General features: G+C 64.6%; 50 protein-coding genes and 2 pseudogenes (2 of these 52 cut by a window edge). 14 read left to right on the top strand and 38 right to left on the bottom strand.

Annotation, left to right across the window (positions count from 1 at the left end):
- From ACVWY3_RS09695 to ACVWY3_RS09660, 8 genes are all read right to left on the bottom strand, one after another.
- A protein-coding gene (locus ACVWY3_RS09695) for an isoprenyl transferase (RefSeq protein ID WP_456838240.1) crosses the window boundary here: on the bottom strand, positions 1–688 show its 5' portion. The gene continues 71 nt to the left of window position 1, outside the view; only the first 688 of its 759 coding nucleotides appear in the window; its start codon is at positions 686–688; its stop codon lies off the left edge, out of view.
- Between the two features lie 121 nt (positions 689–809).
- Positions 810–1,373 (bottom strand): ribosome recycling factor, encoded by a 564-nt coding sequence (gene frr, locus ACVWY3_RS09690; protein WP_212432439.1) that lies wholly within the window; start codon positions 1,371–1,373, stop codon positions 810–812.
- Between the two features lie 70 nt (positions 1,374–1,443).
- Positions 1,444–2,160, bottom strand: a complete 717-nt coding sequence (gene pyrH / locus ACVWY3_RS09685; RefSeq protein WP_456838239.1) for a UMP kinase — start codon at positions 2,158–2,160, stop codon at positions 1,444–1,446.
- A gap of 61 nt (positions 2,161–2,221) precedes the next feature.
- On the bottom strand, positions 2,222–3,145 hold the full coding sequence (gene tsf, locus ACVWY3_RS09680; RefSeq protein ID WP_456838238.1) for a translation elongation factor Ts: 924 nt from the start codon (positions 3,143–3,145) through the stop codon (positions 2,222–2,224).
- A 136-nt stretch (positions 3,146–3,281) separates the two neighbouring features.
- The gene (locus tag ACVWY3_RS09675; RefSeq protein ID WP_456838237.1) at positions 3,282–4,277 is read right to left on the bottom strand and encodes a 30S ribosomal protein S2; all 996 of its coding nucleotides are present in this window, start codon (positions 4,275–4,277) and stop codon (positions 3,282–3,284) included.
- Between the two features lie 210 nt (positions 4,278–4,487).
- Positions 4,488–6,950, bottom strand: a complete 2,463-nt coding sequence (locus tag ACVWY3_RS09670) for a caspase family protein (protein ID WP_456838236.1) — start codon at positions 6,948–6,950, stop codon at positions 4,488–4,490.
- Between the two features lie 201 nt (positions 6,951–7,151).
- The gene (dnaE, locus tag ACVWY3_RS09665; protein ID WP_456838235.1) at positions 7,152–10,655 is read right to left on the bottom strand and encodes a DNA polymerase III subunit alpha; all 3,504 of its coding nucleotides are present in this window, start codon (positions 10,653–10,655) and stop codon (positions 7,152–7,154) included.
- Between the two features lie 437 nt (positions 10,656–11,092).
- A complete protein-coding gene (locus tag ACVWY3_RS09660) occupies positions 11,093–11,812 on the bottom strand; it encodes an outer membrane protein (RefSeq protein ID WP_456838234.1) in 720 nt (239 codons plus the stop codon).
- Positions 11,813–12,066: 254 nt separating this feature from the next.
- Here ACVWY3_RS09660 and ACVWY3_RS09655 point away from each other — a divergent pair.
- From ACVWY3_RS09655 to ACVWY3_RS09645, 3 genes and pseudogenes are all read left to right on the top strand, one after another.
- A pseudogene (locus tag ACVWY3_RS09655) lies at positions 12,067–12,367 on the top strand (DUF3551 domain-containing protein).
- A complete protein-coding gene (locus ACVWY3_RS09650) occupies positions 12,312–12,620 on the top strand; it encodes a DUF3551 domain-containing protein (protein ID WP_456838233.1) in 309 nt (102 codons plus the stop codon). Before ACVWY3_RS09655 ends, ACVWY3_RS09650 begins: the two are co-directional and overlap by 56 nt.
- Positions 12,621–12,779: 159 nt before the next feature.
- Positions 12,780–14,072 carry an MFS transporter gene (locus tag ACVWY3_RS09645; protein ID WP_456838232.1) on the top strand — a complete coding sequence of 431 codons (1,293 nt, stop codon included), beginning with the start codon at positions 12,780–12,782 and terminating at the stop codon, positions 14,070–14,072.
- 7 nt (positions 14,073–14,079) lie between these two features.
- On the opposite strand, the gene ACVWY3_RS09640 is transcribed toward ACVWY3_RS09645, so the two are convergent.
- Both ACVWY3_RS09640 and ACVWY3_RS09635 read right to left on the bottom strand, forming a co-directional pair.
- A complete protein-coding gene (locus tag ACVWY3_RS09640) occupies positions 14,080–14,718 on the bottom strand; it encodes an HD domain-containing protein (protein WP_456838231.1) in 639 nt (212 codons plus the stop codon).
- Between the two features lie 51 nt (positions 14,719–14,769).
- Positions 14,770–15,231: a carboxymuconolactone decarboxylase family protein gene (locus ACVWY3_RS09635; RefSeq protein WP_456838230.1), complete on the bottom strand. Its 462-nt coding sequence runs from the start codon at positions 15,229–15,231 to the stop codon at positions 14,770–14,772.
- Between the two features lie 116 nt (positions 15,232–15,347).
- On the opposite strand from ACVWY3_RS09635, the gene pdxR reads away from it, so the two are divergent.
- On the top strand, positions 15,348–16,754 hold the full coding sequence (gene pdxR, locus ACVWY3_RS09630) for a MocR-like pyridoxine biosynthesis transcription factor PdxR (RefSeq protein WP_456838229.1): 1,407 nt from the start codon (positions 15,348–15,350) through the stop codon (positions 16,752–16,754).
- A 93-nt stretch (positions 16,755–16,847) separates the two neighbouring features.
- Here pdxR and ACVWY3_RS09625 read toward each other — a convergent pair whose 3' ends face one another.
- The gene (locus ACVWY3_RS09625; RefSeq protein WP_456838228.1) at positions 16,848–17,633 is read right to left on the bottom strand and encodes a helix-turn-helix transcriptional regulator; all 786 of its coding nucleotides are present in this window, start codon (positions 17,631–17,633) and stop codon (positions 16,848–16,850) included.
- 121 nt (positions 17,634–17,754) lie between these two features.
- Between ACVWY3_RS09625 and ACVWY3_RS09620 the strand changes: the two genes are divergently transcribed.
- Complete coding sequence (locus tag ACVWY3_RS09620; protein ID WP_456838227.1) at positions 17,755–18,834, top strand: alcohol dehydrogenase catalytic domain-containing protein; 1,080 nt, start codon at positions 17,755–17,757, stop codon at positions 18,832–18,834.
- A gap of 130 nt (positions 18,835–18,964) precedes the next feature.
- Here ACVWY3_RS09620 and ACVWY3_RS09615 read toward each other — a convergent pair whose 3' ends face one another.
- From ACVWY3_RS09615 to ACVWY3_RS09570, 10 genes are all read right to left on the bottom strand, one after another.
- Positions 18,965–19,666, bottom strand: a complete 702-nt coding sequence (locus ACVWY3_RS09615) for an ABC transporter ATP-binding protein (protein ID WP_456838226.1) — start codon at positions 19,664–19,666, stop codon at positions 18,965–18,967.
- Positions 19,667–19,673: 7 nt separating this feature from the next.
- Complete coding sequence (locus ACVWY3_RS09610; protein WP_456838225.1) at positions 19,674–20,954, bottom strand: lipoprotein-releasing ABC transporter permease subunit; 1,281 nt, start codon at positions 20,952–20,954, stop codon at positions 19,674–19,676.
- A 73-nt stretch (positions 20,955–21,027) separates the two neighbouring features.
- Positions 21,028–22,347, bottom strand: coding sequence for a proline--tRNA ligase (gene proS / locus ACVWY3_RS09605; protein ID WP_456838224.1), 1,320 nt, complete (start codon positions 22,345–22,347; stop codon positions 21,028–21,030).
- 145 nt (positions 22,348–22,492) lie between these two features.
- A complete protein-coding gene (locus tag ACVWY3_RS09600) occupies positions 22,493–24,055 on the bottom strand; it encodes a copper resistance CopC/CopD family protein (protein WP_456838223.1) in 1,563 nt (520 codons plus the stop codon).
- Positions 24,055–24,573 carry a YcnI family copper-binding membrane protein gene (locus tag ACVWY3_RS09595; protein WP_456838222.1) on the bottom strand — a complete coding sequence of 173 codons (519 nt, stop codon included), beginning with the start codon at positions 24,571–24,573 and terminating at the stop codon, positions 24,055–24,057. The genes ACVWY3_RS09600 and ACVWY3_RS09595 overlap by 1 nt, the downstream gene beginning before the upstream one ends.
- 32 nt (positions 24,574–24,605) lie before the next feature.
- Complete coding sequence (locus tag ACVWY3_RS09590) at positions 24,606–25,136, bottom strand: copper chaperone PCu(A)C (RefSeq protein WP_456838221.1); 531 nt, start codon at positions 25,134–25,136, stop codon at positions 24,606–24,608.
- Between the two features lie 28 nt (positions 25,137–25,164).
- Positions 25,165–25,662, bottom strand: coding sequence for a TlpA family protein disulfide reductase (locus tag ACVWY3_RS09585; RefSeq protein WP_456838220.1), 498 nt, complete (start codon positions 25,660–25,662; stop codon positions 25,165–25,167).
- Positions 25,659–26,870 (bottom strand): sialidase family protein, encoded by a 1,212-nt coding sequence (locus tag ACVWY3_RS09580; RefSeq protein ID WP_456838219.1) that lies wholly within the window; start codon positions 26,868–26,870, stop codon positions 25,659–25,661. Before ACVWY3_RS09580 ends, ACVWY3_RS09585 begins: the two co-directional genes overlap by 4 nt.
- Positions 26,871–26,896: 26 nt before the next feature.
- Positions 26,897–29,296, bottom strand: coding sequence for a TonB-dependent receptor family protein (locus tag ACVWY3_RS09575; RefSeq protein WP_456838218.1), 2,400 nt, complete (start codon positions 29,294–29,296; stop codon positions 26,897–26,899).
- Between the two features lie 85 nt (positions 29,297–29,381).
- Positions 29,382–29,759 carry a DUF2946 domain-containing protein gene (locus ACVWY3_RS09570; RefSeq protein WP_456838217.1) on the bottom strand — a complete coding sequence of 126 codons (378 nt, stop codon included), beginning with the start codon at positions 29,757–29,759 and terminating at the stop codon, positions 29,382–29,384.
- A 482-nt stretch (positions 29,760–30,241) separates the two neighbouring features.
- On the opposite strand from ACVWY3_RS09570, the pseudogene ACVWY3_RS09565 reads away from it, so the two are divergent.
- The 5 genes and pseudogenes from ACVWY3_RS09565 (at position 30,242) to ACVWY3_RS09545 (ending at position 34,850) form a co-directional block, all read left to right on the top strand.
- A pseudogene (locus tag ACVWY3_RS09565) lies at positions 30,242–30,645 on the top strand (globin).
- Positions 30,646–30,786: 141 nt separating this feature from the next.
- Positions 30,787–31,809: a sugar ABC transporter substrate-binding protein gene (locus tag ACVWY3_RS09560; RefSeq protein ID WP_456838216.1), complete on the top strand. Its 1,023-nt coding sequence runs from the start codon at positions 30,787–30,789 to the stop codon at positions 31,807–31,809.
- Positions 31,810–31,815: 6 nt separating this feature from the next.
- Entirely contained in the window at positions 31,816–33,318 is a 1,503-nt protein-coding gene (locus ACVWY3_RS09555) for a sugar ABC transporter ATP-binding protein (protein ID WP_456838215.1), read from the top strand.
- Positions 33,319–33,329: 11 nt separating this feature from the next.
- Entirely contained in the window at positions 33,330–34,355 is a 1,026-nt protein-coding gene (locus ACVWY3_RS09550; RefSeq protein ID WP_456838214.1) for an ABC transporter permease, read from the top strand.
- A 366-nt stretch (positions 34,356–34,721) separates the two neighbouring features.
- Positions 34,722–34,850 carry a hypothetical protein gene (locus ACVWY3_RS09545; protein ID WP_456838213.1) on the top strand — a complete coding sequence of 43 codons (129 nt, stop codon included), beginning with the start codon at positions 34,722–34,724 and terminating at the stop codon, positions 34,848–34,850.
- 47 nt (positions 34,851–34,897) lie between these two features.
- Here the strand turns inward: ACVWY3_RS09545 and ACVWY3_RS09540 are convergent, their stop codons facing one another.
- Positions 34,898–35,107: a hypothetical protein gene (locus ACVWY3_RS09540; RefSeq protein ID WP_456838212.1), complete on the bottom strand. Its 210-nt coding sequence runs from the start codon at positions 35,105–35,107 to the stop codon at positions 34,898–34,900.
- A gap of 432 nt (positions 35,108–35,539) precedes the next feature.
- The gene (locus tag ACVWY3_RS09535; RefSeq protein WP_456838211.1) at positions 35,540–36,346 is read right to left on the bottom strand and encodes an IclR family transcriptional regulator domain-containing protein; all 807 of its coding nucleotides are present in this window, start codon (positions 36,344–36,346) and stop codon (positions 35,540–35,542) included.
- 154 nt (positions 36,347–36,500) lie between these two features.
- Here ACVWY3_RS09535 and ACVWY3_RS09530 point away from each other — a divergent pair, with 154 nt between their 5' ends.
- Complete coding sequence (locus tag ACVWY3_RS09530; RefSeq protein WP_456838210.1) at positions 36,501–37,487, top strand: Bug family tripartite tricarboxylate transporter substrate binding protein; 987 nt, start codon at positions 36,501–36,503, stop codon at positions 37,485–37,487.
- 20 nt (positions 37,488–37,507) lie between these two features.
- On the top strand, positions 37,508–38,386 hold the full coding sequence (locus tag ACVWY3_RS09525; RefSeq protein WP_456838209.1) for an MBL fold metallo-hydrolase: 879 nt from the start codon (positions 37,508–37,510) through the stop codon (positions 38,384–38,386).
- A 186-nt stretch (positions 38,387–38,572) separates the two neighbouring features.
- Here ACVWY3_RS09525 and ACVWY3_RS09520 read toward each other — a convergent pair whose 3' ends face one another.
- Positions 38,573–39,055, bottom strand: a complete 483-nt coding sequence (locus ACVWY3_RS09520) for a YybH family protein (RefSeq protein WP_456838208.1) — start codon at positions 39,053–39,055, stop codon at positions 38,573–38,575.
- 100 nt (positions 39,056–39,155) lie between these two features.
- On the opposite strand from ACVWY3_RS09520, the gene ACVWY3_RS09515 reads away from it, so the two are divergent.
- Complete coding sequence (locus ACVWY3_RS09515) at positions 39,156–40,082, top strand: helix-turn-helix domain-containing protein (RefSeq protein WP_456838207.1); 927 nt, start codon at positions 39,156–39,158, stop codon at positions 40,080–40,082.
- 125 nt (positions 40,083–40,207) lie between these two features.
- Here ACVWY3_RS09515 and ACVWY3_RS09510 read toward each other — a convergent pair whose 3' ends face one another.
- Genes ACVWY3_RS09510 through ACVWY3_RS09490 form a run of 5 tightly spaced genes read right to left on the bottom strand, consistent with a single transcriptional unit; the run spans position 40,208 to position 45,619 of the window.
- Complete coding sequence (locus ACVWY3_RS09510) at positions 40,208–41,260, bottom strand: ABC transporter ATP-binding protein (RefSeq protein WP_456838206.1); 1,053 nt, start codon at positions 41,258–41,260, stop codon at positions 40,208–40,210.
- Positions 41,253–42,233, bottom strand: coding sequence for an ABC transporter ATP-binding protein (locus tag ACVWY3_RS09505; protein WP_456838205.1), 981 nt, complete (start codon positions 42,231–42,233; stop codon positions 41,253–41,255). The genes ACVWY3_RS09510 and ACVWY3_RS09505 overlap by 8 nt, the downstream gene beginning before the upstream one ends.
- A complete protein-coding gene (locus ACVWY3_RS09500; protein WP_456838204.1) occupies positions 42,230–43,051 on the bottom strand; it encodes an ABC transporter permease in 822 nt (273 codons plus the stop codon). Before ACVWY3_RS09500 ends, ACVWY3_RS09505 begins: the two co-directional genes overlap by 4 nt.
- The gene (locus ACVWY3_RS09495; RefSeq protein ID WP_456838203.1) at positions 43,048–43,971 is read right to left on the bottom strand and encodes an ABC transporter permease; all 924 of its coding nucleotides are present in this window, start codon (positions 43,969–43,971) and stop codon (positions 43,048–43,050) included. The genes ACVWY3_RS09500 and ACVWY3_RS09495 overlap by 4 nt, the downstream gene beginning before the upstream one ends.
- A gap of 58 nt (positions 43,972–44,029) precedes the next feature.
- Positions 44,030–45,619 carry an ABC transporter substrate-binding protein gene (locus ACVWY3_RS09490; protein WP_456838202.1) on the bottom strand — a complete coding sequence of 530 codons (1,590 nt, stop codon included), beginning with the start codon at positions 45,617–45,619 and terminating at the stop codon, positions 44,030–44,032.
- A gap of 265 nt (positions 45,620–45,884) precedes the next feature.
- Here ACVWY3_RS09490 and ACVWY3_RS09485 point away from each other — a divergent pair, with 265 nt between their 5' ends.
- A complete protein-coding gene (locus ACVWY3_RS09485) occupies positions 45,885–46,769 on the top strand; it encodes a hypothetical protein (RefSeq protein ID WP_456838201.1) in 885 nt (294 codons plus the stop codon).
- 34 nt (positions 46,770–46,803) lie between these two features.
- Here the strand turns inward: ACVWY3_RS09485 and mtnK are convergent, their stop codons facing one another.
- The 9 genes from mtnK to nuoL form a co-directional block, all read right to left on the bottom strand.
- On the bottom strand, positions 46,804–48,093 hold the full coding sequence (mtnK, locus tag ACVWY3_RS09480) for an S-methyl-5-thioribose kinase (RefSeq protein ID WP_456843324.1): 1,290 nt from the start codon (positions 48,091–48,093) through the stop codon (positions 46,804–46,806).
- Between the two features lie 107 nt (positions 48,094–48,200).
- The gene (locus ACVWY3_RS09475; RefSeq protein WP_456838200.1) at positions 48,201–48,548 is read right to left on the bottom strand and encodes a hypothetical protein; all 348 of its coding nucleotides are present in this window, start codon (positions 48,546–48,548) and stop codon (positions 48,201–48,203) included.
- Between the two features lie 143 nt (positions 48,549–48,691).
- Complete coding sequence (locus ACVWY3_RS09470) at positions 48,692–48,967, bottom strand: DUF1467 family protein (protein ID WP_456838199.1); 276 nt, start codon at positions 48,965–48,967, stop codon at positions 48,692–48,694.
- A 9-nt stretch (positions 48,968–48,976) separates the two neighbouring features.
- Entirely contained in the window at positions 48,977–49,381 is a 405-nt protein-coding gene (gene mce / locus ACVWY3_RS09465) for a methylmalonyl-CoA epimerase (protein WP_036010154.1), read from the bottom strand.
- A gap of 48 nt (positions 49,382–49,429) precedes the next feature.
- On the bottom strand, positions 49,430–51,100 hold the full coding sequence (locus ACVWY3_RS09460) for a ribonuclease J (RefSeq protein WP_456838198.1): 1,671 nt from the start codon (positions 51,098–51,100) through the stop codon (positions 49,430–49,432).
- Positions 51,100–51,906 carry a biotin--[acetyl-CoA-carboxylase] ligase gene (locus ACVWY3_RS09455; protein WP_456838197.1) on the bottom strand — a complete coding sequence of 269 codons (807 nt, stop codon included), beginning with the start codon at positions 51,904–51,906 and terminating at the stop codon, positions 51,100–51,102. The genes ACVWY3_RS09460 and ACVWY3_RS09455 overlap by 1 nt, the downstream gene beginning before the upstream one ends.
- 1 nt (position 51,907) lies before the next feature.
- Complete coding sequence (nuoN, locus tag ACVWY3_RS09450; RefSeq protein WP_456838196.1) at positions 51,908–53,344, bottom strand: NADH-quinone oxidoreductase subunit NuoN; 1,437 nt, start codon at positions 53,342–53,344, stop codon at positions 51,908–51,910.
- A 22-nt stretch (positions 53,345–53,366) separates the two neighbouring features.
- A complete protein-coding gene (locus ACVWY3_RS09445) occupies positions 53,367–54,875 on the bottom strand; it encodes an NADH-quinone oxidoreductase subunit M (protein WP_456838195.1) in 1,509 nt (502 codons plus the stop codon).
- Positions 54,876–56,438, bottom strand: the 3' portion of a protein-coding gene (gene nuoL, locus ACVWY3_RS09440; RefSeq protein ID WP_456838194.1) for an NADH-quinone oxidoreductase subunit L. It continues 555 nt past the right edge of the window; only the last 1,563 of its 2,118 coding nucleotides appear in the window; its start codon lies off the right edge, out of view; it ends in the stop codon at positions 54,876–54,878. It abuts the gene before it with no gap.

The following is a 56,438-nucleotide window of genomic DNA, read 5'->3' as shown; positions in this document are numbered from 1 at the left end:
CCAGCGCCGCCTTGTCGAAATCGGGCCAATGGATCGGCACGAACACGAGCTCGCTGTAGGCCGCCTGCCACATCAGGAAGTTGGACAGGCGCTGCTCGCCGCTGGTGCGGATGATGAGATCGGGATCGGGAATGTCGGGCGCATCGAGATGCGCGCCCAGCGCCTCGGCGTCGATCGTATCAGGGTCGCGCTTTCCTTCTGCAACTTCGCGCGCGAGCTTCTGCGCCGCTTTCGCGATCTCCTGGCGCGAGCCGTAGTTGAAGGCAACCACGAGCGTCAGGCGCGTGTTGTCGCGCGTCAGTTCCTCGGCCTCGTTCAGAAGCGCACAGATGTCGCTTTCGAGCCCGTCCCGCTCGCCGATGATGCGCACCTTGACGCCATCGCGATGCAGGCTCGCCAGGTCGTTGCGGATGAAGCGCCGCAGCAAGCCAAACAGATCGCCGATCTCGCTCGCCGGGCGCGACCAGTTCTCCGACGAGAACGAGAAGATGGTGAGATAGCGGATGCCGAGCTCGTGCGAGGCACGCACCACGCGGCGCAACGCCTCGACACCGCGGCGATGCCCTTCCGCGCGCGGCAGGCCGCGCGCGGCCGCCCAACGCCCGTTGCCATCCATGATGATGGCGACATGCGCAGGCGCATCGGACCGGTCGGGTCCTTCCGTTGCGGGCGCGGCGGCGTTGGACATGATGTCGGCCTCAAAGCATGATCCGGACCCGAAGGGCCGCGTTAGCGCAAAGTGCGAAGCGGTCTTCCGAAGAGATCATGCGCGAACAATAACCTAAAGCACGATGACCATTCATCGTGCTTTAGACAGTCAGGATTTCTTTTTCCTTGGCGGCCAGCAGCTGGTCGATCTCGGCGATGGTGCCGTCGGTCGCCTTCTGCACCTCGTCAGCATGACGCTTCTGATCGTCCTCCGACATCTCGTGATTCTTCTCGAGCTTCTTGAGAACGTCGAGACCGTCGCGGCGGACATGGCGCGCGGCGACCTTGGCGGCTTCGGCATATTTGTGCGCGACCTTGACCAGCTCCTTACGGCGCTCCTCGTTGAGCTCGGGGATGCGCAGGCGCAGCACCTGGCCCTCGGTCGCGGGCGAGAGGCCCAGATTGGAATCGACGATCGCCTTCTCCACCGCCTTGACCATCGACTTGTCCCAGACCTGCACCGAGATCAGGCGCGGCTCCGGCACGCTGACGGTAGCGAGCTGGTTGAGCGGCATGTGGCTGCCATAGGCATCGACCTGCACCGGATCGAGCATCGAGGCCGAGGCGCGCCCCGTGCGCAGGCCGCCAAGCTCGTGTTTGAGCGACTGGACGGCGCCCTGCATGCGGCGCTTCACTTCGTTGAGGTCGAAATTACCCGTGGCCATCACGTTTCTCCTTCAAAATCCCGGCGACCTCTCCGCGACCCTGCCTTTTTGGGGCGCGTCAGACGAGCCGTCAGCCGGCGACGATGGTTCCGTGGCCGCCGCCACGCAGAATCGCGCCGATCGAACCCGGCTCCGCGATCGAGAACACGATGATAGGCAGCGACGTCTCGCGGGCAAGCGCGAAGGCGGTCGCATCCATCACCTTGTAGCCGCCCTCGATCGCCTGGGAATGCGTCAGCCGGTCGAACCGCGTGGCGGTCGGATCCTTCTTGGGGTCGGCCGAGTAGACGCCGTCGACATTGGTCGCCTTCAGCACCGCCTGGGCGCCGATCTCGGCGGCACGCAGCACCGCCGTTGTGTCGGTGGTAAAGAACGGATTGCCGGTTCCGCCGCCGAGCAGCAGGATTCGGCCCTCGGCGAGATATTTGTGCGCCGCCGCGCGGGTAAAAAGCTCGGAGATCTCGGGCATGACAAAGGCCGAGAGAGCCCTCGCCGGCGCGCCCTTGCGCTCGATCGTGGCTTCGAGCGCGAGGCAGTTCATCATCGTGGCCAGCATGCCCATGGTGTCGCCGGTCGGGCGTGATACGCCGCGGGAGGACACCTCGACGCCGCGAAAGATATTGCCGCCGCCGATCACGACCGCAACCTCGGTGCCGAGCTGGCGGGCGGCGATCAAATCGTCCGCAACCCGGTCCATGGTCGGCTGATCGATGCCAAAGCCTTGCTGTCCCGCGAGATATTCGCCGGACAGCTTGATCACGACGCGACGATAGACCGGATCAGTCATGAGCACTTTCCTTGTCCGGGCGCCGCTTCCGGCGGCACGGCCGGAAGGAACGTTCCGGCGCTTACTTCTTGCCGCTGGCCGCCGCGACCTCGGCTGCGAAGTCGCTTTCCTGCTTCTCGATTCCCTCGCCGAGAGCATAGCGCACAAACCCGGCGATCTTCACAGCGCCGCCGACCTTGCCTTCCGCTTCCTTCACCGCCTGCGCCACCGACTTGCCGGTGTCGTGGATGAAGGCCTGCTCGAGCAGGCAGACTTCCTTGTAGTAGGTCTTGAGGCCGGACTCGACGATCTTCTCGATCACGTTCTCGGGCTTGCCCTGCTGGCGGTACTTGTCGGCGAGCACGTCCTTTTCGCGCTTGACGACCGCCGGATCGAGGCCGGACGGATCGAGCGCCAGCGGGTTGGTGGCGGCGACATGCATCGCGATCTGGCGGCCGAGCGCTGCGAGCTCGTCGGCCTTGCCGGGCGATTCCAGCGCCACGATAACGCCCATCTTGCCGGCGCCGTCGATGACGGCACCGTGCACATAGTGCGACACTACGCCCTGGCTGACTTCAAGCGCGGCGGCACGGCGCAGCGTCATGTTCTCGCCGATGGTGGCGATCGCGTCATTGATCGCAGCTTCGATCGTGACGTCGCCGACCTTGGCGGCCTTAATCTTCTCGACATCGGCGCCGACGTCGAAGGCGACCTGGGCGATCATCTTCACCAGGCCCTGGAACTGGCCGTTGCGCGCGACGAAGTCGGTCTCGGAGTTGACCTCGACCACGACGCCCTTGGTGCCCTTGGTGAGCGCGCCGATCAGACCCTCGGCGGCGACGCGGCCGGACTTCTTGGCGGCCTTGGACAGGCCCTTCTTGCGCAGCCAGTCCTGCGCCGCTTCCATGTCGCCATTGGTCTCGGTGAGCGCGGCCTTGCAGTCCATCATGCCCGCGCCGGTCGACTCGCGCAGGTCCTTGACCATCGCAGCTGTGATCGTTGCCATCGTTGAAAATCCTTCTTGCCTGCCGGTTTGCCGCGGCGTGGCACTAATTGCCCCGCCGCGGTCCATCTCAGGAATTCGCGTCAACTGAATGAAATGGTGGCCGGATCCGGTCCGGCCAATCCACCGCTCGTTTTGACTATTCCGCTTCCGCGGTCAGCGCCTTGGCCTTGGCCACCCAGGCATCCGCGCGGCTCGGCAGACCGACTTCTTCGCCGATCGTGTGCGCGGTGTCGTGGTCGAGCTCGGCGAGCTGCCAGTAATGGAAGATGCCGAGGTCGTTGAACTTCTTCTCGATCGCACCCGACACGCCCGGGAGCTTCTTGAGGTCGTCGGCGGTGCCGCGCGGACCGGCAAGGCCCTGGAAGCCGCTCGAGGAAGGGGCCGGCAGCTCTTCGGCGATCGGCTGGGCCGAAGCGCCGACATCGATGCCCGAATCGCCCTGGGCACGCGAGATGCCGTCGATCGCGGCGCGCGCGACCAGGTCGCAATACAGCGAAATGGCGCGGCCGGCGTCGTCATTGCCCGGCACCACATAGGTGATGCCCTTCGGATCTGAATTGGTGTCGACGATCGCGGCGACCGGGATGTTGAGGCGCTGGGCCTCCTGGATCGCGATGTCTTCCTTGTTGGTGTCGATCACGAAGATCAGGTCGGGAAGACCGCCCATGTCCTTGATGCCGCCGAGCGAGCGGTCGAGCTTGTCGCGCTCGCGCTGAAGCGTCAGGCGCTCCTTCTTCGTGTAGGAATTGGCCTCACCGCCCGAGAGCACGTCGTCGAGATGACGCAGGCGCTTGATCGAGGCCGAGATCGTCTTCCAGTTGGTCAGCGTGCCGCCGAGCCAGCGCGAATTGACGAAATACTGCGCGCAGCGCTTGGCCGCATCGGCAACGCCGTCCTGCGCCTGGCGCTTGGTGCCGACGAACAGGATGCGGCCGCCCTTGGCAACCGTGTCGCTGACGGCCTGAAGGGCCTGGTGCAGCATCGGCACGGTCTGGGCGAGATCGACGATGTGGATGTTGTTGCGGGTGCCGAAAATGAAGGGAGCCATTTTCGGATTCCAGCGGTGAGACTGGTGACCAAAGTGCACGCCGGCTTCGAGCAGCTGACGCATAGTGAAATCGGGCAGTGCCATCGTTCTAATTCTCCGGTTGGTTCCTCCGGAAACGTGTGAGCAAAACGGAGCGTTCTCGCCCCGGCTGCCACCGGACGGCCTTGTGAGCCATGTTTCCGTGTGAGATGGCGCGCTATATAGCGCCATTTCGGCCAGAAGCAAGGAAATAAGGGCCATTCGGGGGCGGTTTTCGCCCGCCGAAGGCTGCTTCCGCGAGGCTTCCGCCCTGCCCTAGCACTTCGGCTGGTTGGGCGGGCACTTCTTCGCGGCGGCGGGCGGCGCCGCGGGACGCGGCGGCGGTGCGGCCGGCCGCGGTGGCGGGGCAACCGCCATCCGCGGTGGCGGCGGGGGCGCCGGCCGGGCTGCCGGTGGCGGCGGCGCAGGCGCAGGCCGCGCGGCCGCTACAGGCGGAGCCACCCGGGCAGGTGGAGGCGATGCGACGCGCGGCGGAGGCGGTGGTGCCGGGCGTGCGGCGGCTGCCGGCGGCGCAGGCGTCGGCCTCGCCACCGCCTGGGGCCGCGGTGCTGGCGCCGAGGGGCGGGTCGCCTGCGCTGGTGCTGCCGACGGAAGATGCTGCGGCCTCACCGGCTCGTGCGCAGCGGAAGGTGGTGGCGCGGCCGGTCGTCCGGCGGGGCGCGCAGATGTTCCGGCAGGGGGTGGCGCCGAGGCGGCCGGCTCGCGGGTTGCGGACTTGGCGCGATCCGCAGGCCCGGTCACGGCCGGCGCTCCCGCGACCGGCGGCTTCGGCGCCTGGCCAGGCGCAGCAGTCGGGTTCGTCGGCGTGACGGCAGTAGCCGGAGCAGTCGTCGTGGGCGCACCGGGATGGGCCGACGGCGTTGTGCCGGCCCCCGTGGCGGTCGCCGCCCCCGGATGCACCGGCGCTGTCGTGCCGGGTGCCGTCGCGGTGGGCGCGGGCTTGCCGCCGGGTGGGGTCCCCGTTGACGGCGCGGGCGGACCGCCCTGGGCTCCGGGAACCGGCAATGTGTTGGCTTGAGGCAATCTGGCCGGCGGCGCGGGGGATGGCGCCGCGGTCGGTGCGACATTTGCCCGCGTCGCCGGGGACGTCCCCGGCCTTGCCGTCGGCTGGATCGTCGCGCTCTGCGGCATCGGCGCCTTGCCCTGCTGGATCAAGGCGGCGCGCTGGGCGACGGCCTGCGGCACCGCCGGACCTGCGGGGTTGGCGCGGCCGGCCACCGCCGGCGCCAGGCTGGCCGCTCCGACGCCGCCCCCCGGCGGCGGCGTCAGCGGGCGGTTGATCACAGTGTTGATGACGGTCGTGTTGTGGATGTTCTGGTAGATGATGTTGTTCGGCGGCGGCGCGACATAGATTGGCGGGCGGACGAACACCGGGATCGGCACGAACACCGGCTGCGGCAGCACGAACAGCCCGACCACCGGCAGCGGCGGCGGCAGCACGACGAAATCCGGCGGCGGTGGCGGCAGATAATAGACCGGCGGCGGAGGTGGCGGCACGAAGCCGAAATCAGGGTCGCTGAAGTACAGCACCGGACGGTCGACATAGACCACCTCCTCCGGCGGCGGTGGCGGCACGTCGTAATCCAGCATGGCGAAGCTCGGCGGCGGCTCGAGCGGCGCGGTCAGGATCGCAAGCCTGCGCCGTGCGTCGCCGGCGTGCGGCCCGCGCGGATAGCGGCGCAGATAGGACCAATAGGCATCCGGCGTGTCGGCGCGATAAGTCCGCCGCCAGGTGATCGCCTCGCGGCGCGCCGCCACGATCGCCATGACGCGCTTCGACAAGGGATCGCCGGGATAGGCCGCGAGAAACTCCTCGTAAGCCGGCAGCGTGTCGCGCGCGAGCGCGGCGGCATAGGCATCCTGCACGCCGAGATCGCGGATCGGCTTGCTCCGGATCGCGGCGACCTGGTCGGGCGCAACCTCCGGCGGCGGTGCATCGGGACCGCGCTCGAAGAACGAGAACTGCGCCGAGGTCTTCTGCTCGTTCCAGGGCACCTGCGCGCCCTTGGAGGATTCGTTGACGCGCAGGCGGACGCGGTCGAACACGTCGGGCAGCGCCAGCCCGCCGGTGCGGATCATCTCGGCCAGCGACTGGGCGTAGATGCCGTAGGGCCCCGGCTCCTCCGGCGCGACCGTGCCGGGCGCGGCGTTGAAGGCGATCAGCATGTTCGGCTCGGGCTCGACCAGCGCCAGGCCGCTGGCGATCGGCTGGCCGCCTTCGATGAAGGGCTGGGCGCGAGCCGCATCGAGCACGACGATATTGGCCTTGAGCTGGATCGACGCGAGCTGGCGCACATAGTCGCTGATGCGCAGGGCCTCGGTCGGAATGTCGGTGTCGCGGCTGATGTTCGAATCGACCGGGATGAAATAGTTCTCGCCTGCAAGCTGCACGCCGTAGCCGGCCAGATAGATCATCGCGACGGTGCCGGGGCCCGAGGCCTGGGCCTTCTGGATGAAATCGCGAAAGCTCTTGCGCAGCGTGTCGCCATCGAGATCGCGCGCGCCGACCACGTCGAAGCCCGCCGCCTGCAGTGTCTGCGCGATCAGGCCGGCATCGTTCGCGGTTGTCGCCAGCGGCGATTTCGCATACGCGCCATTGCCGACCACGAGCGCGATGCGCTTTTCCGGCTGCTGCGCGCGCGCCTGATCCGCCGCGCCCACGGCAAGGACCGCGAGTGGCAGGAGAAGGCAGATGAAGGCTCTGAGCGTCCCACGCATGGCTTGCTTGCCCGGCTTTGTTCGTTGAAGTGCCAAGTGCGCATCAGACGCGCGGCTGGCTGAATGGCGGTTGAACGAAAGGCTTGGATTGAGGCGACGGCATGGCGGCCCGGTTAACGGCGTCAGCGCCAGGTGAGCTTCAGGTCAGGTTCAAGTCAGTTTCGCAACGGCGCAAGGCGATCAGATCGCGCAGAGCAGCTGCTACAGCTGCTGCACGTCCACGACGCCCGCGACCGCCTTGATCGCGCCGGCGATCTGCGGCGAGACTTTGAAGCGCCCCGGCAGCTTCATCTCGACCTCGGTCTCGAGGTCGAGCATCATCACCAGCGAGACCTCGCCGTCGCCATTGGAGCGCGGCGCGATGCCGGGGCTGCCGATTTTCGGCGCGGCGCCGTTGCTGGCCGCCATCTCAGGGCCGGCGAGACGCTTGGCGATCGACTCCAGCGGCTTGGTGTCGCGCAGGAAGATGCGCAGGCCCTTCTGCGTCTTCGCGGCGGCGTCATCGAGCGGTTCGGCATGCAGCACGCGGGCGCGAACGTCTTCGCCCTGGAGCTCGGCACCGAGCTGGAGCAGCACGGCCGCGCCCGGCTCCAGCACGTCGCGATATTGCGCAAGGCCCTCTGAGAACAGCACCGCCTCGAAATGGCCGGTGGGATCGGAGAGCCCCATGATGCCCATCTTGTTGCCGGTCTTGGTGCGCCGCTCCATGCGCGACACCACGGTCGCGGCGACCTTGCCGGCGGTGGCGCCGGTCTTCACCGCGCGCGAGAACTCGGCCCATGACTGCACCCGCAGGCGCTTCAGCACGGTGGCGTAATCGTCGAGCGGATGTCCGGACAGGAAGAAGCCGATCGCATCGTATTCGCGGCGCAGCCGCTCGGCCGGCAGCCACGCCTCGATCTGCGGCAGCATGATGGTCGGCGCGTCTGCCGACATGCCGAACATGTCGTTCTGGCCGATGGTCGCGGCCTCATGCGCGCGCTGGCACGCCGCGAGGATCGCGTCCGCGCCGGCGAAAACGCGGGCGCGGTTCGGCTCCAGCGTGTCGAAGGCGCCGGCGGCAGCTAAACTCTCGATGATGCGCTTGTTGATCGCGCGCGGATTGACCCGCGCGGCGAAGTCGGCGAGCGAGGTGAACACCCCACGCTTCGTGCGCTCCTCGACGATCTGCTCGATTGCCTGGGTGCCGACGCCCTTGAGCGCGGCGAGCGCGTAGTAGATGACCTTGTCGCCGACCTCGAAGGTCGCACCGGAGCGGTTGATGTTCGGCGGCTCGACCTTGATGCCGAGGCGCTGCGCCTCGGAGCGGAATTCGGACAGCTTGTCCGTGTTGTTGAGATCGAGCGTCATCGACGCCGCGATGAACTCCACCGGATAATGCGCCTTCATGTAGGCGGTGTGGTAGGACACCAGCGCATAGGCCGCCGCGTGGCTCTTGTTGAAGCCGTAATCGGCGAACTTGGCGAGCAGTTCGAAGATGGTCTCGGCCTGCCCTTTCGGCACGCCGTTCTTCACCGCACCCGCGACGAAGATGTCGCGCTGCTTGTCCATCTCGGCGCGGATCTTCTTGCCCATGGCGCGGCGCAGGAGGTCGGCGTCGCCGAGCGAATAGCCCGACATCACCTGCGCGATCTGCATCACCTGTTCCTGATAGATGATGACGCCGAAGGTCTCCTTCAGGATCGGCTCCAGCACGGGGTGGAGATATTCCGGCTCCTCGTCGCCGTGCTTGCGCGCGCAGTAGGTCGGGATGTTCGCCATCGGACCCGGGCGATACAGCGCAACCAGCGCGATGATGTCCTCGAAACGGTCCGGGCGCATGTCGACCAGCGCGCGGCGCATGCCCTGGCTTTCAACCTGGAACACGCCGACCACCTCGCCGCGCGCGAGCATCTGGTAGCTCTCGGCGTCGTCGATCGGCAGCGTGGCGAGATCGACATGGATGTTGCGCGGCTTGAGCAGCTTGCACGCGACGTCGAGCACGGTCAGAGTCTTCAGGCCGAGGAAGTCGAACTTGACGAGACCCGCAGGTTCGACCCATTTCATGTTGAATTGGGTCACCGGCATGTCGGATTTGGGATCGCGATAGAGCGGCACGAGCTCGCTCAATGGACGATCGCCGATCACGATGCCGGCAGCATGGGTCGAGGCGTGCCGGGTCAGGCCTTCGAGGCGCTGGGCGATGTCGAAGGCGCGCGCCACCACCGGATCCTCGTCGCGGAAGGCCTGGAGTTTTGGTTCACTCTCGATCGCGGCGGCCAGTGTGACGGGCGCGGCCGGATTCTGCGGCACAAGCTTCGTCAGCTTGTCGACCTGGCCGTAGGGCATTTGCAGCACGCGCCCAACGTCGCGCAGCACGCCGCGCGCCTGCAGCGTACCGAAGGTGATGATCTGCGCGACCTGATCGCGGCCATAGCGCTGCTGCACGTAACTGATCACCTCGCCGCGCCGGTCCTGGCAGAAGTCGATGTCGAAGTCGGGCATCGAGACACGCTCCGGATTGAGGAAGCGCTCGAACAGCAGGCCGAATTTGATCGGATCGAGGTCGGTGATGGTCAGCGCCCAGGCGACCAGCGAGCCTGCGCCGGAGCCGCGGCCCGGGCCGACCGGAATGCCTTGCGACTTCGCCCATTTGATGAAGTCGGACACGATCAGGAAGTAACCCGCATATTTCATGCGGGTGATGACGTCGAGCTCGAAAGCGAGCCGCTTGGCGTAGGTCTCCTCGGTGGTGCCCTGCGACAGTCCGTGCACGCGCAGGCGGTTGGCAAGCCCCTCCTCAGCCTGGCGCTTCAGCTCGGCCGCCTCGACCGCCGCCGCATCCGAGCTGCCCGCAGCGCCGACCGTGAAGAACGGCAGGATCGGCTTGCGCGTCATCGGACGGAACGAGCAGCGCTCGGCGATCTCGACCGTCGAGGCCAGCGCCTCCGGAATGTCGGCGAACAGCACCGCCATTTCGGCGCGGGTCTTGAAGCGGTGATCCGGGGTGAGCTGCTCGCGGTCGGTTTCTGCGATCAGGCGCCCGCCGGCGATGCAGAGCAGCGCGTCATGCGCCTCATAATCGTCGCTCGCGGCGAAATACGGCTCGTTGGTTGCGACCAGCGGCAGGCCTTTGGTGTAGGCGATGTCGATCAAGGCGCCCTCGATGCGGCGCTCCTTGTCGGTGTTGTGGCGCTGCAGCTCGATGTAGAGGCGATCGCCGAACAGTTTTGCCAGACGCTCACACCGCGTGGCTGCGATTTCAGCCTGCCCGACCGCAAGCGCGAGCGAGACTGGCCCATCCGGCCCGCCGGTCAACGCGATCAGGCCTTCGGTCTCGCCGTCGAGCCAGTCGAATTTGACGAACGGCGCGTGGCTGTCAGGCGATTCGAGGAAGGCGCGCGAGTTCAGCCGCATCAGGCTGCGATAGCCGCGCTCCTGCGCCGCCAGCAGCACCACGCGCGACGGCCCCATCGCGTTGCGGGCGTTCGGATCCTGATCGCCGAAATCGATCGCCAGCTCCAGGCCGACGATCGGCTGGATGCCGGAGCCCGCCATCTTGTCGGAGAACTCCAGCGCGCCGAACAGATTGTCGGTGTCGGTCAGCGCCAGCGCCGGCTGGTGGTCCTTCTTCGCAAGCTCGGCGAGCTTGGCGATCTTGATCGAGCCCTTGAGCAGCGAATAGGCCGAGTGAACGTGAAGGTGGACAAATCCGGCGCTCGGCATGGTCGCGTGACGGCCTCTTGCAGATGAGATGGAGCGGTCGCCCGCACCGGAGGCATCCAGCACTCGCCCGGCCGACTCGCCTCACAATGGTGGGGTGTCGCGCCGCGAGAGTCCACGCCGGAGCGGTCGCTTCGCCGCGTCGTCCGGCTTTTCCCCAACCGGAATCACAGCTGTGGAATCACCTGCGCCCAGATCGCGATCATCCCGACGAACAGCGTGATCGAGGCGAGTGCGGCGGCTTCTTCCACGAAAATCCTGAACATGGCTGGCTCCATCGCTAGAACGTATGGAGAACATTGTTCTCATTTCGTTCCTCGGAGTCAAGCAATCCGAGCCTTCGCAAAACGGGATGGTTAACTCGCTGGATTCACGCAATAAAAAAGCCCCGGCGCGAGGCCGGGGCTTTTTCGACGATCGCTCCCGTGGAGCGATCGGCATCAGTAACGACCGATGATCGGGCCGCCGAACTTGTAGTTCAGGCGGACGAGACCCATGTCGACGTCCTGCTTGATGTGGTCGACGGTGCCGCTGGCGAAGGTGACGTCCTTGCCGCCCAGGAAGATGTGGTTGTACTCGACGCCAACCGACCAGTTCGGGGCAAAGCCCACTTCGAGACCGGCCCCAACCGTACCGCCCCAACGGGTCGCGCTGGCGGTGTCGATATTAGCGCCGGCGGCAGTGAAGACGTCATACTTGCTGCCGACAACCGCCGCGCCGCCCTTCACGTAGGCCAGCACGTTGTTCCAGGCATAGCCGACCTGGCCAGTGATCAGACCGAACGAATCGATCTTGGTGCGGTTACGGAAGCCGGTCACAGCGCTGATGTTGTCGCCCGTGAAGTCAGCCCAGTTGCCCTGGCCTTCGAGGCCAAACACGAACTGGCCGGACTGCCAGCGATAACCGATCTGGCCACCGACGGTGCCGCCGGTCGCATCGTGCGAACCTTCCGGACCGAAGCCGACCAGGCTCCACTCCGAGCGCGCCGAAGCGCCGCCGCCGTTGATGCCGATGTAGAAGCCGCTCCAATCGTAGATCGTGGCGATCGCCGCCGGCGGAGCCTTGGTGTAAGGACGCGCAGCGAGATCAGCAGCCAGCGCCGGCGCAGTCGCGCTGAGCGCGACGAGGCTCACAGCAGCAAGCAACAGATTCTTTTTCATATGATTCCCGTTCCAGTTTCTTCAGTAGGCCCCCGGGCCGCGGTGTCGTCTTAGCAGCGATCGGCGGAATTGCTGTAACCTCGACGCCACAGTCAGAGCCAAAGGCCCCCGCTACGTTAATGCATGTTTAGCAGCGCGCGCCGGAAGCCCTTTGAAACAAGTGTTTTCATGAGTTCCAACGTCCACTACACGAACATACATCGCCTGCGCGCGTAACAACGTCGCGCGCACAAACGCGTGATTGGAGAATTGAAATGTGCGGACGAATTACCCTCCCCATTGTCGCCACATTTTCGCTCGCTCTCGCCACATTCGCGTTTGATGCAAGCACGCCTGCGCGCGCGTTCGGCACCAATCACGCGTTCTGCCTCACGGGTGATGAATGGCCGGGGCTGAGCAATTGCAGGTTCGACAGCTACGCGCAGTGTCAGGCGAGCGCATCGGGCCGCACGCTGACCTGCATCGCCAATCCCTACTTCGCAGGCCAGCGATGATCCCTATGCGTATCAGAACCGACCGCGCACATTCACGCCGGGCTATCTCCCGCTGCGCTGAGACGCGCTGCGCCGCCCTCGCGCTCGCCGCGATTGGCGCATTGCTGGTCAGCACGCATGCGCGCGCGCAGACCTATGATCCAAGCTATCCCGTCTGCATGCAGATCTACGGCCAGGTGGGCTATTTCGATTGCCGCTACACCTCGCTCGAACAGTGCAAGTTTCTCGCCGTCGGGCGTTCGGCGAGCTGCGTCGTGAACCCGTACTCTGCGCAGAAGAGACCAGTTGCCCCACGCCGGAGGCGCGTTGATTAGACTGGCACGTACCAATCGGGATGCTGATATGCGGCCGCCCAAACATGACCGCTGTGGTGTTGACGCGTACTGATCCGGGTTTAAGTTCGACGGACAAATCTTGCAGGGGTGGCGACGTTCGCTGGGCTGGTTCCCGTTGACGCCACCGATGCAGGACACATGACGACCTCGCCTCAAGCGACCGCGCGCCGTACGAACGCGACCTCCGCGCCTCCTCACCTCGCCATCGTCCTGTTCTCGCTCGCAATGGGCGGCTTTGCGATCGGAACCACCGAATTCGCATCGATGAGCCTGCTGCCGTTCTTCGCGAAAGATCTCGGCATCGATGAGCCGACCGGGGGGCACGCGATCAGCGCATATGCGCTCGGCGTGGTGCTGGGCGCGCCGCTGATCGCCGTGCTCGGCGCACGCTTCGCGCGCCGGACGCAGCTCTTGGCGTTGATGGCCGTGTTCGCGCTCGGCAACGCGCTCACCGCGCTGGCACCTGGCTTCGGCTGGATGATCGCCGCGCGCTTCCTTTCGGGGCTGCCGCACGGCGCCTATTTCGGCATCGCTGCGCTGGTCGCGGCCTCGCTTGTTCCTCAAAATCGGCGCTCGCAGGCGGTCGGCCAGGTCATGCTCGGCCTGACCATAGCCACGATCATCGGCGTGCCGCTGGCCAATGTGATCGGTCAGGCCGTCGGCTGGCGCGCGAGTTTTGGTCTCGTCTCTGTGCTGGCGCTGCTGACGGTGCTGCTTTGCGCCATGTTCGCGCCGCGCGACCGGGCCGGCAAGTCCGACCCGTTGCGCGAGCTCGGTGCGCTCCGCAGCGGACGCGTCTGGATCACGCTCTCGATCGGCGCCATCGGTTTCGGCGGCATGTTCGCCGTCTATACGTATCTGGCCACCACGCTGATCGAGGTCACAAAAGTCAGCACCACCGTCCTGCCGTTCTTCCTCGCGATATTCGGCATCGGCGCCACCCTCGGCAATCTGTTCGTGCCGCGCTTCGCCGATCGCGCCCTGATGCCGACGGCGGGCGCGATCCTGCTGTTCGCGGCCGTCGCGCTGCTGCTGTTTCCGCTGGTCGCCGGCAATCCCTGGCTGCTTGCGGCGGATGTCTTCGCGATCGGCGCCAGCGTCTCGCTCGGTGCCATCCTGCAGACGCGGCTGATGGATGTGGCGGGCGATGCCCAGGCACTGGCTGCCGCGCTGAACCATTCGGCGTTCAACACCGCGAATGCGCTCGGTCCGTTCCTCGGCGGCCTTGCCATTCGCGAGGGCCTGGGCTGGACCTCGACCGGTCCTGTCGGCGCCGTGCTTGCGCTGCTCGGTTTCCTGATCTGGATCGTGGCCTGGCGAGACGCCAGGTCTGCACCGGTCGTGGTCAACACCCCGCCCTTGGCGCCAGCACGACCGGCGCCACCGCTTGCGCCGGATCACCGCAGCCGTGCAAAGGATCCGGTGGCGTAGCGGCCGCTCAGCTTGGCCAGGGCGTGTTGCGGATGCGCGTGCACGCGTTCGGCTTGCGGAAGGAGGGATCGTGATCCTCGATGTAGTCGAAATTCACCGTCCCGAACGTGGTCTGAGGCTTCTTCAGCGCTGAGCAGGTCTGCACCTTCAAGAACTCGTTCTTGAAGTCGCCGCGCGGAAACGCCGATATCACCTGCTCCCGCTGCTCCGGCGTGTACTCGTCATAGCCAACGCCGACGACGTCCACCAGTACTCCCGCGTTGGTAAGCGCGATCTCCGGCCGCATATATTGCGGAATACCCGGCGTGGTGTGCAGCGCGATCGCCTCCCACACCAGATCGGCCTGTGCCTCGCCGATGCCGCGCGCCCGGAGGAAGTCGCGCGCCGCATCCGCACCGTCGACCTCGAACCGCTTGGTCTCGCTGTGGTAGTGGTCAACCAGGCCGAGATCGTGGAACAACGCCGCGACGTAGAGCAGTTCGGCATCGAATTTCAGCTTCTGACGCTGTCCCTTCATCGCGCCGAACACGTAGACGCGGACGGAATGGTTGAACAGCATCTCGTCTTCGTAACTGCGCACCAGTTCGGCTGCCTCGCGCGCCAGCTTGCTGTCGGGAATCTTCACGCCGGAGATCACGCTCGTCATCTTCAAGCTCCTGAGTTGCAAACAAGGTCGATCGATTGCGCCCGCGGCCCGTCAAGCTGCCTTGTCTGCCACGGCGCGCGGCGTCTTGCGGAAGCTGATCGCCATGCGGTTGTACGTGTTCATCAGGCTGATCGCGATCGTGAGATCGACGAGCTCCCGCTCCTCGAAGACCGCCCGGGCGGCTTCATAGGCCTGATCCGGCACGCCGGTATCCGCAACGCGCGTCACCGTCTCGGCCCATGCGAGAGCCGCGCGTTCGCGCGCGTCGAAGAGATCACCGGCTTCCCGCCACGCTTGCAGCAGCGCGACCTTTTCGATCTTCACCCCGCTCTTGAGCAGATCGCGCATGTGCATGTCGAGGCAGTAGGCGCAGTTGTTGATCTGCGACACGCGCAGATAGACGAGAGTCACCAGCGTCGCGGGAAGATTGCTCTGCATGATGTAGCCATAGACGCCACCCAACGCTTTCACCCCTGCCGGTGCGATGCGGTCGTAGTCGAGACGCCCAGTCATGGTCTTGCTCCCTAATGATCGGCTTGAAGGCCCGGCCCTTTTCTCGCTCCCTAGGTGCCCCTACCGTGGTCCATGGAAAAGCACCAAGAACGCACAAAAATCGTGTACCACGGCGTATGACCAAACCGCTGCGGCTGGAACTCGATCGGTCCGCCAGGACGCCGCTGGCTGAGCAGATCCACAACGGGATCAGGGCCGCGATCGAGAACGGCGTGCTCGCGCCGGGCGCCCGCCTGCCCTCCTGGCAGGACCTCGCCGCCCAGCTTGGCGTCGCGCGCGGCACCGTGCGTTCGGCCTATGAAAAGCTCTCGTCCGCTCAGCTGATCGTCGCCGCCCGCGCAACCGGAACGCATGTCGCGGATCGGCTCTCGTTCCCTGTTCGGCAGGACAAGGCTCCAGACCCCGGCTCGTTCATGGAGATGTACCGGGAGCTCACCGCGGGGCCGGCCTTCTTCCAGATGGGCGTGCCGGGCCAGACGACCTTGCCCGCAACGCTGCTGGCGCGGATGCGCGCACAGGCGGTTCGCGCCGAGATGAGCGCACCGCCGATCTATCCGGATCCGCGTGGTGAGCTGGACTTGCGGCGTGAGATCGCGGCCTACCTTGCGCTGGCGCGCGGGATCACGTGCGCGCCATCCCAGATCATCATCACCGGCGGCTTCAGCGGTGGCCTTGGCCTCGCGCTCCGTGTGCTCGGCCTCGAGCAGAAGAAGGTGTGGATGGAGGATCCGGGCTTCCCGTTCACCCGCCGCGGCCTCGAGCTCGCGCGATTATCGGTCGCACCGATCCCGGTCGATGCTGACGGCATCGACGTCGGGTACGGGCTGCAACATGCCCCTGATGCGGCGCTCGCCGTCGTGACCCCGGGACAGCAGGCGCCGCTCGGATCGACACTGTCGCTGGAACGACGCTCACGCCTGCTCGACTGGGCCGCACAAGGCAAGGCCTGGGTGATCGAGGACGACTATCTGAGCGAGCTTCAGCTCAAGGGCCGCGCCACGCCGGCGCTCGCCTCGCTCGACCGCGCGGGCCGCGTCATTCACATCGGCTCCTTCAGCAAGACCGTGACGCCGACGTTACGGCTCGGCTTCGTCGTTGCGCCAGCCGCTCTCGCCTCGCGTTTTGCCGAAGTTGCGGCCTGCCTCGCCCCGGCGGCCGGGCCCGCGGTGCAGCTGGCGATGGCCGATTTCATCCGCGAGGGTCATTATCTGCGGCATCTCCGGCGCACCAAGCGGGCCTACGCAGCGCAAGCCGATGCGTTGCTGAAACTGCTCCGCGTCCGCACCGCCAATGCCGCACTTGCAGGATTGGCCGCAGTCCTGCGGCTGCCGAACGGCACATCCGACCTCTCCATCGCCCGGGAAGCGGCATCGTTCGGACTGGCGCCTACGCCGCTATCGCTGTGGTATGCATCGAAGGCATCAGCGCAGCCGGGACTGCTGCTGGGCGTCGCCACGTCTCCGCAAAAGCACCTCGAGGCGTCTTGCGAGAGGCTCTTTGCGATCCTCGAACGCCAGGCATGATGACCATCGTCGCGAGAAACGGCCGGGCCGCCGCAAACCGCAAGGGCGCGCACAGCCTGCTGGTCAATCGTAAGACTGAATCAAGGCCGGGCGTCAGCTCGCCTCCTTCACCGGCGTATAGATCACGAGCTTCAGCGCGGGATCGTCGTTGGCCTGGAAGCTGGTGTGCTCGAAATGCAGCACGCCCTTGGTCGGGTGGGTCAAGGTCTTGCGGCCCGACAAGGTGCCGTGCACCTCATGCGCGCCCCACCATTTGACGAATTCGGGACTGCCCTCGCGCAAGCGCGTCAGCAACTCCGCAAAGGCGGGATCGCCGGCCCAGACATCGTGCGTGGCGCGAAACATCGCGACCATGCGTTTGGCGACGTCAGCCCAGCCTGCCCCGTAGGATTTGCGGGCCTTCTTGTCGGTCATCATCAACAGCAGTGTGTTGCGGTCCTCTTCGGGCAGCCGCCCGAACGCGAAGATCTCCTCGGCTGCTGCGTTCCACGCCAGCACGTCCCAGCGCCGCCCGGTGATGTAGGCCGGATGCGGCAGGCTTTCGACCAGGCGCCGAATGGCCGGCGGTACCACCTCGCGGGTGAAGGGACGTTTGTTGCTGTCGCGCGCGAGGTCCTTGAGATGCGCATGCTCGGTCTTGCTGAGCCGCAGCGCCCGCGCCAGCGCATCGACCGTTGTGACCGACGGGCTGACGGTGCGGCCCTGCTCGAGACGGATGTACCAGTCGACACCGATGCCGGCGAGCTGGGCGACCTCCTCGCGGCGCAGCCCCGCGGTGCGCCGCCGCTGGCCCGCGGGAAGGCCCACGGCCTTCGGCGACAACTTTTCGCGGCGAGACCTCAGGAAGTCGCCGAATTCGACGCGGCGGGGATCGGCCATGAAGTGTTCCCGTGATGGAGGGCCCGTGGAATACTAGGATAATACCAGGCCTTCCTGCATCGCGAAAGCCCTCGCATAGTCCGTACACCTCACAAATGAGGTGCGAACGAAGGTCAACATCATGAAGGCTGCCGTACTCAAATCTTTCGGATCCCCGCTTGCGATCGAGGACGTCCCCGACCCCGTGCTCGGCACCGGCGAGGTGATCGTCGACGTCGTCGCCACCCGCGTCCTGTCCTATTCCAAGGAAGTGTTCAGCGGCGAACGCAAATACGCGCTGGATCTGCCCGCCGTTCCAGGAGCCGGCGGGGTCGGACGCGTGCGCGCGATTGGCCCGGACTCAACCAAACTGTCCGTCGGCGACTGGGTCCTCTGCGATCCGACCGTCCGCTCGCGCGACGACGCGATCGCTCCCGATATTCATTTGCAGGGCGTCAGCGCGCGCGGCGAAGGCGGCATGCGGCTGCAGAAGTATTTTCACGACGGTTCCTTTGCCCAGCGAATGAGAGTGCCGACGGAGAACGTGACGCGGCTCGGCGAAATCAGCGCGGAAGAGGTGACGCAATGGTGCGCGCTGGGCACACTGCTGGTACCCTATGGCGGCTTCCTCGCCGCCAAGCTGCAGCCCGGCGAGACAGTCCTGGTGAGCGGCGCGACCGGCAATTTCGGCAGCGCAGCCGTGGCGGTGGCGCTCGCGATGGGTGCGGCTTGCGTCGTTGCGCCGGGCCGCAACGAGAAGATGCTCGCCGAGCTCGTGCGTCGCCATGGCGCGCGGGTCAGGCCGGTGAAGCTGACGGGCAACGAGAACGACGACCGCGAGCTGATGAAGCGCGCGGCACCCGGCCCGATCGATTGCGCGTTCGACATCATGCCGCCCTCCGTTTCGACCACGGTGGTCCGCGCCGCGATCATGACGGTGCGGCCCAATGGCCGTGTCGTGCTGATGGGCGGCGTCAACATGCAGGGCGGCCCCGGGCTGGAGCTGCCCTACAACTGGATCATGCGCGAGTGCATCACGATTCACGGCGTCTGGATGTATCCGCCGGATGCTGCGGTTCGCCTGATCGCGCTGGTCCGCGCCGGCCTCTTGCGTCTCGATCACTTCGAGACGACGGCATTCGATCTCGACCACGCCAACGAGGCCGTGGACTATGCGGCCGCCCATGCGGGCGCGTTCAACATGACGGTGATAAAGCCGTAGATGGCCCTCCCGCTGCGGCGATGCGCCGTCGCAGCGGATAGGCCTGCGATGTCAGATGGCTGGGAGACGTCACCCCGATCGCAGCCGGCCACGGCCGCCTACTGTGCATGGGGTTGTTTTCGCTGCTTGGTTACTCGAGCTCGATCACCTGGCCGTTCGACAGCGACACCCGCCGGTCCATGCGGCCGGCGAGCTCCATGTTGTGGGTCGCGATCAGCATCGAGACCTGGGTCGCCTTGACCAGCTGCATCAGGGCCTGGAACACGTGCTCGGCGGTGCCAGGGTCGAGATTGCCGGTCGGCTCGTCCGCAAACAGCACGCGCGGCGCGTTCGCGACCGCGCGCGCGATCGCAACGCGCTGCTGCTCGCCGCCCGACAGCTCCGCCGGCCGATGGGTGATGCGGTCGCCGAGGCCGAGATAGCCGAGGATCTCCTTGGCGCGCTTGACGCTCTCCGACTTCTTCAGGCCGCGGATCATCTGCGGCAGCATCACGTTCTCCAGCGCCGAGAACTCCGGCAGGAGCCGGTGCGACTGGTAGACGAAGCCGATGTCGGTGCGGCGCAGCTGGGTGCGCTCGATGTCCGGCAGTTGCGAGGTCGGTGCGCCGTTGACGTAGACCTCGCCGGAATCGGGCGCCTCGAGCAGCCCCGCAATGTGCAGCAGCGTCGACTTGCCCGAGCCCGAGGGCGCCACCAGCGCGACGGATTGGCCCGGCCACAGCGCGAGCTTGGCGCCGTCGAGGATCGTCAGCGGCACCTCGCCTTGCAAGTACTGCCGCTTTATCTCGTGGAGATAAATGACCGGTACATCGTCAGCCCCCTGCTGCTCCATCAGCCCCTCACTCGTACCGGAGCGCTTCGACGGGATCGAGGCGCGCGGCACGCCAGGACGGGTAGAGCGTCGCCAGGAACGACAGAGTCAGCGCCATGATGACCACCGCCGTTGTCTCGCCGATGTCGATCTCGGCGGGCAGCTTCGACAGGAAGTAGAGCTCCGGCGAGAACAGCTCGGTCGAGGTCAACCAGGACAGGAATTGCCTGATCGATTCGATGTTGAGGCAGATCACGAGGCCGACGAAGAAGCCGACCAGCGTGCCGACCACGCCGATCGAGGCGCCGGTGATCAGGAAGATGCGCATGATGGAGCCTTGCGAGGCCCCCATCGTGCGCAGGATCGCGATGTCGCTGCCCTTGTCCTTCACCAGCATGATCAGGCCGGACACGATGTTGAGCGCTGCGACCAGCACGATCATGGTCAGGATCAGGAACATCACGTTGCGCTCGACCTGGAGCGCATTGAAGAAAGTCGAGTTGCGTTGCCGCCAGTCGACCAGGAACACCGGGCGGCCCGCGGCCTCCGTCACCGCCGTGCGGAAGGCGTCGATCTTGTCGGGGTTGGTGGTGAACACCTCGATCGAGGTGACGTCGCTGCTGCGGTTGAAATAGGCCTGCGCTTCCGCCAGCGGCATGAACACGAAGCCGAGATCGTATTCGGACATGCCGATCTCGAACACGGCGACGATCTTGTACGGCTTGATGCGCGGCGTCGTGCCCATCGGCGTGATCGCGCCCTTTGGAGCCACCAGCGTCACGCTGTCGCCGGCGTGCAGCGACAGCTGGTCGGCGAGCCGGCGTCCGATCGCAACGCCCTGCCCTTCGTCAAAGCCCTCGAGCGAGCCCTGCTTGATGTTCTTGGCGATCGAGGTGAGATTGTTGAGGTCGTCGGAGCGGATGCCGCGTACCAGCACGCCCGAGGCGTTCCACGGCGATGACGCCAGCGCCTGGCCGTCGACCACGGGCGCGGCGAGCCGGATACCCTGGACCTGGCTGATGCGATCGGCGACGTCCTTCCAGTCGGTGAGCGGCGATTCCAGCGGCTGCACCAGGATGTGGCCGTTGAGGCCGAGTATCTTGTCAAGCAGTTCCTTGCGGAAGCCGTTCATCACGGCCATGACGATGATCAGCGTCGCCACGCCAAGCATGATTCCGAGGAAGGAGAACCCGGCAATGACCGAGATGAATCCCTCCTTGCGGCGCGCCCGCAAATAGCGCGCCGACAGCATCCACTCGAATGGCGCGAAAGGCGCGGTTTGAACGGTTTCGGTCATGGTCTCGTCCATCGCTCGATAATCCCATGATTCGGGGTCAATTGTGGCCGGATTGGCGGCCGCGATCTCGGGCGATGAACAATATTCAGCCGACCAGGCGGGCGACCGCGTCCGCAGGCGACATCGTCTCGCGGGCGCCGTCGCTGCGCTTCTTGATCTCGACCCTGCCGTCGGCGAGGCCCTTCGGCCCGATCATGATCTGCCAGGGGATGCCGATCAGGTCGGCGGCGGCGAACTTAGCGCCGGCGCGCTGGTCGGTGTCGTCGTAGAGCACGTCGACGCCTTTGGCGGTGAGCTCCGCATAGAGCTTCTCGCAGGCCGCATCGACGGCGGCATCGCCCTGCTTGAGATTGAGGATCGCCACGCGGAACGGCGCCACAGCTTCCGGCCATTTGATGCCGGCGTCGTCATGGCAGGCCTCGATGATGGCACCAAGCAGGCGCGAGACGCCGACGCCATAGGAGCCGCCATGGATCGGCACGTCGACGCCGTCGGGGCCGGCCACCATCGCCTTCATCGGCTCGGAATACTTCGTGCCGAAATAGAAGATCTGACCGACCTCGATGCCGCGGGTGTTCACCCGCTTCTCGGCCGGCACTTCCCTCTCGAACCGCGCGCCGTCGTGGACATCCTCGGTCGCCGCATAGAGCGAGGTCCACTGCTTGATGATCGGCGTCAGGTCGCTGTCATAGTCGACGTCCTCGCCTGGCACCGGCAGATCCAGCACGTCGCGATTGATGAACACCCCGGATTCGCCGGTCTCCGCAAGCACGATGAACTCGTGACTGAGATCGCCGCCGATCGGGCCGGTCTCGGCGCGCATCGGTATCGCCTTCAGCCCCATCCGCGCGAAGGTGCGCAAGTACGCGACGAACATCTTGTTATAGGCGACGCGGGCTGCCGCTTCATTCAGGTCGAACGAATAGGCATCCTTCATCAGGAACTCGCGGCCGCGCATCACGCCGAAGCGCGGACGCTGCTCGTCGCGGAATTTCCATTGAATATGATAGAGATTGAGCGGCAGGTTCTTGTAGGACTTCACATACGCGCGAAAGATCTCGGTGATCATTTCCTCGTTGGTCGGCCCGTACAGGAGCTCACGCTTGTGGCGGTCGGCGATGCGCAGCATCTCAGGACCATAGGCGTCATAGCGGCCGCTCTCACGCCAGAGATCGGCGAGCTGGAGCGTCGGCATCAGCAGTTCCAGCGCGCCCGAGCGGTCCTGCTCCTCGCGCACGATCTGCTCGATCTTCTTCAAGACGCGGAAGCCAAGCGGCAGCCAGGCATAGATGCCGGCCGCTTCCTGCCGGATCATGCCGGCGCGGAGCATCAGCCGATGCGAGACGATCTCCGCCTCTTTCGGATTTTCCTTCAGAATGGGCAGAAAGAATCGTGACAACCGCATGGCAATACTCGAGGAATCAGTGAAGGCTTGCAGTGAAAGCGGATTGGGAGCGAAAACACAAGACCGGGAATGAGGAAAAGCCGCTAACGCGGCGAGATTCCTGTCATTTTTCCGTTGCCTTCAGGTTCGACTTGAACCTTATCGCCTAGGGTGGCGCCACATCGAGATCGTCCTCGAGCGTGATCTTCTCGAAATCGGTCACCAATGCATCGATCCGCACATGCCAGCGGCCGGCAAAGGGCAGATCGACCTTGCGCACGTGCCAATAGCCGTCCGGTCCGAGTTCGGCATTGCGTCCCATCGGCTCGATGCCGCGCTCGGGCAGGCTCAGCGTCAGCCTCGCCTCCTTGGCCGTAAGCGGCGTCGCCTCGCCCGTCATGAGCTGAAGCACGAAATCGTCGATGCCGGCCTTGCCCGGCGAGACCAGCACCTGGAACATCGCCTTGTCGGTGTGGATGTGGATCGCCAAGGGCGTTTCCGGAACGATCGTCCGCGGTGGCGGCGTGAACCGCCAGCCGGCCACAACGGCGAAGATGGCGAGCGCGATGGTGCATTCGAGCAGGATCGAGCGCTTGAGCGCAGGCGTGAATGTCTCGTCCCGGGCCAGCGCCGGCGTCAGCCGCAATCGATTGAACGCGGCGAGCGCGAGCAATCCCGTGACCAGTACAAGCTTGATCGACAGGATGAGCCCGTAGCGGGTCTCCACGAGCGCTGCCGGCTTTTCGAGCTGAACGATCGCGAGCGCGAGGCCGGTCGAGGCCAGCACGCCGACCGCCAGCGCAGCGAGGCGGGAGAAGCGGTTCACGACGGGCAGCGACGCAGTCGTCGGCTTCGACATCAGCGCAACGAGCGGCGCGAGAGCACCGATCCAGACGGTAACGCCGAGGCTGTGGAGAAAGATCGCCGGACGCGTCAACGCCTCCGGCGGGGCCGTTGCAGCGTGCCCGGTCGTGGCGAGCGACAGACCGACGCCGATGAGCGCAACGATCGCGACAGCACGCGCGTACCATGCGCTCCACAGCGCTATCCGGGCGAGCAATATCGCCGCGAGGGCGACGAGAAGCGAGGGGCCGGCGCTGGTCGCGAATGCGGCTTTCCAGGGAGCAGCCGTCGCAAGCGCCGCCAGCGGCAGGCCGAGCAGATCGAGGCCCAACGCGCCGAGGGACGTAATCGCGCTCGCAAGACCGATGGCGAGCGCGACGTGCGGAACGGTCATGCCGATCATAGACCAGGCGATGCAGCGCGCAAAAAACACGCCGCCAACGCCGACAAACAGTCCGAGATAGAGGCCGACCCGCGCAAGCCAGATCAGCGCGTTCAGCCCGCCATCCGCCCTCGCCGGAGGTTTTGTCGCCGTCGGCGTACCGATCGAAAAGATCACCGATCCCGAGACCGGGTGACCGTCCTGTGAGATCACCCGGTAACTGACCACGGCCGTTCCCTGCGGCAGGTCCGGCGGCATCGCGACCGAGATGGTCTCGCCCGATGCACTGACGCGCGCATCGTCCCGCGCCCTGCCCACGCCATCGATCAGCCGGATCGCGCCCGGCGTCACCGCCTCGTTGAAGCGCAGCTCCACCGCTTTCGGCGCGCTCGCGAGCATGCTGCCGCTCGCGGGCTCGACCGAGACAAGCGCCGCATGCGCCGACGCGCCGGTCGCGAGGCCGACGACCAGAAGCAGCGTCGCGAGCGCGGCGATGAGCCGCATCAGGGCTTTGGCAGCAGCTTCACGCCAGGCGCCGGCGACTTGCCCTCGTGCGAAGGCCCTGCTCCTTCGGTCGGGATTTCGATCCAGCGGCTGACGCCGGTCTCGCATTCCTGGACGACCGGGAAATACAGCGTCGTGTTCGGCTTCAGCATCTCGGTCAGGACCGTTTGCATGACGAACTCGTCATAGTGCTTGTCCGGCAGCCTGCCGCCGGACCACGCCACCTCCTTAACGCCGGAGGAGAGCTTGCTGCCGTGGTAGTCGTACTCGCTGGCATATTTGCCCTCGACGACATCGACACTCCAGCCCGCCTTCGGCATCGGCTTCACCGCGATCACCCCTTCCGGGATCTGCACGCGGATCTTCACCGTGGGTGAGCCGGCGCAGCCATGCGGCACGGCGAACACGGCCTTATAGGACGTGCCGACCGTGGCCTGCTTGGTTTCGAGGAAGACGTGCGCGCCAGCCGGCGTCGCCGCAAGCGTCCCCAGAACGATGACCCAGCGATGCTTCGACATGTGCCGTCTCCCGAGGATCATGATCGGCTTCATCACATCTTCATTCCCGAATGATCCGGCATTTTCTTCATTTCATGGCCGGAATGGCCAGCATCGCCGGGCGCTTGCGCGCCGACGCCCTGCACGTCGAGCGAAACCGCGACCTTGCCGGCCTTCTCGAACTCCAGCGTCAGGGGCACCTTGTCGCCCTGCTTGAACGGCCCCTTCAGCTCCTGGAGCATCAAATGATAGCCGCCGGGCGCGAGCTTCACGCTCTTGCCCGCCTCGATGACGAGCCCCTTGTCGAGCGGACGCATCTTCATCACGCCGTTGTCCATCGCCATCTCATGGACCTCGGCTTTGCCGGCGATGTCGGCGGAGACGCTGACGAGCCTGTCGGCCGCCGTCCCCTTGTTCTCGATGGTGAGATAGCCGCCGGCAACCTTGGCGCCGCCCGGCGTCGCCCGGCTCCAGGCCTGCGAGATGACGAGATCGCCGGCCTTGACGTCCTCGGCCACCGCAGGTGCCGCGCAAAGAGCGAGCGCAAAGGTCGCGAGCATCACATCTTTCAACATCGTCTTCATATTGGTCTTCCCGTTTGCAGATTGAATCTCAGTGTGTGCCGAGCTGTTGGCTCGACCATTTTTCGAGATCGGCCATCTCGGCCGAGCCCTCGATCGTCGTGATGGTTCCGTCCCGCGAGATCAGCAATGTCCGAGGGATATCGCCCTGCCAGGCGGGATCAATCTCGAACCGCAAGCGCTCGACGAAGCCGTCGCTGAAGATGAAATTCTCGGCCGACGACAACCCCGCTTTGTCGAGCATCGACTGCGTCGCCGCCGGCAGATTCGGCACGAGATCAGCACTGATCGTGACCACCTCGATGCCGGGATGATCCTTTGCAAACCGCCCGAGCTCCGGCAGCTCGACCTTGCAGGGCCCGCAGGTCACGCCCCAGAAATGCACCAGTGTCGGGCGGCCGGCATGACCCTTCAGCACGCTCTGCCACGTACCACGTTCGAACGGTTTGAGGGCCGGCGCCGCCACGAGCGCAGCCGCCGACGCGATCAGGATCCCCAGGCCCAGAATGCCGGCAAATCGATATGTCATCGTTGATCCTCGATCGCTGTGAGCAGATACCCATCCGCCTTGGTCATCCATGACAGGTAGACCTGTCGGCCATTGGACACCAGCAAGGGGTGGTCGGAGGTGTCTGTCGTGCTCCATATTGTCTTCGGCGGCGACCAGCTTTTTCCGTCATCTCGGGAGATCCTCATTTGGATCGAGGTCTTGTCGCCATCGAACTCCTTCCAGACCATCACCGTTCCGGCAGGGCCTGCGAGCACGTAGGGACGAGTCGGATTGCGGCCAGGCTCCCCCAGCGCCATGGGCGCGGAGAACGTGCGGCCTTCGTCGCGCGAATACGCATAGAACAATCCCTTCCGCGCCTTGCCGTTCGTGTACCAGGCGACATGATAGGTCCCGTTCGGCGCAACCGTGAGGCTCGGCCCGTGATGTGGGCAGGCATTGATCTGCCAATCGTCGTTGCTGACCCGGCGGATTTCACCTGGAGTCGCGCCGTCTGTGAAGGTCATGACCGCGTGATCCCGCACGCCGCCGTCAAAGATGTTCCTGAAGATCACGGCCGGTCGCCCGGGCGCCGCAAAGGTCAGCCCCAAGCGGCAGCATTCACAGGTGCCTTCGCGCGCTAATCGAGCCTCCGCGAAGGTGGTGGCGCCGTCGCTGGACGAGGCAAAGAACAGCCCCGCCCCTTCGTACTTCTGTCCTGCTTCCTTCGCGAGAACGCGATTGCGCTTGTCCAGCCACGCCGCAAAGACTGTTCCATCCTGATCGAGCGCGAGCGCCTCAAAACGCTGGCTCTCGTTGCCGGCGGTGATGGGCCTCGGCTCGACAAAGCTCTTCCCGCCATCGGCCGAGCGCGTGTAGAGCACTTGGCCGTTGAAGGCCTCATCCCTGAAGATCGAGAACGCGAGTGCGATGCCGCCCTTGCGATCGACCACGATCTTCGGCCGCGCGTCCGGGCCCCAGTCGAGATTCAGCCGCTTTGTCGTGACCTGGACGGGAGCCGAGAAGCTCCGCCCCTCATCCCGCGAGCTCGCAACCGAGACCTGCCCGCCCGCCATCCAGACCAGCCACAGCGTTCCGTCCGGAGCGAATGCGGGCGTCACCTTGGTCGCACAGCGCAACATCGGCTCCTCGCAGGCCGCCTCCGATGCATGCTGACGGTGCATCTGCGCGAGCGCTAAACCATGCAGGAACACAAGAGTGACGATCGCAAGCAAGCCACTTCGGATCATGGCCCTATTCCCTTCGTGAGCCCGGATCATCTGAACGCCACCTTCATACCCGCAACGAACGTGCGCGGCGAGCCTGCGTAGATCGATCCGGTCGTGTTCGCGAGCACGCTCGCAGGGTTTTGAAGGCCCGCCGTGGTCACGGTGTTGGCGATGTTGTTGGCTGACGCAACGTAGATACGGTCGAACACGTTCCTGACTTCGAGGAACAGGTTCAGCGATTTGAACGTGTCGGACACGAGATTGGTCTTGTAGTGAACGTTCAGATTGACCAGCTCATAGCCCGGCGCTTTCAATAGATTTGCATTGTCCATGTAGAAGGAGTCCTTCCACTGGACCTCGACGAAGCCTCCAAGTCCAGCCAAAGGCCCCGCGAACTCGTCGTAACCGACCCTGGCCGTCAGTTCGTTCGGCGAGATGCCGGGGATCTTGTTGCCGGCCCGGTTGAAGCTGAACAGCGTGCCATTGGTAATGTTCTCGACATACTCGGTGTAGATTTCGTCGAGATAGGTGTATGCCGCCATGAACCGCCAGCCCGGATAGAACTTCCAGTCGGCCGCAAGCTCGACGCCGCGATGCTCGGATCGCGGTGCGTTGAACATGTAGGTTATGCCGTTGATCGGAGTTGCCTGACTGACGATCTCGTTGCGAAAGAACTCGTAGAAGCCAGTCGCGCTGAGCTTGAGCGCGCTATTCGGGGTCCAATCGAAACCGAGGTCGTAGCCAAGATTTTTTTGGGTTTGAAGCTGGGTATTGTTGCCCGACAAACCCGTCGGAAGGACGAACAGATTCGAGACCTGCGGAGTGCCGTATCCCGTGGCGACCCGTCCGCGGAACAGCCACTCGTTGTTGAGATTGTAGAGGAGCGCCAACTCCGGCGCGGCATTCTGAAACTGCCGATCCGCCGTCGTGAGGGTTGTGGTGGTAACGCCAGTGGGACCGGCATATGCGTATGCCGTGTTGATACCCTTCAGGAGGGTCGTCTCCCAACCGATGCCCGCGACTGCGGTCAGTGCCGCAGTGAGCTTGATCTCTTCCCTGGCGCGAACACCATAGTTGGTGGTCTCGCTGTAGAGATTGCTCGACAATCTGCCGAGCGTTGGATTGCCTCCCGGCATTACATTCCGCGTATCGCTCGACGCCGTCAGCGTATTGTAGAAGGCGCCGAAGAACGTGGTGGATTCCAGGCCGACGATCTCGCCTCGCCTGGTGACGTCGCTCATAAGATTGTACGAGGGAAAATCTCCGATGGCGCTGGTCGCGCCGGTCGGCTGGTTGATGTTCCTATCGTCAAACACGAACTGATTGCGCCAGGTCGTGTTGTTGTCGAAATCGTGCTCCCAGCGACCACCGACGATAGTGCGGCGATCATTGCGGCCAAGCCCGGCCTGCACTGCCGTTTCCTTGTCCGTGCCGGCCGCCGTATTAAAGCCGTTGTTGAAGAGCGTGACCGTGCCGCATCCCGCCGCGGCCGAGACACCGGTCGCACAGCCCTGCTGGAAAGGATTTTGGTAATACTGGTTCAGCGACTGCCGGATCGGCAGCCGCGCGCTGAGGTCGTTGTTGATGATCTTGACAGTGAAGCGATCGTCCGGCGTCGCCTTGAGCCTGCCGAGGAAGTTGACGGTCTGCGTGTTGAACCAGCTGTTGCCGATATAGCCGTCGCCGCGCGTGTCGCTCGCGAAGAGCGAGCCCTCGAAATTCCCGATCTTCTTGCCTGCAGCAAGGTAATTGTTGAGATAGCCGTAGCTGCCGCCCTCGACACCATATTCGATCCCGTCGATCGTGCCGCCCGGCCGCGTCCGAAAATTGAGTGCGCCGCCGGTTGCGTAGTTGCCGTAGAGCGCCGACGAGGGACCACGGACGACGTCGATCGCACCATAGGCGTGGGGGTCGATCAGGTCGCTCCGCGACAGGCCGTCCGGCTGCGTGACCGGAAAGCCGTCGTCGAAGATCACGAGATTGCGGATGGCGAAGCCGTTCCTCGCGTTGGATCCACGAATCGAGATGCCGAAATCGCGCGGTCCGTTGCCCTGCTTGATTGAGATGCCCGGGCTGTCCCGCAGGACGTCGCTGACCGAGAATGCGGGACGATTATCGAACTGGCTGCGATCGATGGTCGTCGCGGTCTGGCCGGATGGCGCTTGATTGAGGCTGTCGCGCGCTGCGCTGGCAGTCACGGTCCTGTTCTGGGTCGGCGCGCCGACGCTTGCGCTCTGCGCAATGGGTTTCGGCGCGCGGTTCGCGGACACGGCTCGCGGCTTCGAGGCCCGGCTGACGGGCTTGGCGCGAGCCGCCTGCGGCGCCTCGACAGTCACAGCGGGAAGTTCAGTGTTGCGGCTTTGCGCGAAGGCTCCGCTCGAGGACGTAAGCAGTGCGGCCTGAATGGCAACGATGCTCACGCCGCGACGAGCATGACGAACTGACATGGGGCATTCCTGACGCCGGCTTTCGCTCCGGCCAATCGACAACATCAATCGCCAGCAGACGGAACGCGGCGACTACGAGGGGTCGTCAGGAAAGATGAGGAGGCGCGCGCGCCTGGGCGTTCGAGCCCTTGTGGGCTGCGACGACGGTGACCTCGGCGCTATGCCAAGAGACGCGCTCGGCGCGGCGGAGGGGAATGGAGACAGCGAGCTGCGGCGGCGAATCCAGCGAGGCGCCCGCCTGCGCCAAGCAACACAGCGCGCAGGCCGCACCATGCGCGGTCGGCGTGCCGGTCCGATCGTTCAGATCACTGCCCTGCTCGCCCGCGCTGTGGCAGATGACGGCGGCATGCAACGGATCGGCCATGGCCTGCCCCGCCGACCAGCACGCGGCGATCGGTGCCAGCACCTGCATCGCCAGGGCGAGCAGGACGAGGGGTAGGAATTTTTGCAGCCGGGCGCGCATCCACCGAACCATTCGTTCGTGCGCCAACTAAACACCGCGCCGCCCCGCGAGTCGAGGTCAGTTCCACCGCCATCTTGGTCCAGCGCAAATATCCCGAAAACTGTGATCGGACCGCCCCAACGGGACCGGACGCCCGGCATTTGAGGCAGCGGCCAAACCCTGCCCTGTCCACAGATTTCTTATATTTGTCATATGTTTACGAGGTAAGCAGCCCGATCATTTCGTCCATTGCTCGAATTTTGAACATTCGTTGCCGAAAATGATGACAAGTGAGAAAAGTTGATCTAGCATTCCTCTTGCTCAGGCCTGACCGCGAGGTCGAAGTCTGGTGGTCCAAGTCTCGGGAGGAGCCCCTGGCGCGCAAAACGCAGCGTCGCCCCGTCAATCAAGATCAAATCTCAAGATCGGGGATAATAGGGTCGACACAATTTTTGAGCGGGGCCAGGCCCCGCTCTTTTTTTGTCTGCGTCGCCTCAAAGCCGATGAGCGCTTCCCCGGATTCGATCGAACAGAGCTTTGAGACCCGGCATCGCGCTGCGCCGATCTCACGCCGCTCGTCTATCAACGTCTGTTCGAACAGCATCCGGAAACGCGGACGATGTTCCGCGTGCAGGGCAGCGAGTTGGTGATGGGATCGATGCTTGCGCTGACGATCGAGGCGATCCTCGACTTTGCGGGTGAACGCCGCGGGCATTTCCGGCTGATCGCCTGCGAGGTTGCCTCGCACGATGCTTACGGCACGCCGCGCGATCTGTTCATCGCGTTCTTCGCCGTGATCAGGGATACGCTGCGCGATCTGCTTGGTGACGAATGGTCGGCACAGATGGCGCAGGCGTGGGACCAGTTGCTCCCAGATATCGACGCATTCGCCACCGTGCCCGCCTGACGCTTTGCGCTGCACCAACGTGAGCAGCCTGCGATCCCGCGGCCGATTGCTGATTGAGTGGCACCAACTCTTGTGAGAGACTTTCGGACATCGGTCGCGCAGGCAATGACGCGCCGACGATAAGAGATATGGGAGCGAGCGATGTCCGGGACGAAAGATTTCTCGACGACGAGGCGCGATCTTCTTCAGGCGGCAGCGACCGCCGGCGCCGGAGCTGCACTTCTCGGCAGCATGGGCATAAACCCCGCATTGGCAGCCGAGGTCGGACGCAGCGAGAAGCCGCTGAAGGCGGCGTTCTCCAATGCAGGCCTCCAGGCCACCTGGTGCGCGCAGGGCAAGCAGGCCGCGGAATTCTGGGGCAAGCTGTTCAATGTCGAGGTCACCTGGTTCGACGGCCAGCTCGACGCGGTGAAGCAGCGCGCCGCGATCGACAACATGGCCTCGCAGAAATGGGATTTCGTCGCGATCCAGGCCTTCGGCATCGGCACCCTCACCCAGCCCGTGCAGAAGATGATCGACGCCGGCACGCCCGTGATCGACATGGACACGCTTATTGCTCCCCTCGATCAAATTAACGTCCACTCCTTCCTCGCCCCCGACAACGAGTTCATGGGCGCCTCGGTGACGCAGGCGCTGTGCAACGCCATGGGCGGCAAGGGCAAGATCATCATGACCCAAGGCGCGCTCGGTCACACCGGGGCGCAGGGCCGCGCCAAAGGCTTCAACTCTGTCGTGAAGCAGTTCCCGAACATCGAGGTGCTCGATACCCAGCCGGCCGACTGGGACGTCTCCAAGACCGCGCGGCTCTGGGAAACCTACCTCACCAAGTATCCCCAGATCGACGCGGCATTCTTCCACAACGATGACATGGCGCTCGCCGCCGCCAACATCATGAAGGCCCGCAACCGCACCAACATCCTGATCGGCGGCGTCGATGCGATGCCGCCGGCGATCCAGGCCGTCAGCGAAGGCCGCATGTTCGCGACCGTCCGCAATCCGTCCTGTCGCATCCATGGCGGCGCCATCATCGCGGGCGTCTCCGCCGTGGTCGGCGGCGAGAAGAGCGGCCAGGGCATTCCCAAGAACGTCGTCACCGACGGGCCTGTCGTTACCAAGGCCAATGCCGCGGGGATGCAGTGGATGCAGGATCATTTCCTGATCTGAGATTCCATGTCAGCGGGTCGTTCGCCCATTCTGGAACTGCAGGGCATCACGAAGAGCTTCGGCGGCGTCGAAGCGCTTCGTGGTGTCGACTTTGCGCTGTACCTGGGCGAGATCCACGGTCTCGTCGGCGAGAATGGCGCGGGGAAAAGCACGCTGATGAAGATCATCGCCGGCGTGCACACCGAATTCTCCGGCCGCTTCCTGATCGACGGCGCGGAGTCGCATTTCCGCTCGGCCCGCGATGCGCACGCGGCCGGCATCGCCATGGTGCATCAGGAACTCTCCGTCGCGCCCGACCTCACGGTCGCCGAGAACGTGTTCCTCGGCAACCAGCCGACCAATGCCCTTGGCCTCGTGCAATGGCGGCGCATGGCGCGCGAGGCCGGCGAGCAGCTCGCCCGTTTCGGCATCGACGTCGATCCGATGTCGAGGCTCGGCGATCTGCCGATCGGGCTCCAGCAGCTGATCGAGATTGCCCGCGTGCTGTTCTCCGGCGCCCGCATCGTCATCCTGGACGAGCCGACCTCCGCCCTCTCCCCACCCGAGGTCGAGCGCCTGTTCGCAACGCTCAGGCGCCTGCGCGAGGAAGGCACCAGCATCGTCTTCATCTCGCATTTCATCGAGGACATCCTTCGCGTCTCCGACACGGTCACCGTGTTCCGCAACGGGCGGAAGGTCGCCGAGACGGCGAGCACAGCGACCAGCAAGGGGGCCCTGATCGAGGCCATGATCGGCCGCGGCGGCGAAGCGCTCGAGCACAGCTACACCGACGATCTGATGCTGCCGCAGCCGAGCGACAGCCCGGTGGTGCTGAAGGTCGACCGGCTCTCGCTCGCCCGCAGCCTGAAGGACATCTCCTTCGAGGCGCGCGCCGGCGAGGTGCTCGGCATCTATGGCTTCATGGGCTGCGGGCAACAAGAATTGTCGCGCATCCTGTTCGGCAAGCTGAAGCCCGATGGCGGCACGCTTTTCGTCGACGGCACGCCAAGGACCTTTGCCAGCACGGCGGCGGCGCGGCGCGCTGGTGTGGCGCTGGTGCCGGAGAGCCGGCGCGACATGCTGTTTCACCAGGAGCCGGTCTACAAGAATATCTCGATCAGCATATTGGATCGCATCTCCGCCCTGCTGCTCAAGCCGGCGCAGGAGCGCGACATCGCCCAGCGCCAGGTCGAGCAGCTGCAGATCAGGCCGCCGGTGGTCGGCCTCGACCTCGGCATGCTCTCCGGCGGCAACCAGCAGAAGGTTGCGCTGGCCAAATGGCTGACCTATCCGCCAAAGCTGCTCGTCCTCTGCGAGCCGACCCGCGGCATGGATGTCGGCGCCAAGAACGACGTCATCAACATCGTCCGCGACCTCCGCGAAAAAGGGCTCGCGATCATCGTGCTGTCGACCGAGCCGGAAACGGTGCTGTCGCTGGCCGACCGCATCCTCGTGCTCAAGCGCGGCGCGGTGGTGCGGGAATTCAGGAACGAGCCGGTCAGCAAGGACCGCCTGCTGGAAGCGGCGTGACGGAGAAGCACATGAGCAGTGAGACGGCTTTGGCGGCAAAGCAGCGGGCGCGGAGCGTTGCGCCGTTCCTGCGCTCGCAGATGCGCAACATCGCGCCGTTCCTCACCCTGATCTTCCTCTCCGCCTTTTTCGCCTTCGCCAGTCCCTCCTTCGCCACGCTGGACAATCTCGGCAACATCCTGACGCAGGTGTCGGTGACGGGCATCATCGCCGTCGGCCTCACCTTCGTGATCCTCTGCGCCGAGATCGATCTCTCGATCGCCAGCATCGCCAACGTCACCGGCATCGCGGTCGCCTACTTCACGCTGCAGGAATCCTACGTCAACATCGCCAACATCCCCCTGCCCGGCGCGGTCGCCATTCTGCTCTCGATCCTGCTCTGCGCCCTGCTCGGCCTCGTCAATGCGCTGGGGCTGACCGTGATCGGCATCCCCTCCTTCATCATGACCTTGGCGATGATGCAGATCGCGGCAGGCATCTCCGCGCTGCTGGTGCGCGGCCAGATCGCCTACAAGGTGCCCAGCCTGATCACGACGCTCGGCTCGGGATCGATCGGCGGCATCCCCTGGATCGTCATCGTCGCCGCCATCATGCTGCTCGGCGGCCACCTCGTGCTGACCTACACGCGCTTCGGCCGCTACGTCTACATGGTCGGCGGAAACCGCGAGGCGGCCGAATTTGCCGGCCTCAACGTCAAGCTCATCTTAGGCGCCGTCATGGTGATCTCGGCGGTCTGCTCGGGGATCGGCGGCATGCTCGGCGTCGCCCATTTCGGCAGCGCGCAGCAGAACGAGTTCGACACGTACCTGCTCGACTCCATTGCCGCGGTGGTCGTCGGCGGCACCAGCCTGTTCGGCGGCCGCGGCGGCATCGGCAACACCATCGTCGGCCTGTTCGTGCTGGGCGTCCTCAACAACGGCCTCGACCACGTCAACATCGACAGCTTCCTGAAGATCCTGATCCGCGGCTTGATCCTCCTGGCAGCGCTGGTCATCAACGTCTATGCGCAGCGCTTGCGGGAAAAAGCGGCGGAGTAGACGGCCGCCAGACAAAAGTGCGAAAACAACCCCATGCACAGTACAAATCATTGGGGAATTTGGCGCGCAGCAAATTGCGATGTTTCCGAAATTGGATTTGACACGTCGGGCAAAACAGGAGCATGATGGCATCATGGCAGCGAACGGGTTCGGCGCAGCGCTGAGTTCAAGCTGCGGCCATTGCCTGCATGATACGACCCGCGGTCGTCTCCTTCGCCTCTCTTCAAACATCTGCAAAATCCCCGAGCAAGCCATCGTCATGCGGTATTCAGCCCTCCTCGCCATCCTGCTGTTCTGTTCGGGGTGGGGCAAGTGCCGAGCCCCGCGTTGAATGGAAGTCCCTCGGTGCCAATCTACGGAGGACAGTTGATCGCGATCGTGCCGGAGAAGCGTCTGGTTGCCGTTCAGCTCGTTGAATTGAATGAACGCCAGCAGGGAATTCACTCCGCGACGTTTCTCGACTTGGTTCGGCAGGTCATGACTTCCACCGATTGAGGCGGGCGGAATGGATGGAACCGCGCGGGTGGTGGCGGCGAAGTCGATCAGCGCCAGGCCTTTTCGTTCTTCTGCTCGTAGTCCCTGAAGGCCTTCTCGAGCCCACCCAGAACCTCGGCTGAGGTCTCGAACATCGCCTTCAACTGCGGTTCGTCGACCTTCTCGATGTCTTCGCGCAGATGGTTCCTGATATCCTGGAGAGCCTTCTGCATCTTGTGCGTATGGTGTCGGGGATCGCGGTCTGCCGCACTTGCCATGGCCAATCTCCTCGCTGATAAGGTGGCTCCGCCGGACCTCGAAAAAGCATCCGTCGCGACAACGCATCAACGGACAACGAGAGGCCTCGTTCCAACTAGGGCATTCGATAGAGACTGCATGAAGTTCGAGCAGGCAGCCGTAGGATGGGTTGAGCTCTTGTGAAACCCATCAAACTTGATTCTCTCAATCAGCCCGCATCAACGATTGCTTGGTACTCGCTCCGCCCGCGAGGCGATGGATTTCGCACCGCTCTGCCTCCCTTAGCCGACATTGCAAATGCCTCAGCCCGGTTCAGCTAAGGGCCAAAATGCGAAGAGCTCAACGTGAGCACATCCGGTCCGCTGTACCCTCGGAAGCGCACCATGCGTGGACAAGAGAGGAGGTCTGCAACAGGCCACATCCGGACTCGAGCACCGCAGCACAGGCCGACATCAGCGTCTTCTCCGACTTCGGACTGAATTGACAATTTCCTTCGCCGCGTCCTGAAGCTCGTCGAGATGCCGGGCCGCAAAGGTCTCGATGGAAAAGGCGGTCTTAAGCCAGAGCATGTTGATTGCTCCGAGGACCCGCTGCCCATCGCGCAGAGGAACCGCGATCGAGAACAGACCATCCGCATGCGGGGGGCCACCATAGTAACCTCCGGTATGCGTGGCGTCGCGGGTGCCATAGCCGCGCGAACGAACCTCGGCGAGGATACTGCTTAAGCGCGCCGGGTCTCGCGCCAACCGATCCTCAGGCTTGCTGGAGCTGCGCAACAGATCGACAATTCGCTGTCGCTCCTTCACAGGACAATACGCGAGATAGGCGCGGCCGACCGCCGAATGCAGCCAGTTGACCGGCAACCCGATGCGCTCCTGCTGCAACAAGATCGGGCTCCGCGCCCGTGTCGTCTCGCGAATTTCCATGTGGTCACCCGCCGGCACCATCAGGTCGGAGGGCCAGGAAACCCGCTCGCACAGTCGCTCCAGGATCGGAGCCGCGGCTTCCGCGATGCGGTCGCGATGTTCTCGACGCGAAGGCGCATGCGAAAGCGTCGCGCCGATGCGATAGCGGCCGTCGGCAAGCCGTCGCGTGACCAAGCCGGACCGGGCCAGCGTGTGGAGGATACGGAGCAGGCTTGGCTTGGAGATGCCGGTGAAAACATAAAGCTCCTGCAATGAAGAGTCTGGCTGCATTTGCAGGGCCTGCATAACGAGAAGGCCCCGCTCCAGGCTCTTGATGACTTTCGGGCCCGCCATCGCTTGCTCGCCTCGTTTCACAATGTGGAATGTAGCGCTTCACAATGCGGAATGCACGTCGATTGTTCTGGCAAAACGCGCCGTCACGCTCAAAGGTAGGGTGCCTGCAGGTTGCGACTTGGAATCGAGATTTTCATCGTTGATGGAGACTTCCATGAGATCCCGCCTGTTTCACCGCACCACCTCATTATCGCTCGCGACGCTGGCCCTGCTCGCCTCAAGCCCGCAAGTATCCGCACAGACATCCTTTCCGACCGGGACGGTTCGTTTCGTGGCACCGTTCTCGGCCAGCACGCCGCCCGACATCATCAGCCGCATCGTCTCCAAGGAATTGACGGAGTCGGAAGGCTGGCGCGTGATTGTCGAGAATCGGCCGGGCGGCGTCACCACCATCGCAGCCACCGACGTCCTCACCCAGCCGGCAGACGGCAACAGCCTCTATGCCATGTCGGTGCCGTCGGTCGCGGCGCCATCGCTGGTGCCGAACATCTCGTTCGACCTGGACAAGGATTTCGACCCCGTCATCAAAGCAACGGTTTCCTACAACATTCTGGTGGTGAACCCGTCGGTGCCGGCCAAGACCGTGGCAGAGTTGGTGTCTCTGCTGGCGAGCCAGCCCGATAAGCTGACATTCTCGTCCGGCGGCTTCGGCACGCCCGCGCACCTGATCGGCGAGCAATTTAAGCAGCAGACCGGCACGCGTGCCCAGCACGTTCCTTACGCGCAATTCCCGCAGGCGATCGGTGACCTGCTTAACGGCACCAACGCCTTCATGTTCATCACCATGTTGCCGGTCGTCGACCTGATCAAGACCGGTAAGCTGCGGGCGCTTGCGGTGACCGGACCGAAGCGTGTGCCGCTTCTTCCTGATGTGCCGACCATCGTCGAAGCCGGCTATCCTACGCTGGTGGTCGAGGACTGGACCGGCTTTGCAGTCAAGCATGGCACGCCGAAGGAGACGGTCGCGCGGCTCAACGCTGCCATCAACAAGGCGCTGGAGAAGCCGTCAGTGCGCGAGGCGCTTGCTAAGATCGGCGCCGAGCCAGCGGGCGGCACGCCCGAGCAATTCGGCCGGCTGGTCGGCGATCAGGTTTCGCACTGGCACAAGGTCGTCGCCGACGCCGGCATCAAGGTCCAGTAACAGTGACATCAGATTTTTGCGTGACGCTCCTCGGGACGGGGACACCAATCCCCCGTCCTGATCGTTTTGGCCCGAGCACGCTAATCGAAGCGGGCGAGCATACCATCCTGATCGATGCCGGCCGCGGCGCCGCTATGCGCTTGTTTCAGCTCGGCGTTCCCATCGGTCGGGTCGATGCGCTGTTGCTCACGCATTTTCATTCCGATCACACGGTCGGCATTCCTGACCTCTGGCTGACGGGCTGGCTGAGCTCATATTTCGGCAACCGCCGGCGCCCATTCAACGTGATCGGCCCGGTTGGCACGGCCAAACTGATGCACCACCTTGAAGCGGCCTACGTCCACGACATCGAGATCCGCGTCGAGGATGAGAAGCTGGCGCGCGAGCATGTCGCGATCACGGTGAACGAGTTTGCGGAGGATGGCCTCGTCTATCAGGCCGGCGATCTGCGCGTTATGGCCTTCACGGTCGACCATGGCGACGCCATCAAACCGGCCTATGGCTATCGTATCGAATATCGCGGCCGCATAGCCGTTGTCTCCGGCGATACTCGCTACAACGCAAACGTGCTCCGTTACGGCGAGGGTGCTGACTTGCTGGTTCATGAGGTCGCAATGGCGCCGCCGAAGCTTCTCGGTCAGGCCGACATCCAGCGCATCGTCAATCATCATACCTCGCCACAGGAAGCTGGACGCGTGTTCGCGAAGACGCGGCCTAAACTCGCCGTATTCACGCATCTGGTTATGCTCGCCAGTGACTCCGTGACGGCGCCGAGCGTTGACGATCTGATCGCGGCAACCCGCGAGACTTATGCCGGACCGCTTGTTGTCGGCGAAGACCTGATGAGCTTCGAGATCGGCGAGACCGTTACGGTCAGAAATCTAAAATCTGGCTCCTAAGACGTCTGCTACGGGTCAAAGGCTGCAGTCCGCGTCTCCACGATGGCTTTCCGCTCAGCCCTCGAAAGCGGACGGTGCGAGGCCAAGAGCGGGGGTCAGCCACGGGCCAGGAGCAGTCGTAGGTTTGCCCACTTTTAGCCTGCACCATTCCCGGCGATCTGACTCCGAAACGGATGCGCGTAGGGACTATTGTGGAGCGCGTGAGGTCGTGTGCAGCACCATTAGCCAGCGGCCCCCGGTCCTCTCGAAAATGTTCGTGGTGAAGGCCGCGAACACTGCGGTCTCGCCGTTTTTCAGTTTGCCTCGAACCTCCTCGAGACCAACGACCCAGGCAGTGTTTTCATTGATGCGAATCTGCGGGTCCTGCATCGATACTGAGATATCGGCGAAACGGTCAAACGTCGCTTCCCAACTCTTCCTCACGGCGGCCCAGCCGACAATCGGTGCTTTGCTCGCGGGATGAACCGCGATCACATATGGCTCGTGCGCCCAAATCGTTTCCATCGCGGCAATATCGCGCGCAGATAACGCCCGATCGAATACGTGATTGGCGGCTGCGATGGCCGCACTCTCCGCACCCGTTTCGGCGCGTGGCGCGGCCGCACCTAGGATCGCGAGCATGATAAAACCGAATGTTGCGGCGATCGTTCGGATCAGCTTGTTCGACATGGCAAAAGCCTCACTTGTCCATCGCGAGAGCGTGCCGCGTCCTATTGCGGACGGCTAGGTCACTTTGCTACCATCCGATGATCAAAATCGGACAGCGCGAATGCGGCGTGAGGTCGGGTTCCCGCCCATTGAAGGGATTAGCTACTTCAATCGTCGCTTCCCATTTTTGGGAATCGAGCCGCTCGCCTTGTCTGATCTGTTCAGGCGCGTCCCGCCGGATCATTTCGACCATCCGCAGCGTCCTGCTTTTCATCTTTTGATGCTGTTCTCGTCGGGGACCACCAGGCATTTCCTCGACTTCGAGCGTGTGCGATGCACGGCGCGGACGCTTCTCCATGTTCGCCCTGGCCAGGTGCAGCAGTTCGTGCCCGGTGCCGAGGCGGAGGCGACGGTGCTTCTCTTCACGCCCGAGTTTGTTCTGCCGGATGAGGCGGCGAACCATCCGCTGGTCCCCGGCTCGGCGCTCGAGCATGCGGCGCCGAGTGGAGTGATCAACCTCGATTCGGATTCGTACGAGCGCGTTTACGCCGGGTTTGCGACGATAATTGACGAGTATAAACGTAGCGATGGCTCGACGATCTGCGCAAAAATCCTGCAGCACCAGCTTCACGTTCTACTCCTGCAAGTCGCTCGCTGCTCGGAACGGCACGAAGCCTCATTTATTTCGAGCTACCATCGGATGGTCCGGCACTTTCTGACTGACGTCGAAGCCCGCTTTATGCGGACGCGCCGTGTCGAGGATTATGCCGATAGGCTAGGCTGTTCATCCAAGGCGTTGCGTCGTGCGTGCCTTGCGGTTCGCGGTGTTCCGCCCAAGATGATAATCGAGGAGCGCGTCATCCTCGAGGCGAAGCGACTCATTGCGTACACCTCGTGCCCCATCGAGTCGATCGCGGAGACCGTGGGATTCGGCGAGGCGACGAACTTCGTAAAATTTTTTCATCATCATGCGGGGATATCTCCCTCACAATTCCGAATGCAGTTTCCAGGCCGTACGCCCGAAAAACTTAAGACGGTCCGAAACTGAGCCTTCGCCGCAAATCGAAAAGAGCTCGATGACCGCTCACGGTCATGAGCCGGCATCCGCTGCCTGAGCACAAAATGTCTGCTTTGAGCCGCCCGCCGAGGCCGCGCAGTGCCGTTGTTTGCATTTTATGAATGAGCGCCTTCGGTGGAGGTTAGGGCCACCCGCCCCGCAATCTCCTCGCTTCGCCAGCACCTCACCGCATGCCCATCCGCCCGCGTCTCCAGCACCGGCCCAGGCTCGCTGCGGCACACCGCTTCCGCATAACGGCAGCGCGGGCTGAAGGCGCAGCCGTTTGGCGGATTGAGGGGGTTGGGAAGATCGCCGCCGGTCGTCGCCAGCGGCGCATGGCGCAAGGGATCGGGGATCGCTGATATCAGGGCCTGCGTATAGGGGTGCGCGGGGCGCTCGAAGATCTCGCGCCAATTGCCATTCTCGACGATGCGGCCGAGATACATCACGGCGACGCGGTCGCTCATGTGCTCGACGACGCCGAGATCGTGGCTGATCATGATGTAGGAAAGGCCGAGCGTGTCCTTCAATTCCAGGAGCAGGTTGATGATCTGGGCGCGGATCGAGACGTCGAGTGCCGATACCGGCTCGTCGCAAATGACGATCTTGGGATTGAGGATCAAGGCGCGCGCGATGCCGATGCGCTGGCGCTGGCCGCCGGAGAACTCGTGCGGGTAGCGGTCGGCCTGCTCCGGCCGCAGGCCCACATGCCGCAGCATGGCCGCGACGCGGTCCTCGATCTCGCTTTTGGCGGTCACGCCATGCACGCGCAGGGGATCTTCCAGCGTGCGGCGGACGGTCTGGCGCGGATTGAGCGAAGCGTAGGGATCCTGAAATACGATTTGCACGATGCGGGCCAGCGCCTTGCGATCGCCGGATTGCCTGGCTGTCACGACCTGCCCGTCCAGCACGATGCGGCCGCGCGTCGGTGTCAGAAGGCCCAGGATCGACAAGGCGACCGTCGACTTGCCTGAGCCGGACTCGCCGACGAGGCCGAGGCATTCGCCCCGCTTTAGCGAGAGATCAACGCCGTCGACAGCGCGGAGCACCCGCCGGCCACGGCCCAGCAGGCTACCCCCGAGCGGAAAATGAACCGCAAGATCCTCGACGCTGAGGATGAGATCGTCATCCACCTTGGCCTCAGCCGACACGTTTTGCGGTTCATGCATGGTGATGACACCTCACCAGCCCGCCAGCCTCCAGCAGATCCGTCTCCGGCACGACCGTGCGGCAGATCTCGGTCGCCTGCGCGCAGCGCGGATTGAAGCGGCAGCCGTCGGGGAAGCTCGTGATGGCGGGAACGACGCCCGCGATCTCCTTGAGCCTGGTGCGGCCAAGCGCAGCGCGGCTGCCCAGCCGCGGCAGCGAAGCGACCAGGCCTTGCGTATAGGGATGCGATGGGGTCCGGAAGATATCGGCCGAGCCGCGCTCCTCGACGATGCGGCCGGCATACATGACGGCGACGCGGCGGCAGACATTGGCGACGAGGCCGAGATCGTGGCTGATCATCAGGATCGCCGTTCCCCGCTCTGCGCACAAATTGCGCATCAGCTCGATGATCTCGGCCTGCACCGTCACGTCGAGCGCAGTAGTCGGCTCGTCGGCGATCAGGAGATCCGGACCACAGGCGAGCGCAATGGCGATCATCACGCGCTGGCGCATGCCGCCGGAGAGCTGGTGCGGGTAATCATTCGCGCGCCGCTCCGGCGCCGGGACGCGGACGCTCGCGAGCGCCTCGATCGCCAGCCGGTTGGCCTCCCGCCAGCTCTTGCCCTTGTGCAGCACGAACATCTCGGCAATCTGCCGCCCCACTGGCGAGACCGGGTTCAGCGCCGTCATCGGTTCCTGGAAGATCATGGCGATGCGGTTGCCGCGCAGCTCACGCTGCCTGGCCGCCGAAAGGTGCTGGATTTCCCGCCCCTCAAACCGGATGACTCCGCCGCCGATCGACAGCGGCGGCCGCAGCAGGCCGATCAGGGCGAGCGCCGTGATGCTCTTCCCGCAGCCGGATTCCCCGACGAGCCCGAACGTCTCGCCGCGATCGATGCGGAATGAAATGCCCTCGGCGGCGGCAACGCGCCGCGATCCGTCGTCGAGATCGATGCGCAAATCCCTGACTTCGATCAGCGGCGCGCCCGTCATGCTCGCCGGCTCCGCGATTGTGGATCGAGAATATCGCGCAGCCCGTCGCCGAGCAGGTTCAGGCCCAGCACGGTCAGGAAGATGGCGAGGCCGGGAAAGATCGAGAGCCACGGCGCCGTCGTGATCTGCTCGCGCGCCTCCGACAACATGCTGCCCCAGCTCGGAAACGGCGGACGGACGCCGAGGCCGAGGAACGACAGCGCGGCTTCGGACAGCACCGCGCTGCCCATGCCGAGCGTGCCGATGACGACGATCGGTCCCAGCATGTTCGGCAGTAGCTGCGTGACCATGATGCGCAGATCGCCATAGCCGAGCACGGTCGCCGCCTGCACATAGCCCTGGCTCCTCAGCGACAGCGCCGAGGCCCGCGCGATCCGGCAGGTGAAGGACCAGTTGGTCAGGCCAAGCGCGATCAGGAGGCTGGTCAGGCCGGGCCCGAGCACCGCCATGATGGCGAGCGCGAAGATCAGCGAGGGAATCGCGAGCATGAGATTGGTGAGCGCATTGACGACATCGTCCCACCAGCCGCCCCAATAGCCGGCGCTCAGGCCGAGGGCGACGCCGATCACGCTGTTGATGAGCTGCGAGACGATGCCGACCGTCAGCGAGACGCGCGCGCCGTACACCACGCGGGAATAGATGTCGCGGCCCTGGTCGTCCGTGCCGAACCACCAGGTCCAGCTCGGCGGCTCCTCCGCATTCATCAGATTGGCGTCGAGGACCGGATCGGTGTGCGCCAGCCAGGGTGCGAGCAGGCCGACCAGGATCGCGAGCGCGAACAGCACGCCGCCGATGATGAGATTGGCGCGGAGCTTCATGCGTATCTGATCCTCGGATCGATCACGCCGTAGAGCACGTCGATCAAGAGATTGATCGCGAGAAAGGCCAGCACCACCACGAGAATGGAGCCCTGAACGGCGGGAATGTCGCGCTGCAGCACACTGTCGACGAGCAGCGAGCCGATGCCCGGCCAGGAAAACAGTTTCTCGACGACGACCGCCTGCCCCATCAGCCCGCCGAACTGAAGCCCAACGGTGGTGAGAATGATGACGAGCGCGTTGCGCATCACGTGCCACTTCACGACCCGCGCCTCGCTCATGCCCTTGGAGCGCGCGGTGCGGACGAAATCCGCGGTCATGATCTCGAGGACCGCGGCGCGCGTCGTGCGGGCAAACAGCGCCATCGGCGAGACGCCGAGCGTCACGGCCGGCAGCAGCAGATATTGCAATCCCCCGTCGCCATAGCCGAAACTCGGCAGCCAGCCGAGCTTCAACGCGAACAGATACATCAGCACGAGACCGAGCCAGAACTTTGCGATCGAAAGGCCCGACACCGCCAGGACCATGGCAGCCGTGTCGACGATGCCGCCGGGCCTGAGCGCGGCGACGAAGCCAAGCGGCACACCGATCGCAATGGCGAACGCCATGGCTGCGAAGATGAGCTGCAGCGTCGGCCATGCCCGCTTGGCGATCATGGTCGTGACAGGCTCGCGGGTCCGGAACGAGGTGCCGAAATCACCGGTTGCGAGCTTGGCGATGTAGGCGCCGAACCGCACATAGACGGGATCGTCGAGACCGAGCTGCTTCTTCATGCGCAGCTCGACCTGCGGATCGCTGTCGTCGCTCATGGAGGAGACGATGCTGCCGGGAACCACGCTGAACAGCACGAAGACCAGCAGCACGACGGCGAGCACGGTCGGAATGGTTTGCAGCAGGCGACGGAGCAGGAACGAGAGCATCTCAACTTTTCCCCTCTCCCTCCATCGTTTGGCGCGACGGAGGGAGCGCGAGAGCGTATCACTTCGCGGGCGAGGTCTCGTCGACCCAGAGGTCCTCGACGTTCTGATGGGTCAGCTCCGTCGCATTCAGCTGAACGCCCTTGAGCCACGGCTGCACCGCCATCACCGCCTTGTTGTAGTTGAAGAACCAGACCGGCGCCTCCTCGTAGAGCAGCGCATTGGCCTTCTGCAGCAGCTCGGTGCGCTTTGCGGCATCGTCGGCCTGCCCGGCCGCATCGATCAGCTTGTCGAACTCGGCATTCCTGTAATTCATGTAGTTGCAGGCCGGCTGCGGCGTCGACGAATGAAAGCATTTGAGCGCGGCCTGCGCATCCGGGCCGCTCTGCTGGGAGTAGATGAAGGCCTGGTAGTCGCCGCTGCGCACCACCTCCGCCAGCACCGCGGTCTCGACCTGCTTGACCTTCGCCTTGATACCGACCTTGTCGAGCATCGGGATCACGGCCGAGACGATCGGCAGGCCCCAGCTTTCGTTCTGGCTGGTGGTCCATTCGAACTCGAAGCCGGAGGCGTAGCCGGCCTCGGTCAGCAGCTGCTTGGCCTTGGCGGGATCGTAGGGGTACGGCTTCATCGCCTTGTCGTAGGCGGGCGAGGTCAGCGGCAGCCAGCTGGTGGCACGATAGGCCTTGCCCTTGACCAGCTTGTTGATGATCAGGTCGGTATCGATCGCGTAGTTGATCGCCTGCCGGACGCGCTTGTCGGCGAACGGCTTGAAGGCGGGATTCATGCCCATGTAGCGCGTGAAGACCTCGGCGACCTCGACGATGGTGCTCTTGAGGTTGGCGTCGGACTGGTAGGCGACATATTGCGCAGGTCCCAGTACCGAGGTGTCGATCTCCTTGTTGCGGAAGGCAACGTCGCGCGCTGCGGCCTCGGCCATGATCGACACCACGATCTTGTCGGCGTAGGGCTTGCCGGGCTTGTAGAACCGATCCCATCGCTCCAGCACGATGCGCGATCCCGGCACGTGCTCGACGAATTTGAACGGTCCGAGGCCGATCGGCTTCTGGAGGAAGCTTTCCTTGGCGCCCTCGTCGGCGGGATAGATCGAGGTCAGCGCGGTGAAGAAGTAGAAGCCTGGATCGACCTTCTCGGTCAGCTTCATCTCGAGGGTGAAGTCATCGATCTTCTTCAGGCCGGAGATCTCCTTGGCCTGGCCCTTCTCGACGGCGGCCGCGCCCTCGATGATGCGGACATAGCGCGCACCGGGATAGGCCTTGGTGCCATCGATGATGCGGTTGAAGGTCCAGATGACGTCCTCGGCCGTCATCTTGCGGCCGTTGTGGAAATAGGCGTCGTCGCGGAGCTTGAACGTTTGAACGAGACCGCCACCTGAGACGATAGCCTCCTTCGCGAGCTCAGGAACGGGCTTTCCTTCCGCGGAGTCCCAGATGTAGAGCGAGCGATGCAGGGCCTTGGCGTAGATCTCGTCTTGGGCACGCTGCGTGGTGTGAATGTCGAGGCTGGTGAAGCTCGAGCCGTAGGGCGCGGTCATGCGGATAGTTCCGCCCTTGCCCGGGGTCTCGGCCTCCGCGGTGGCGGCGAGAGCCAGTGCCATTCCCGCGACGATCGCAGTCATCCTGAACATCATGTGTCCCCCAAACAGCGCAGGTATTTCGATCAGGATTTGATCATTCGTCGGCCGTCGAACGCAAGCATCGTTTTGATGCCGACCTATGCCGGTTCCGGAAGGCAGACCTCCGAGGAAACCTCGTGAATCAGGTTGCGACCTCGAACGATACAGGCCGCCGATTGACGCGGTGCGTCATCGGGCGACTGGGACCAGTGAACATTTTTCGCGATCGATGCGACCAAGCTCAGGATCGTTAATCCGAGCCCCAGGGATCGCGGAAAAAATGAAGCGCCGAACGTTAGGTATCTTGGTCGCGGGCAGCCTGGCCGCTGCGACGGCGGCGATGGCGATCCCCGTCACGCCGGACCCTATCCGGGACAATCCGAGTGACACCATCCACGCCGGCTGGTCCCACACCTCGCGATCAAACGGGTATGCCGACGACACCTGGTGGGCGGCCAGGGACCGTTGCGCCCCCGACTATCTCGGTGAGCGCCTGCTCTGCAACGCCGTTGGCGTGCTGACACGGGCCACAAGCCGGACCTTCGAGGACAAGATGTCCAAAGACGTGGGCCTGCCGCTCCCCGACGGTTGGGGCCTGATGACCGCGAAGAACTCGCCCTTCATCCGGTCGGCTCACGCCGAGACGCCGCTCGATCTGAAGGCCGTGCTCGGCTTCTATCGCGCCACACTCGGCGGGCGCGGCTGGACGGAAAATGACGGTGCGACGGTCGAGCCCGATCGGGCCGTGATCGCCTTCACGACGTCAGAGGGACCGGCGCTGCTCCGGCTCACCCGTCAGGACGGCAAGACCACCGCCGACCTTTCGCTCCGCAAGCCGGCGGTCGCGACGTCAGGCATTCTGCCCGAGGCGGGACAAGTGAGGCTGTTGCTCGGCAACAAGACCGATCAGGCGGCCGAAATCATCGTCAATGAGCGAACCATCAAGCTAGCGAGGCACGCCGGAGAAGATCTGGCGGACTCCGACGCTGCTGCGGGCGAATTGCCTGATAGCCAGAAGATCGATCTGCCGCCGGGCAAGTACAAGGTCACCGTCAAGGCGGACGGCAGCGCGGCGCAGAAGCGCGAGTTCGAGGTTGCCGCCAACGAGACCTGGGGCCTGCTCGTTGGCCCGGACGGCGTCCCACTGCCGATGCGGCTGTATTAGGTCCCGCGAGGATCCCTCACCTCGCGCGACGTCTTCAGCCTGACAATTCCGGCTGCCAGTCCCGCAGCTTTCGCGCGGCGCCGGTGACGTCAGCGATCGCCCGCAACGCTGGCGCCTCCACCATCATCCCGCGCGCGAGCCGCCCGGCGCGCGCCTCACACACCGCCCGCCTCTTCGGGTCCTCGATCAGCTCGAAATCGATGTTGTGGGCGAGGCCGAAGATGCGGCGGATGGTTTTGGCGGCGGCGAAGCCGACCGTGTCGGTGAACAGGCGCTGCATGTAGGCTTGCCGCTCGGCCTCGAGGCGCATCGCGCCCCTCTCGCCGGTAAAGAGTGAGACCGGATAGGCATCGCCGCTGGCCTCCGACCGCCAGAGCTCGAGGAACTTTCGCGCGAACTCGTTCCAGACCTGCTCGACCGTCTCCAGGACCCACGCCTCGAATTCGCGCCGCTCGCCCGGCGCTCGCTCGTGGCCGGCGGAGGCGAAATAGGCCATCAGCAGATTGGCCAGCACCGCGCCGACGTCGAACCCCATCGGGCCGTAGAACGCGAATTCGGGGTCGATCACGCGCGTCTGACTCTCCGTGACCATGATCGAGCCGGTGTGGAGATCGCCGTGCAGCAGCGCTTCAGGGCTAGCCATGAACTTCAGCTTAAGCCGGGAGATCGCAACATGCAGCTCCATGTCATCGCGCAAGGCTGCGGCGAGGCCATCGAGAAACGGCGCGGTCCAGCGGTTCTGCTCGGCGATGCGGTAGGGATCGGTGAAGATCAGGTCCTCGGTGATCTTGCAGAGCGCGTGGTTGCCGGCGAACGCCGCGATGCCTTCCTTCTTCTCGGCCGCCGAGAGCGAAAGATCGGAGGTGAAGAACAGGGTGCGCGCCATGAAGGTGGTGATGTCGTCCGCGAAGCGCGGATAGTGCGTTGCCGCGACGAGGCCCTTGCGCATGATGATGTGGGGCTCGAGCAGCTCCATCACCGTCAGCGCCAGCGTTTCGTCGTGGTGCAGCACGGCCGGCACGAGCCCGGGCGCGAGCTGGGCCTGCCGGGACAAGGCCAGGAATTCGTAGTGAGCCCGCGACAGCGGCAGCGGCCAACTCTCGCCGACGAGGCGGACGTAAGGCAGCGCCTGCTTCACGGCGATGCCGCCGCGCGCGCCCTTGACCATGAAGACGAGATTGAGATTGCCGTCGCCGACCTCGGTGATCGCCCAGGCGGCCGGCTCGCCGCCGAGGAGCGCTTTCAGCTCCGGCAGGCCCGCGAGATAGTCCCGCAACGCCGCCTCATGCAGAATCCGATAGTCCCCCGCCTGCCCTTGCGTCATGACGATCCCATCCCAGTTATTTGCCATGATCTTCTCGGAAAAGCCGCTTCGCACTTTCTGCTGACGCGGCCCTTCGGGTCCGGATCATGCTTGTATGGGCCGGATCGTCACTCCCGCTCCAGGAAGCTCGAGCCGATCTCGGCCTTTCTTTTGATCGGATCGTAATCGCAATAGACGAGGTCCGCCACCAGCGTGTAGCTGGCGCTGACGGTGTATTTGTCCAGCTTGACCGAGTTCAGGCCGATCACCGAGGTGCTCTTGCCGCCGTTCCACCTGAACGGCGTCGAGCTCTTGGCCTGCTCGCAGGCCATCACCGCCTCGTTGAAGACATAGCCCTCGACGAACGCCTTCAGGGTGCGCACCTGCGCCGCCATTCTCCATTCGAAATAGCCGACGGCCCCAAGCCCCGCGACGATCAGCACCAGCAGTGCGACGACGATCCGCTGAAAAGTCATTCGATCCCCCAAGTATACGAACCGTCTCCGCCGTCATTGCGAGCGCAGCGAAGCAATCCAGCGTCTTGCCGCGGAGGGATTCTGGATTGCTTCGCTGCGCTCGCAATCACGAGCTTGGTTGACATCCCTCGTCCCTTACTCTCCTAAAACGGCATTCCCATCAATTTCGACAGGCGCTCGATCGACAGATAGCCGGCGTGATAGGCAGCCATGCCGAGGCCGTAGATGATTGCCGAGATGATCGTGGTCCAGATCAGCTTGCGGCCCATCCGGGTCAGGATCGGCGCGCCGGGATCGGTGCCGGGCGCGCCGACGCCGTCCTCATGCTGGCTGCGCACGCCGAATGGCAGCGTCAGGAACAGCGCGACCCACCAGATGACGAAGTAGATCGCGATCGCGGTCGATATCTGGATGGCCATGGGGCGGCCTTATGCCTGCTCGATCTCGACCAGCGCGCCGGAAAAATCCTTGGGATGCAGGAACAGCACCGGCTTGCCGTGGGCGCCGATCTTCGGCACGCCGTCGCCGAGCACCCTGGCCCCCTCCTTCACCAAGGTGTCGCGCGAGGCGATGATGTCGACGACCTCGTAGCAGACATGGTGGATGCCGCCGTCGGGATTGCGCTCGATGAACTTTGCGATCGGGGAGGCCTCGCCGAGCGGCTCGATGAACTCGATCTTGGTGTTGGGGAGCGTCGCGAACACGGTGGTGACGCCATGCTCGGGCAGCGGGACGGCTTCCGAGATCTGCGCTCCGAATGCCGCGCCATAGATCTTCGCGGCCTTGACGGCGTCCTTGGTCGCGATCGCGACGTGGTTGAGGCGACCCAGCATGCTTCTTCTCCCTCAGCGCATGATCCGGAAAACGGGATCGTGCCTACGCTACACTGTCAGAACATGTACCAGACAGGGGGGCTTTTTGCCCCAATGTTCGTTGATCACGGCACGGACGGCGCGCCGCACCGACTCTGCCAAGGCATCGGGATCGCGGCGGCGCGGCCGCGGCAGGCCTTCGATGGTGGAGACCACCGCATCGAACACGATGTCGTCGAAGGCCTCGCCGCCCCGGTTCTTCTCCGGGATGCCGACGAGGTCGACCTCGGGATCGTCGGCGAGCTCGCCCTGCTCGGTCATGGCGATGGCGACGAAGGCGCAGCCGGAGAACGCCATGCGGCGCCGCTCGATCACGGCACGCGATTTGGAATCCTCCAGGATCGCGCCGTCCTTGTAGAGGCGGCCGGACGGCACCTCGCCGACCACGCCGGGATCGCCGGGGCCGAGCTTGACCAGGTCGCCGTTGCGGACGACGAGCACGCGCGGCACGCCGGCGGCGCGCGCGAGTTTTGCGTGCTCGTTGAGGTGCAGCGCCTCGCCATGAACGGGGATCAGCAGCTGCGGCTTCACCCAGGAGATCATGTCGCGCAGCTCGTCGCGGCGCGGGTGGCCGGAGACGTGGACCAGATGATCGCGGTCGGTGAGGACCTCAACGCCCTGGAGCACCAGATTGTTGATGATCGAGCCGACCGCCTTCTCGTTGCCCGGGATCGTGCGCGAGGAGAAGATCACGCTGTCGCCGCGGTTCAGCGTAATTTCAGGGTGGTCATCGTTGGCGATGCGCGCCAGCGCGGCGCGCGGCTCGCCCTGGCTGCCGGTGCACAGCGCCAGCACCTTGTCCTGCGGCAGATGGCCATAGATCTCGGGCGAGCGGAAGTTCTGCACGCCGTCGAGATAGCCGGTCTCGCGCGCGACCTGCACCACGCGCTCCATGGCGCGGCCGACCACGACGACCTCGCGGTCGGCGGCTTTGGCGGCATCGGCGACAGCCTTGATGCGCGCGACGTTGGAGGCAAACGTCGTCACCGCGACGCGGCCCTTGGCGGCCTTGACCAGATCGATGATGGTTTTAGCGACCTCGGCTTCCGAGGGCGAACGGCCGTCGCGGACGGCGTTGGTGGAATCGCCGATCATGGCGAGCACGCCCTCCTCGCCGAGCTCGCGCAGCCGTTTCTCGTCGGTGGGGCGCCCGAGCGTCGGGGTCGGGTCGATCTTCCAGTCGCCGGTGTGCAGCACCGTGCCGGCTTCGGTGTGGATCGCCAGGGCATGCGCTTCGGGAATGGAATGCGCGACGGGGATGAACTCGACGTTGAACGGGCCGACATCGATGCGGCCGCCGGACGGGATCACGGTGACCGGGATCTCCGGCGCGTTGCGCTCGGCGGCGCATTTGGCCTCGAACAGCGCGGCGCTGAACTGCGTCGCGTAGATCGGGCATTTCAGCTTGGGCCAGAGGTCGATGATGGCGCCGAAATGATCCTCATGGGCATGGGTCAGCACCAGGCCCGTCAGGTTCTTGCGCTCCTTCTCCAGGAAGCTGATGTCGGGCATGATCAGGTCGATGCCCGGCAGATGCTCCTCGTCGCCGAAGGAGACGCCGAGATCGACCGCCAGCCACGAACGCTGGTGGCGGTTGCCGAGGCCATAGATCGACAGGTTCATGCCGATCTCGCCGACCCCGCCGAGCGGCGCAAACACGAGTTCGTCGGGCCTTGCCATCACGCAGCTCCCACCGAGCGCACCGGGCCGAAGAACACCTCGCCGGCGGCGACCGGCACAAGACGCCCCTCCGCGGTGCGGACGATCAGGCAGCCGGTGTCGTCGATGGTGTCAAAAATGCCCTCCAGCGTCACGGTTCCCGTGTGGATCGCAACCCGCTCGCCGAGCCCGGCGGCGCGCTCCAGCCAGAGCTTGCGGATCTCGGCAAAGCCGCGGCCATTGTCCCAGATGCCGCGGAACTCGACCCAGGCGTCGGACAGCGCCGAGAACAGCTCCTCCGCGCTGATCTGGACGCCGAGGGCAGCCAGCGACACCGCAGGTGTCGGCGTTCCCTCGGGCGCCGCGACGACATTGGTGCCCATGCCGGCGACGACGGCCAGCCGGTCGCCGATGGCCTCGGCCTCGAGCGCGATGCCGACCAGCTTCTTGCCGCCGGCGAGCACGTCGTTCGGCCATTTCAGGGCATAGCGGGGACGACCCTCGCCGAGGCGCAAGGCCGCTTCCAGGCTGACCTTCTCCAACGCCGCCTCCTGCGCCAGCCCGGCCGCGAAACCGAGGGTGGCGGCGACGGCCGGCGCGACGTCCATGACTTCGAGGATGCTGGCGGCGAGATTGCCCTTGGGTGCGATCCAGGCGCGCTGGCGACGGCCGCGGCCGGCGGTCTGCTCATCCGTGACGAACCACATCGGGCCGCGTTCGCCGGACCGCGCGCGCTCGATCGCATCGGTGTTGGTCGAGCCGGTCCGTTCGAACGCCGCGAGCTTGTAGCCCGCGGACGATGCGCGAGGACCGAGCGCGAACGCCATCCTAGAACAGCGACTTTGCCGCGGCGGAGGCGACGCTCACCACCGGACCCGCAAACAGCGCGAACAGCAGGTTGAACAGCCCCGTGACCGCCATCACCGTCTTCACCTCGATCCTGACCGGATCGACCTGGCCGGCCGGCTCGTCGAAATACATCGTCTTGACGATGGAGAGATAGTAGTAGGCGCCGACGACGCTGGTCAGCACGCCGATGACGGCGAGCGTGAACAGATTGGCCTTGATGGCGGCGACGAAGACGTACCACTTGCCGAAGAAGCCGGCGAGCGGCGGCACGCCGGCAAGCGAGAACAGCAGCATCGCGAACAGGAAGGCGAGCATCGGATTGGTCCGCGACAGACCCGCGAAATCGCTGATCTGCTCCACCGCCTGGCCGTTGCGCTTCATGGCGAGGATGATCGAGAACGAGCCGAGCGTCATCGCGACATAGATCACGATGTACATCAGGACGCCCTGCGCGCCTTCCGGCGTGCCGGAGGCGAGGCCCACCAGCGCGAAGCCCATGTGGCCGATCGAGGAATAGGCCATCAGGCGCTTGATGTTGGTCTGGCCGATCGCGGCGAAGGAGCCGAGCGCCATCGAGGCGATCGCCACGAACACCAGGATCTGCTGCCACTGCGAGACGATGCCCGGAAACGCCGTCAGCGTGACGCGGGTGAAGACGGCGAGCGCGGCCACCTTCGGCGCCGAAGCGAAGAAGGCGGTGACCGGGGTCGGCGCGCCTTCGTAGACGTCGGGCGTCCACATGTGGAACGGCACGGCCGAGACCTTGAAGCAGAGGCCGGCGAGCAGGAACACCAGGCCGAACACCAGGCCGACATTCGCGATGGTCGCGGCCTGGGCGATACCGCTGAAGCCGACGGTGCCGGTGAAGCCATAGACCAGCGAAGCGCCATAGAGCAGCATGCCCGAGGACAGCGCGCCGAGCACGAAATACTTCAGGCCGGCTTCGGTCGACTTGGCGTTGTCGCGGTTCGAGGCCGCCACGACGTAGAGCGCGAGCGACATCAGCTCGAGGCCGAGATAGAGCGAGATCAGGTCGCCGGCCGAGATCAGCACCATCATGCCGAGCGTCGAGAGCAGCACCAGGATCGAATATTCGAAGATGCGGCGCGACGGATCGGACAGGAACTCGGCCGACAGGATCAGCGTCGCAGCCGAGCCGATCAGCGCCATGATCTTCATGAAGCGGGCGAAGTCGTCGACGATGAAGCTGCCGCCGAAGGTCACTTGCTTGCCGGCAGGCTGCGCGTAGACGAGCACGCCGACCACGACCAGGAGCACGACCGCCAGCGAGGTGACCGCGCTCGTCGTCCCCTGCCCGCGATAGGCTCCCAGCATCAGAAGCGCCATCGCGCCGACCGCGAGCACGATCTCGGGCAGCACCGGCGCCAGTTGATAACCTGCAGTCTCAAAGCTCATGGCGATATCCTGACCTGCCCGATCACTGGAGCAGTGCGGCGGCCTTCACGGCCGTCACAGCGGTGTTGTAGTTGTTGACGAGTTGCTGGACCGAGGCGGCCGACATGTCGAGCACCGGCTTCGGATAGACGCCGAACAGGATCGTCAGCGCGATCATCGGGAACAGCGTCACGCATTCGCGCAAGGTGAGATCCTTGATGCTCTTCAGCGACGGCTTCACCAGCGCGCCGAACACGACCTTGCGGTAGAGCCACAGCGCGTAGGCGGCCGAGAGGATGACGCCGAAGGTGGCGAAGAACGCGGTCGGGATCGAGACCTTGAAGGTGCCGAGCAGCGTCATGAACTCGCCGACGAAGCCGCTCGTGCCGGGCAGACCGACATTGGCCATGGTGAAGACCATGAAGGTCATCGCATAGAGCGGCATCCGGTTGACCAGGCCGCCATAGGCCGCGATCTCGCGGGTGTGCATGCGGTCGTAGACGATGCCGACGCAGAGGAACAGCGCGCCCGAGACGATGCCGTGCGAGATCATCTGGAACACGCCGCCGGCGACGCCCTGCATGGTGCCGGCGAAGATGCCCATGGTGACGAAGCCCATATGCGCGACCGAGGAGTACGCGATGAGTTTCTTCATGTCCTCCTGCATCAGGGCCACCAGCGAGGTGTAGATGATGGCGATGGCCGAGAGCGTGAAGATCAGCGGCGCGAAGTCGTGCGAGGCCAGCGGGAACATCGGCAGCGAGAAGCGCAGGAAGCCGTAACCGCCCATCTTCAGCAGGATCGCGGCGAGGACCACCGAGCCCGCGGTCGGCGCCTCGACGTGCGCGTCAGGCAGCCAGGTGTGCACCGGCCACATCGGCATCTTCACCGCGAACGAGGCGAAGAAGGCGAGCCAGGCCCAGGTCTGCAAGCCGCGCGGTACGGCAGTGTGCATCAGGGTCGGAATGTCCGTGGTGCCGCCGTTCCAGTACAGCGCCATGATGGCGAGCAGCATCAGGACCGACCCGAGGAAGGTGTAGAGGAAGAACTTGAACGAGGCGTAGACCCGGCGTGGACCACCCCAGATGCCGATGATCAGGAACATCGGGATCAGGCCGCCCTCGAAGAACAGGTAGAATAGCACGAGATCGAGCGCCGAGAAGGTGCCGATCATCAGCGTTTCCAGGATCAGGAACGCCATCATGTATTCGCGAACGCGGTTGGTGATCGCCTTCCAGCTCGCGATGATGCAGAACGGCATCACGGCGGTGGTCAGGATCAGCAGCGGCAGCGAGATGCCGTCGACGCCCATGTGGTAGGTGATGCCGGTCGCGAGCCAGCTCGCCTTCTCGACGAACTGGAAGTCGGCGCTCGAGGGATCGAAGCGCATCACCAGGATCACCGACACCGCGAAGGTGATCAGCGTGGTCCAGAGCGCAATCCAGCGCGAGTTGCGCTTGGCCGCCTCGTCGTCGCCGCGGCTGAGATAGACGATCAGCGCGCCGACCAGCGGCAGGAAGGTGGTGACCGAAAGGATGGGCCAGGTTGTCATTTACTGGCCTCCAAAGCCGAACATGAACCAGGTGATCAGGCCGGCGGCGCCGATCAGCATGGCGAATGCATAGTGATAGAGATAACCGGTCTGGATTTTCACGACGTTGCGGGTGACGTCCAGCACGCGGGCGGAGACACCGTCGGGGCCGAAGCCGTCGATGATGAAGCCGTCGCCCTTCTTCCAGAGCTGATAGCCGATCCACTTCGCCGGGCGGACGAAGATAAGGTCGTAGAGCTCGTCGAAGTACCATTTGTTGAGTAGGAACTGGTACAGCATCGGCTGCTCTGCGGCGAGCCGAACGGGGATGTAGGGCCGGCGGATGTAGAACAGGTACGAGATGAGGAAGCCCAGCACCATCATCACCGTCGGCAGGAAGGCGATGGTCTCGGGGATGTGGTGCATCTCCTCGATAATGTGCGGGTTCATCTTCACGGACTCGCGGAAGAACTCCTCGATGCCGTGGCCGGCGAACAGCTCCTTGAACGGCAGGCCCGCGACGAACGAGCCGACCGCGAGCACGCCGATCGGGATCAGAATCCAGAGCGGAGCCTCATGCGCTGCTTCGTAGTGATGCTCGTCGTGCGGCTCGCCGTGGAATGTCTTGAAGATCAGGCGCCACGAGTAGAACGAGGTCAGGCCGGCGGCGACGATCGTCATCAGGAAGCCATACACCGCGAAAGGGTTGTGCGAGGCGTAGGCGGACTCGATGATCGCGTCCTTGGAGAAATAGCCGGCGGTGAGCGGGAAGCCGGTCAGCGCCAGCGTGCCGACCACCATCACCGCGTAGGTGTAGGGGATCTTGCGCCAGAGGCCGCCCATGTTGCGGATGTCCTGCTCGTGGTGCATCGCGTAGATCACCGAGCCGGAGCCCAAGAACAACAGCGCCTTGAAGAAGGCGTGCGTGAACAGGTGGAACATGCCGACCGAATAGGCCCCTGCTCCCATCGCCACGAACATGTAGCCGAGCTGCGAACAGGTCGAGTAGGCGACGATGCGCTTGATGTCGTTCTGGACGAGGCCAATGGTCGCCGCGAAAAACGCGGTGGTGGCGCCGAAGAACATCACGACGGCCTGCGCGGTCGGGGCGAGCTCGAACAGCGGCGACAGGCGTGCCACCATGAACACGCCCGCGGTGACCATGGTCGCGGCGTGGATCAGGGCCGAGACCGGAGTCGGGCCCTCCATCGCGTCGGGCAACCAGGTGTGCAGCAGGAACTGTGCCGACTTGCCCATCGCGCCCATGAACAGCAAGAGGCAGGTCAGGGTCAGCGCATCCGCATGCCAGCCGAGGAAGTCGATGGTCTTGCCGGTCAGGCCAGGCGCCGCGTGGAAGATGGTCTCAAAATCGGTCGACCCGGCCAGCATGAAGATCGCGAAGATGCCGAGCGCAAAACCAAAATCGCCGACGCGGTTGACCACGAAGGCCTTGATCGCGGCGGCGTTCGCCGACGGCCTCTGGTACCAGAAGCCGATCAGCAGGTAGCTGGCGAGACCCACGCCTTCCCAGCCGAAGAACAGCTGGACCAAATTGTCCGCCGTCACCAGCATGAGCATGGCGAA

This window comes from Bradyrhizobium sp. USDA 4486, assembly GCF_054057995.1.
This window is presented reverse-complemented; position numbering and strand designations above follow the sequence as displayed.

What these genes read in the sequence shown, in the direction of transcription:
- frr (WP_212432439.1), bottom strand. Translation starts at nt 1,373, where the DNA reads ATGGCCACGGGTAATTTCGACCTCAACGAAGTGAAGCGCCGCATGCAG.
- pyrH (WP_456838239.1), bottom strand. Translation starts at nt 2,160, where the DNA reads ATGACTGATCCGGTCTATCGTCGCGTCGTGATCAAGCTGTCCGGCGAA.
- tsf (WP_456838238.1), bottom strand. Translation starts at nt 3,145, where the DNA reads ATGGCAACGATCACAGCTGCGATGGTCAAGGACCTGCGCGAGTCGACC.
- ACVWY3_RS09675 (WP_456838237.1), bottom strand. Translation starts at nt 4,277, where the DNA reads ATGGCACTGCCCGATTTCACTATGCGTCAGCTGCTCGAAGCCGGCGTG.
- ACVWY3_RS09670 (WP_456838236.1), bottom strand. Translation starts at nt 6,950, where the DNA reads ATGCGTGGGACGCTCAGAGCCTTCATCTGCCTTCTCCTGCCACTCGCG.
- dnaE (WP_456838235.1), bottom strand. Translation starts at nt 10,655, where the DNA reads ATGCCGAGCGCCGGATTTGTCCACCTTCACGTTCACTCGGCCTATTCG.
- ACVWY3_RS09660 (WP_456838234.1), bottom strand. Translation starts at nt 11,812, where the DNA reads ATGAAAAAGAATCTGTTGCTTGCTGCTGTGAGCCTCGTCGCGCTCAGC.
- ACVWY3_RS09650 (WP_456838233.1), top strand. Translation starts at nt 12,312, where the DNA reads ATGCGTATCAGAACCGACCGCGCACATTCACGCCGGGCTATCTCCCGC.
- ACVWY3_RS09645 (WP_456838232.1), top strand. Translation starts at nt 12,780, where the DNA reads ATGACGACCTCGCCTCAAGCGACCGCGCGCCGTACGAACGCGACCTCC.
- ACVWY3_RS09640 (WP_456838231.1), bottom strand. Translation starts at nt 14,718, where the DNA reads ATGACGAGCGTGATCTCCGGCGTGAAGATTCCCGACAGCAAGCTGGCG.
- ACVWY3_RS09635 (WP_456838230.1), bottom strand. Translation starts at nt 15,231, where the DNA reads ATGACTGGGCGTCTCGACTACGACCGCATCGCACCGGCAGGGGTGAAA.
- pdxR (WP_456838229.1), top strand. Translation starts at nt 15,348, where the DNA reads ATGACCAAACCGCTGCGGCTGGAACTCGATCGGTCCGCCAGGACGCCG.
- ACVWY3_RS09625 (WP_456838228.1), bottom strand. Translation starts at nt 17,633, where the DNA reads ATGGCCGATCCCCGCCGCGTCGAATTCGGCGACTTCCTGAGGTCTCGC.
- ACVWY3_RS09620 (WP_456838227.1), top strand. Translation starts at nt 17,755, where the DNA reads ATGAAGGCTGCCGTACTCAAATCTTTCGGATCCCCGCTTGCGATCGAG.
- ACVWY3_RS09615 (WP_456838226.1), bottom strand. Translation starts at nt 19,666, where the DNA reads ATGGAGCAGCAGGGGGCTGACGATGTACCGGTCATTTATCTCCACGAG.
- ACVWY3_RS09610 (WP_456838225.1), bottom strand. Translation starts at nt 20,954, where the DNA reads ATGGACGAGACCATGACCGAAACCGTTCAAACCGCGCCTTTCGCGCCA.
- proS (WP_456838224.1), bottom strand. Translation starts at nt 22,347, where the DNA reads ATGCGGTTGTCACGATTCTTTCTGCCCATTCTGAAGGAAAATCCGAAA.
- ACVWY3_RS09600 (WP_456838223.1), bottom strand. Translation starts at nt 24,055, where the DNA reads ATGCGGCTCATCGCCGCGCTCGCGACGCTGCTTCTGGTCGTCGGCCTC.
- ACVWY3_RS09595 (WP_456838222.1), bottom strand. Translation starts at nt 24,573, where the DNA reads ATGTCGAAGCATCGCTGGGTCATCGTTCTGGGGACGCTTGCGGCGACG.
- ACVWY3_RS09590 (WP_456838221.1), bottom strand. Translation starts at nt 25,136, where the DNA reads ATGAAGACGATGTTGAAAGATGTGATGCTCGCGACCTTTGCGCTCGCT.
- ACVWY3_RS09585 (WP_456838220.1), bottom strand. Translation starts at nt 25,662, where the DNA reads ATGACATATCGATTTGCCGGCATTCTGGGCCTGGGGATCCTGATCGCG.
- ACVWY3_RS09580 (WP_456838219.1), bottom strand. Translation starts at nt 26,870, where the DNA reads ATGATCCGAAGTGGCTTGCTTGCGATCGTCACTCTTGTGTTCCTGCAT.
- ACVWY3_RS09575 (WP_456838218.1), bottom strand. Translation starts at nt 29,296, where the DNA reads ATGTCAGTTCGTCATGCTCGTCGCGGCGTGAGCATCGTTGCCATTCAG.
- ACVWY3_RS09570 (WP_456838217.1), bottom strand. Translation starts at nt 29,759, where the DNA reads ATGCGCGCCCGGCTGCAAAAATTCCTACCCCTCGTCCTGCTCGCCCTG.
- ACVWY3_RS09560 (WP_456838216.1), top strand. Translation starts at nt 30,787, where the DNA reads ATGTCCGGGACGAAAGATTTCTCGACGACGAGGCGCGATCTTCTTCAG.
- ACVWY3_RS09555 (WP_456838215.1), top strand. Translation starts at nt 31,816, where the DNA reads ATGTCAGCGGGTCGTTCGCCCATTCTGGAACTGCAGGGCATCACGAAG.
- ACVWY3_RS09550 (WP_456838214.1), top strand. Translation starts at nt 33,330, where the DNA reads ATGAGCAGTGAGACGGCTTTGGCGGCAAAGCAGCGGGCGCGGAGCGTT.
- ACVWY3_RS09540 (WP_456838212.1), bottom strand. Translation starts at nt 35,107, where the DNA reads ATGGCAAGTGCGGCAGACCGCGATCCCCGACACCATACGCACAAGATG.
- ACVWY3_RS09535 (WP_456838211.1), bottom strand. Translation starts at nt 36,346, where the DNA reads ATGGCGGGCCCGAAAGTCATCAAGAGCCTGGAGCGGGGCCTTCTCGTT.
- ACVWY3_RS09530 (WP_456838210.1), top strand. Translation starts at nt 36,501, where the DNA reads ATGAGATCCCGCCTGTTTCACCGCACCACCTCATTATCGCTCGCGACG.
- ACVWY3_RS09520 (WP_456838208.1), bottom strand. Translation starts at nt 39,055, where the DNA reads ATGTCGAACAAGCTGATCCGAACGATCGCCGCAACATTCGGTTTTATC.
- ACVWY3_RS09515 (WP_456838207.1), top strand. Translation starts at nt 39,156, where the DNA reads ATGCGGCGTGAGGTCGGGTTCCCGCCCATTGAAGGGATTAGCTACTTC.
- ACVWY3_RS09510 (WP_456838206.1), bottom strand. Translation starts at nt 41,260, where the DNA reads ATGCATGAACCGCAAAACGTGTCGGCTGAGGCCAAGGTGGATGACGAT.
- ACVWY3_RS09505 (WP_456838205.1), bottom strand. Translation starts at nt 42,233, where the DNA reads ATGACGGGCGCGCCGCTGATCGAAGTCAGGGATTTGCGCATCGATCTC.
- ACVWY3_RS09500 (WP_456838204.1), bottom strand. Translation starts at nt 43,051, where the DNA reads ATGAAGCTCCGCGCCAATCTCATCATCGGCGGCGTGCTGTTCGCGCTC.
- ACVWY3_RS09495 (WP_456838203.1), bottom strand. Translation starts at nt 43,971, where the DNA reads ATGCTCTCGTTCCTGCTCCGTCGCCTGCTGCAAACCATTCCGACCGTG.
- ACVWY3_RS09490 (WP_456838202.1), bottom strand. Translation starts at nt 45,619, where the DNA reads ATGATGTTCAGGATGACTGCGATCGTCGCGGGAATGGCACTGGCTCTC.
- ACVWY3_RS09485 (WP_456838201.1), top strand. Translation starts at nt 45,885, where the DNA reads ATGAAGCGCCGAACGTTAGGTATCTTGGTCGCGGGCAGCCTGGCCGCT.
- mtnK (WP_456843324.1), bottom strand. Translation starts at nt 48,093, where the DNA reads ATGACGCAAGGGCAGGCGGGGGACTATCGGATTCTGCATGAGGCGGCG.
- ACVWY3_RS09475 (WP_456838200.1), bottom strand. Translation starts at nt 48,548, where the DNA reads ATGACTTTTCAGCGGATCGTCGTCGCACTGCTGGTGCTGATCGTCGCG.
- ACVWY3_RS09470 (WP_456838199.1), bottom strand. Translation starts at nt 48,967, where the DNA reads ATGGCCATCCAGATATCGACCGCGATCGCGATCTACTTCGTCATCTGG.
- mce (WP_036010154.1), bottom strand. Translation starts at nt 49,381, where the DNA reads ATGCTGGGTCGCCTCAACCACGTCGCGATCGCGACCAAGGACGCCGTC.
- ACVWY3_RS09460 (WP_456838198.1), bottom strand. Translation starts at nt 51,100, where the DNA reads ATGGCAAGGCCCGACGAACTCGTGTTTGCGCCGCTCGGCGGGGTCGGC.
- ACVWY3_RS09455 (WP_456838197.1), bottom strand. Translation starts at nt 51,906, where the DNA reads ATGGCGTTCGCGCTCGGTCCTCGCGCATCGTCCGCGGGCTACAAGCTC.
- nuoN (WP_456838196.1), bottom strand. Translation starts at nt 53,344, where the DNA reads ATGAGCTTTGAGACTGCAGGTTATCAACTGGCGCCGGTGCTGCCCGAG.
- ACVWY3_RS09445 (WP_456838195.1), bottom strand. Translation starts at nt 54,875, where the DNA reads ATGACAACCTGGCCCATCCTTTCGGTCACCACCTTCCTGCCGCTGGTC.